This is a genomic window from Novosphingobium sp. Chol11, from assembly GCF_900218065.1.
GTDB lineage: Bacteria > Pseudomonadota > Alphaproteobacteria > Sphingomonadales > Sphingomonadaceae > Sphingobium > Sphingobium agri.
The window spans coordinates 553,497-605,648 of sequence record NZ_OBMU01000001.1; the positions used below are offsets into that span (position 1 = coordinate 553,497).

Genomic DNA, 52,152 nt, shown 5'->3' on the forward strand with positions numbered 1-52,152 from the left:
CTTTCGCTGGGATGACGATGTTAGGCTAGTGGGCCGCTCCCCAGCTGGGGCCGTGTCCGATTTCCACGCCTAGAGGGACGCTGAGCTTCACGATCGGTTCGGCTGCCGATTCCATCACCTGACGGATGACGGTGCTGGCCTGTTCCACATCAGCTTCGGGCAGTTCGAAGACCAGTTCGTCATGGACCTGGAGCAGCATCTTCACATTGTGCAGACCCTCAGCCGCGAGCGCTGGGCCCATGCGGACCATTGCGCGCTTGATGATGTCGGCGCTGGTGCCCTGGATCGGCGCGTTGATCGCGGCGCGTTCGGCGCCCTGGCGTTCGTGCTGGATCGGCGCCTTGATACGCGGGAACCAGGTTTTGCGCCCGAAGAGCGTTTCAGTGTAGCCGCGCGCGCGCGCCTTCTCGAGCGTGTCGGTGATGTAGAGGCTGATGCCCGGGAAGCGCTCATAATAGCGGCTGATCATGTCTTGCGCTTCGTCGGCGGTGATTTCCAGCCGCCCGGCAAGGCCCCAGCGGGAGATGCCGTAGAGGATGGCGAAATTGATCGTCTTGGCCCGGCTGCGGGTGTCGCGGTTCACTTCTCCGAACAATTGCTCGGCGGTCGCGGCGTGAATGTCCTCGCCCGCTTGGAAGGCTTCGCGGAGGGCAGGAACGTCCGCGATGTGGGCGGCGAGGCGCAGTTCGATCTGGCTATAGTCAGCCGCGAGGATCACATTTCCGGGTTCGGCAACGAAGGCGTGGCGGATCTGCCGGCCGACTTCGGTACGGATCGGGATGTTCTGGAGATTGGGGTCGGTCGAGGAGAGGCGGCCGGTCTGCGCGCCGGACAGCGAGTAGCTGGTGTGGACGCGGCTTGAATCCTTGTTGATCTGCGCCTGGAGCGCGTCGGTGTACGTCGATTTGAGCTTCGACAGCTGACGCCAGTCGAGCACTTTTCCCGCGATCTCCGCGCCTTGCGCTTTCAGCTGCTCAAGGATGGTGACGTCGGTGGAATATGCGCCGGACTTGCCTTTCTTGCCCCCTTTGTAGCCCATCTTGTCGAACAGGATCGCGCCCAGCTGCTGCGTCGATCCGATGGCGAAGGGCTGGCCCGCGATGGCGTGTATCTCGCCCTCCAGCTTGGCGATTTCGGCGGTGAATTCGGCCGACAGGCGGGAGAGGGCTTCGCGATCGACCTTGATGCCTTCATGCTCCATCCTGGCGATGACGGCGACGAGCGGGCGGTCGACCAGTTCATAGACGCGGGTTGCGCCTTCGTTCGCGATGCGGCTCTTGTAGATTTTCCACAGGCGCAGCGTCACGTCGGCGTCCTCGGCGGCATATTCGGTCGCCTTGTCGAGCGGGACTTCGGCGAAGCTGATCTGGTTCTTGCCGGTGCCGCACACATCCTTGAAGCTGATGCATGTGTGATTGAGGTGCACCTTTGCCGCTTCGTCCATGCCGTGGCCCGCCAGGCTTTGCCCGGCGTCTAGGTCGAAGCTCATGACGATGGTGTCGTCATAGGGCGTGATTTCGATGCCGTGGCGGCGCATGACGGTCAGGTCATATTTGAGGTTCTGGCCGATCTTGAGGACGCTGTCGTCCTCCAGCAGCGGCTTGAGCTTTGCAAGCACAAGGTCCTTGGGCAGCTGCTCGGGCTTTTCCGCGAACATGTCCTTGCCCCCGTGGCCCACCGGAATGTAGCAGGCCGCGCTTGGGCCGACCGCAAGGCTGACGCCGACGAGCGCGCAGGACACGCAATCGAGCATGTCGGTTTCGGTGTCGATCGCGAGCAACCCTTCGGCATGGGCAGCGGCGATCCAGCGGTCGAGCGCCTCTTCCGTCACCACCGTTTCGTAGAGGCTCCGGTCGATCGGCGGTTCTTCCTCCAGCGCCGGAGCGGCGGGCGGCGTGCTTTCGGTAACAGCAAGCGCGGCGGTTGCGACGGCAACGGCGGCGGCGGGCGCGCCGAGGCGCGTCAGGAGCGACTTGAAGCCATGATGTTCCAGGAAGTTCTGGAGTGGTTCAGGCGGAATGCCCTTGAGCGTCAAGTCCTCCAGAGGTTCTGGCAGGTCCATGCCGTCGTGCAACGCTACCAGCCTGCGTGAGAGGCGGGCCATGTCGGCATGGGCGATGAGGTTTTCCTGCATCTTCGACTTTTTCATGCTCGGGGCGGCTTCGAGCGCGGCTTCCAGACTGCCATATTCGGTGATGAGCTTGGCGGCGGTCTTGGGGCCGATGCCGGGGATGCCGGGGACATTGTCGACGCTGTCGCCCATCAGCGCGAGGACGTCGCCCAACTGCTCCGGCTGCACGCCGAACTTGGTCATGACATAGTCCGCGCCGCGCCGCTCATTCTTCATGGTGTCGTACATGTCGACGCCGGGCTGGATGAGCTGCATCAGGTCCTTGTCGGAACTGACGATGGTGACGTGCCAGCCAGCCGCGACGGCGGCCTTCGTATAGCTGGCGATGATGTCGTCGGCCTCGAACCCCGCTTCCTCGATGCACGGCAGGGAGAAGGCGCGGGTCGCGTCGCGGATCATCGGAAATTGGGGGACGAGATCCTCGGGCGGCGGGGGCCGGTTCGCCTTGTAGGCGTCGTACATTTCGTTGCGGAAGGTCTGGCTGCCCTTGTCCAGCACCACCGCGAGATGGGTTGGTCCCTCGGCCTTGCCCAGTTCCTCCGCCAGCTTCCAAAGCATCGTCGTGTAGCCATAGACCGCGCCGACCGGCTGGCCGTGCCGATTGGTGAGCGGGGGGAGCTGGTGGTAGGCGCGGAAGATGTAGCCGCTGCCGTCGACGAGGTAGAGATGATTCTGGGCCATGGGCGCAGGGGATAGCGGGTTAGGGCAGCACGCTCCAGTGGCTTGGGTGCGATATGGCCGGTGCCGCTATCATGCAGGCCTCTGCCGGGATTTCGATTCGCCTTGGCCGAGCGGAAAATAGGCAGCCTGCGTATGGGGAAGGGTGAAGAAATGGCGGATTTCCGCCGAAGTTCACAGTGTATGCGCGCGCGAGGGCGGGCGCGCGTGTGCGCGAGGGCGTGATGTGCCGGACGTTTTCAAAGAGGCAGTGAGGATAGGCTGACGGGCGGCAAATAGGACAGGGGTGAAATTGCGCCATGTTGGAGAAATAGGATGCTTTTTCAGGGAGGTGTGGCTGTTTCGTGACGCTGTGTGCCCGTTCCATGTTGGAGGACGCTGCGAATGAGAGGCTAGGCCGGTCGATGTAGACTGAGATGCCAGCTTGCGCTGGCATGACGGATGGGGCCGGTAAAGCCGAGCGCGGATATTCCTCCTATTCCTCTGAATGGACGAGGGGGAAGGTCCGTGTTTCCCCTGACGGCCCCTAGATGTGCATCATTTCCGTGGCTTAAGGGTTAAGAGGCTTTGCATGCTCGATCTCACTTCCGCGCCAGCTATATTTCTCCAGCCGCATGCGGACGATGCGGCTCTATCCTGCGGGGGAACCGTGGCCGCCATTGCGGCTGCTGGACGGTCCAGCCACATTATCACCTTGTTCGCCGGGGAGATCGTACCGCAACTTGTCAGCAGCTTTGCCGAGTGGAAGCATTCGCGCTGGAACCTTACCGATCCGGAGGAGGTGATCGATATCCGGCGGTCCGAAGACGCGGAGGCTGCGAGGACGCTGGGCTGCTCCGTGCGCTGGCTCGGCTTGCCCGATGTGATCTATCGCGGAGATACAGTCACGTCGGACGATGAATTGTTCGGGCCAATTGACGCGAATGGCTTGGCGCTGGCCGACCATCTTGTCGACGAGCTGACAAGCCTGCCTGAGTGGCAGCCTTCGGCGACCGTGTTCGTGCCGCTGGCCATCGGGTCGCACATCGACCATCAGATCGTCTTTGAGACGGGCGTGGGGCTGGCGCGACGGGGGCACCGGGTTTTTGCTTGGGAGGATGCGCCCTATGTCATCCATACGCCCGAGGGGCTTGGCCAAAGGCTGGAACAGGTAAGGGCCCGGCTGGGGCCGCCTGAGCTGGTCGGGATCGAAGAGCAGTTGGAGCGGAAGCTAGATGCGATCCGAGCTTATCGGACGCAGGTTCCGGTGATTTTCCGCTTCACCGATGATTTCAGGGCAGCGACGAGGGAGTTTGCGCGGCAGACTGGCGGAGGTGTGGCGGCGGAGCGGTTCTGGCCGGTTTTGTGAGAGTGGGATGAGGCTTGCGCGCTTCCAAGCTAGAGGTGTTTGAGCGATTGGACGTTGCGCTGGCCCCCCGCTTGCGGGAGGGGGTGGACGGATGCTTTACAGGACCTCGCTCACCCGTTCCGGCGGGCGGGCGATGACTGCGCCCTTGTCGGTGATCACGATCGCGCGTTCGATCAGGATCGGGTGGACGGCCATGGCGTCCAGGACGGCATCGTCATTCGTTACATCTAGGCCGATGTCCTTTACCACAGCTTCGCCGTTGCGGAGGGCTTCGGAAGGGCGCACGCCTGCTTTCGCCAGCACCGCTTCGATCTCTGCACGGGCGGGCGAGGTTTTCAGATACTCCACCACATCGACCTCTACCCCCGGCGTGTCCTCAAGGATCGCAAGCGCGGCGCGCGATTTGGAGCAGCGGGGATTGTGCCAGATGGTGGCCTTCACGCCTGCTCGTCCTTCGCCAACCACTCCTCCAGCCATTTGATGGTGTAGTCGCCGCTCAGGAATTCGGGGTCCTTGAGCAGCTTCTGGTGGAGCGGGATCGTGGTCTTCATGCCCTCGATCACATATTCTTCCAACGCGCGCTTGAGGCGCATGATGCAGCCTTCGCGCGTGCGGCCGTAGACGATCAGCTTGCCGATCATGCTGTCATAATAGGGCGGCACCCTATAACCCTGATACAGGCCGCTATCGACGCGGACGTGCATGCCGCCGGGGACGTGATAGCTGGTAACGGTGCCAGGCGAGGGGGCGAAGGTCTTGGGGTCCTCCGCATTGATGCGGCATTCGATGGCGTGGCCGTGAAACTCGATTTCTTCCTGCGCGACGGAGAGCGGCTTGCCCTCAGCAACGCGGATCTGTTCGCGGACGAGGTCGAGGCCGGTGATCATTTCCGTCACCGGATGCTCCACCTGAAGGCGGGTGTTCATCTCGATGAAGTAGAATTCACCATTTTCCCAGAGGAACTCGATCGTGCCCGCGCCGCGATAGCCCATGTCGGCCATCGCCTTGCGCACGACTTCGCCCATCCGGTCGCGCTCTGCGGCGGAGAGGACGGGGGAGGGAGCTTCCTCCAGCACCTTCTGGTGGCGGCGCTGGAGCGAGCAGTCGCGCTCGCCGAGGTGGATGGCCTGGCCGTTGCCGTCGCCGAAGACCTGGAATTCGATATGCCGGGGATTGCCCAGATATTTTTCCATATAGACGGTGTCATCGCCGAACGCCGCCTTCGCCTCCGATCCGGCTTGGCGCATCAGCGTTTCGAGCTGATCTTCGGAGGGCACGACCTTCATGCCGCGCCCTCCGCCGCCCGAGGCTGCCTTGATAAGGACGGGGTAGCCGATCCGGGCGGCGACTTCGCGGGCTTCCTCGACTGTCGACAGCGCGCCATCGGAGCCGGGAACGAGCGGCAGGCCGAGCGCGCCTGCCGTGCGCTTGGCTTCGACCTTGTCGCCCATGATGCGGATATGTTCGGGCTTGGGGCCGACGAAGGCGAGGCCATGCGCTTCCACGATTTCCGCGAACTGGGCGTTTTCGGAGAGGAAGCCATAGCCGGGGTGGATCGCATCCGCGCCGGAGATTTCGGCGGCGGAGATGATCGCGGCGATGTTGAGATAGCTGTCCTTGGCCGCGGGCGGGCCGATGCAGATCGCTTCGTCGGCGAGGCGCACATGCATGGCATCGGCGTCGGCGGTGGAGTGCACCGCCACCGTCTTGATGCCCATTTCATGGCAGGCGCGGTGGATGCGGAGCGCGATTTCGCCCCGGTTCGCGATCAGCAGCTTTTCGATGGCCATGTGTGAAGCGGCCCTTATTCGATGACGATCAGCGGCTGGTCATATTCGACCGGCTGGCCATTATCGACCAGCACGGCCTTGACCGTGCCCGCGTTGGGCGCGGTGATGGCGTTCATGACCTTCATCGCTTCGACGATGAGGACAGTGTCGCCAGCCTTCACGGTCGCACCCACGGCGGCGAAGGGAGCAGCGCCCGGTTCCGCCGAAAGATAGGCGGTGCCGACGATGGGCGATCGGACGGCGTTGGCAGCGACGGCAGGCGCAGCGGCTACGGCCGGAGCGGCGGCGGGCGCAGGAGTGGCGACCGGGGCTGCGGCGACCGGCGCGGGGGCATAGGCGATGGCGTTGCCGCCGCTGGCCGCCTTGCGCGCGACGCGGATCTTGCGATCGCCGTCCTCAACCTCGATTTCCGTCAGGTTGGTGTCGTCGAGCAGCGCGGCGAGATCCCGCACCAGCTGCACGTCCACCTGCATTGCGCCCTTTTCAGCCTTGTCGTTCATTTGAAGTCCCTGGACGGTGAAATGTCTTATGTGATGCCCGCGCCTATGCGCATTTAGGCCAAAGCGCAACTTTTGAGCGCCAAAACTGCTCGCGGCTTAAAGTTCCAGCGCGGCTTCCAACGCCAGCATGTAGGACATCGCGCCGAAGCCCGCGATCGTGCCCTTTGCCGCCATGCCGACATAGCTTTTGTGGCGGAACGGCTCGCGGGCATGCGGGTTCGACAGGTGAACCTCAATCACGGGTATGCTGATACCCTTGATCGCGTCATGCAGCGCGATGGAAGTGTGGGTGAGGCCGCCCGGGTTGAGGATGATGGCATGCGCGCTTTCCTCATGCGCTTCCTGGAGCCAGTCGATCAGGTGGCCTTCATGATTGGACTGGCGGAAGTCGATTTCGACATGAGCGCGCTGCGCCGCGTCTTCCATCCGCTCGGCAATGTCGTCGAGCGTGTCATAGCCGTAGATGTCCGGCTCCCGCGTGCCCAGCATGTTGAGGTTGGGGCCGTTCAACACATAGATTTTCCGCGCTTCGGCCATGGCAATCCCCCTTAGCATGTTGCGGCAGGGGCGGCGCCGCCCCTATATGCTGCGCTGATCCTTAGCCTTTCGTGTCGCGCCAAGTCGAGACACGTTTTTGATTTGAAGACAGGACACGAGCATTGCACGTCGACGGCACCTTATCGATCACCATCAATGGCGACCATCGCCGCGTGCGCGCAGGCATCACGCTGGCGGAATTGGCGAGCGAGCTTGGCTTCGCGCCGGAGAAGGTGGCGGTTGAGCGTAACCTGGAGGTCGTGCCCCGGTCGACGCTGGCGCAGGTGTGCGTCGAGGATGGCGATGATCTGGAGATCGTGCATTTTGTTGGTGGCGGCGATGTGTCGGCTGTCGATGAGGATAGCTGGAGCGTTGTGGGCAAGACTTTCCGGTCGCGGCTGATCGTCGGCACCGGAAAATACAAAAATTTCGAGCAGAATGCGGCGGCTGTCGCGGCTTCGGGGGCGGAGATCGTCACGGTGGCGGTGCGGCGCGTGAATGTGTCAGACCCGAACGCGCCGATGCTGACGGACTTTATCGATCCCCGGAAGATCACCTATCTGCCCAATACGGCGGGTTGCTATACCGGTGAAGAGGCGATCCGGACGCTGCGGCTGGCGCGGGAGGCGGGTGGCTGGGACCTCGTCAAGCTGGAGGTGCTGGGCGAAGCGCGGACGCTCTATCCCGACATGGTGGAGACGCTGAGGGCGACGGAAATCCTGGCCAAGGAAGGCTTCAAGCCGATGGTTTATTGCGTCGATGATCCGATCGCGGCCAAGCGGCTGGAAGATGCGGGCGCGGTGGCGATCATGCCGTTGGGTGCGCCGATCGGCTCGGGCCTTGGCATTCAGAACCGAGTGACGATCCGCCTGATCGTCGAGGGCACGAAGCTGCCGGTGCTGGTCGATGCTGGCGTGGGCACCGCGTCCGAAGCGGCCGAGGCGATGGAATTGGGCTGCACGGGCGTGCTGATGAACACGGCCATCGCTGAGGCCAAGGACCCGGTGCTGATGGCGGCGGCGATGAAGGCCGGCGTCGAGGCCGGGCGCATGGCTTATCGCGCAGGTCGGATGGGGAAGCGCATGTATGCCGATCCGTCGAGCCCGCTTGCTGGCCTTATCTAATCCGCCTTCGCCCGAACCGAGCGGGAGCCGCATCACTTTCGCCATTGCAGCAAATTGACCGTCCGGCCGCTTCCGCTTATGGGCTAAACGCATTCAGGAGGAGGAAAAGCGATGGTCAATAAGCTGTACCCCGATGCTGCGTCTGCGTTGGAGGGCCTTCTCTTTGATGGCATGCATCTTTGTGCGGGCGGCTTTGGGCTTTGCGGAATTCCCGAGCGCCTGATCGACGCGATCCGTGATTCGGGGGTGAAGGACCTCACCATCGCGTCCAACAACGCCGGGATCGACGGCGAAGGGCTCGGCAAGCTGCTGCGCACCCGCCAGGTCAAGAAAATGATCAGCTCCTATGTCGGCGAGAACAAGGAGTTCGAGCGGCAGTATCTGAGCGGCGAATTGGAGGTGGAGTTCTCACCCCAAGGCACGCTGGCGGAGCGCTGTCGCGCTGGCGGCGCTGGCATTCCGGGCTTCTACACCAAGACGGGCGTCGGCACGGCGGTCGCTGAAGGCAAGGAAGTGAAGAATTTCGACGGGCAGGATTATATCCTGGAGCGCGGCATCTTTGCCGATGTGTCGATCATCAAGGGCTGGAAGGCGGATGAGAGCGGCAACCTCATCTTCCGCAAGACTGCGCGCAACTTCAACGCCCCCATGGCGACCGCCGCCAAGATCTGCGTCGCCGAAGTCGAGGAAGTGGTGCCGGTCGGCAGCCTGAACCCCGACAGCATCCATCTGCCCGGCATTTATGTGAAGCGCATGATCATCGGCGCGCCCTACGACAAAAAGATCGAATTCCGCACTGTTCGCCAGAGGGAGACCGCCTGATGCCTTGGACTCGTGACGAGATGGCCGCGCGGGCGGCGAAGGAGCTCAAGGACGGTTTCTACGTGAACCTTGGCATCGGTATCCCGACGCTGGTGGCGAACCATATTCCGGCGGGTGTCGAAGTGACGCTTCAGTCAGAAAACGGCATGCTGGGCATCGGCCCCTTCCCCTATGAGGGCGAGGAGGATGCGGACCTGATCAACGCAGGCAAGCAGACGATCAGCGAACTACCGAACACGGTCTATTTCTCCAGCGCCGACAGCTTCGCCATGATCCGGGGCGGGCATATCGACCTGACCGTGCTTGGCGCGATGGAGGTCGCGGAAAATGGCGACATCGCCAACTGGATGATCCCCGGCAAGATGATCAAGGGCATGGGCGGTGCCATGGATCTGGTCGCTGGCGTCAAGAAGATCATCGTCGTCATGGAACATACGTCCAAGGACGGCAGCTCGAAATTCATTCCGGCCTGCACATTGCCGCTGACGGGCAAGAATGTCGTGGACATGATCGTCACCGACCTTTGCGTCTTCCAGCGGCCTGACCACGGCAGCCCGTTCAAGCTCATCGAACTCGCACCGGGCGTGACGGCGGAGGAAGTCGCCGCTAAGACCACGGCTCATTATCTGAGCTGAGGAACCGGACATGAGCCTTGAAGGCACTTATGACGAAGGCAATGTCTTTGCACTGATCCTCCAGGGCAAGATCCCTTCGACCAAGCTGTATGAGGATGCGCATACCTATGCGTTCCTGGACATTCAGCCACAGTCGAAGGGGCACAGCCTGGTCATTTCCAAATGGTCCAAGGCGCGCAACATCCTGGAGATCGAGGATGAGGCGCTGGCGCAGGTGATGGCGACGGTGAAGAAGGTCGCAAATGCGACTGCCAAGGCGCTGAAGCCTGACGGTATCCATGTCGCGCAGTTCAACGGTGCGCCTGCCGGGCAGACCGTCTTTCATCTGCATTTCCACATCGTGCCACGCTGGCAGGGCGGGCCGATGGGCTTTTCCGCTCATGCACAGGGCAATTTCGCTGATCCCGCTGCCCTCGAAGCGCTGGCGGAAGAGATTCGTGCCCAGTTCTGAGTCCGGCGCATCCTTCCATGGCCGGATATATGAAGAAGTGCTGACATGGCGCTGAAACCCTTCAAGGCGCCGGGTGCCCGGCTCGCGCTGCGATCGAAGCCGGCGAGGAGCTATGTCGCGGCGGCCGATGGCAAGGCGGAGATCATCCTCGACATCTCGCGCCTGTTGTCGCGCAGCTTCCATGCAGCGCCAACGGGGATCGACCGGGTCGAATATGTCTATGCGCGCGAACTGCTGGAGCGGATTCCGGAGCGGCTGGCCTTTGCCGCCGTGCATCCGGCGGGCGGCTATTATGGCCGCCTGAACGGCGCGGCGGTGCGGCAGTTTCTGGCGTTCACCGCGGCGCGCTGGCGCAACAGTAGCGTCAAGGATGAGGCTGCGGGACGGGCGGCGGTGATCCGGCACCTGATCGCGCTGCGGCCACGCCCGGTGCCGCGCGCCCGCAGCCCTCGCGTCTATCTGCAAGTTTCGCCCCATCATCTGGACGATCCGGATCAGGTGGGCGCGATCCTGCGTGCGGAAGGCGCGCGCTTCGTAACGCTGGTGCATGATGTCATCCCGCTAACCCATCCAGAGTTCGCACGGCCGCAGGGGGCGGCAGAGCATCGGCGGCGGATACGCACGATCGACCGCTATGCCGATGGGATCATCGGCAACAGCCAGGCGACGATCGATGCGCTTGGCCCCTTCATGACGCGGAGCATGGAAGGGCGCAGCCTGTGCGTTGCGCATTTCGGCGCTGACCCGCCGGACATATTCGGGGGCGAAAGCCACAATGTGCCGTCGCGGTCCTATTTCGTGTATATCTCCACGATCGAGCCGCGAAAGAACCACCTGCTGCTGCTCAATCTATGGCGACGGTTGGTGGAGCGGCTGGGCGATCGGGCTCCGGTTCTGGTGCTGATCGGCCGCCGTGGCTGGGAAAATGAGAATGTCGTCGACATGCTGGAGCGTGCCGAGATCTTGCGCGGCCATGTCATTGAAGCGGGCAGCGTGCCGGACACGGAAATGCACGCGCTGGTCGCAGGCGCAAGGGCGATGCTGATGCCTTCGTTCGAGGAGGGGTTCGGCATTCCCGTAATAGAGGCGCTGTCGGTGGGCGTGCCGGTGATTTGCAGCGACATCGTCGCGCATCGGGAAGTGGGTGGCGAGGCGCCAGATTATCTCGATCCGCTGGACGGGCTCGGCTGGATGCGCCTGATCGAGGCCTATGCCATGCCGGATTCACCCGAACGCGAGGCGCAGATGGCGCGCATCAAGGCATGGCGCGCGCCGCAATGGCGGGACTATTTCGACATCATCATGCAATTGCTGGACGATGTGACGGCTACCGCGCCCGCTTGACGTGCCCGCCGGGGCTGCGCATGAAACTCTTGTGAACAATCGCTTTTCTGCCGGGTGCGGACTGGATTTGATGAAGTGACGCCGCTGCCCTTCCTGCGATCGCCGCCCTTTCCCGGAATCGCCCCGCGCGTGGCGGCGGTGAGCATCCTGCGCGAGCGGGCGGGCGAGCCCGATGAAGTGCCGGATAGCGTCATCGAACAGATCGCGGCCGCGCGGGTGGGCGGGGCCTATTGGGGCAGGCAGCGCGACGGGGTGAAGCTGGTGGCGCGGGCGGGGTGCTGCTTCTCCCGCGACGGACTTGATCGATCTGAGGCCGTTATTCTGCCGCTGCGGCAGCCCGCCAAGGCATATGATCCTTGGGCGCTGGTGGCGCAGGCCCGCTCTGTCCATGCAAAAGCTGACGATGAGCTGGCGATCATTGCGGGGATGCTGGGGGTCGCCGTGCATGGGTCCGATGGTGAAATCATCGCGCCGGAGCGGCTTCGGCTGGAGGCGAAGCGGGCCGTGGCAGCAGCGAGCTATCGGGATTGTTTCAGCGGGAAGGCGGTTGGCGTCGATCAAGCCATCGCGCAGCTGGCCGAGTGGGGACGCCACTTGCAGGGCAATCGGCATATCGCCGCTGCCAGCGGCATGGCCTTCTGGAAGCGGGAAGCGATGCGGCGGTTCCTGTGGGATGGGGTGCGGTCTCCGCCATTCCTGTCTCCGCGTGCCGGAGTGGTGCGCGCACGGCGGGAAGGGGGAGCGCTGGCGATATGGCCATCGCGAGTGCCGTCTTCCTTGCAGGCGGACGCGCCGGATATTGCCGTCGCGCGGGTGGAGGATGGCTTCTTGCGGTCGAAGGGGCTGGGGGCCGCGCTGACGCCGCCGGGCTCTGTCGTCATCGATCGGTCCGGCATCTATTATGATGCGGGCAGGCCGAGCGATCTGGAAACGCTGCTGGCGACTCATGCTTTTTCGCCAATGCTTGTCGAGCGGGCGCGGCGGCTGCGCGAAACGATCCGGGCGACGGGCGTCACCAAATATGGGCAGGATGCGGGGCGGATGCCGAGCCTTCCTGGCGCCAAGCGCACGGTACTGGTCGTCGGGCAGGTGGAGGATGACCTTTCGGTGCAGCTTGGCGGCGCTGGGGTCGAAGGCAATCTGGGACTGTTGAAGCGGGCTCGCCGGGCCGAACCCGATGCCCATATCATCTACCGACCCCACCCCGATGTGCAGGCCGGATTGCGGCGCGGGCATTTGAGCGATGCCGTGGTGCATGACCATGCCGACGCGCTGGACAGCGGCGCGCCGCTGATGGCGTTGGTGCAGGCGGTGGACGACGTGCATGTCCTGTCGTCGCTGACTGGGTTCGAGGCGTTGCTGCGCGACCGGCCCGTCACGGTGCACGGCATGCCATTCTATGCCGGGTGGGGCCTGACGCGCGACTTGGCGGAACCCAATCCACGGCGGGGGCGCAAGCTGACCATCGACCAGCTTGTCGCGGCCGCCCTCATTCTCTATCCTCGTTACCTGGACCCGGTAACATGTCTGCCCTGCGGCCCCGAAATCATGGTGGAGCGTTTGGGCAGTGGATCGACGTCATCAATCTCATGGCTGATCCGAATGCGGACGCTACAGGGGAAAATTAGAAGATTTATGACTGTGTCTGCCGAGCGTCTCCATGGCTGACGGCCAAGCCAAGACCTTCCTTTTCCTCCAGGGACCGCACGGACCCTTTTTCGCGATGCTGGCCGATGCCTTGCGCGCGCGTGGGCATGGGGCGCTGCGGATCAACATCAATGGCGGGGACAAGGTCGACTGGCCGGGGGAGGCGACCGATTATCGCGGCACTTTTCGCAACTGGCCGCTTTTCTTCGACGATTTCATCGTCCAGCATGGCGTCACCGACCTGATCCTTTACGGTGACTGCCGCCCCTATCATGCGTCGGCGCACAAGATGGCGCGGCTGCGCGGCTTGCGTGTCCATGTGCTGGAGGAAGGCTATATCCGGCCCGACTTCATGACGTTGCAGGAAGATGGGGTGAACGGCAATTCGACCCTGCCGCTCGACCCGCAATGGTTCCTGGATCAGGCATTGGGCCTGCCGCCGGAGGGTGGGCGGGAGCCGCAAATCCCCTCGACCTTCCGCAGGCGCGCCGTCAACACGACACGCAACGGGCTGGCGTCTGCGATGATGTGGCCGGTCTTTCCCTTCTACCGCACGCATCGGCCGCAAAGCTTCCTGCTGGAGGCGGCGGGGTGGTTCAAGAAGCTGATGCTGCGCAAGCGGGACGTGCGCCTGTCGCATGCGCAGTGGGATAAGATTCGGGACAAGCCCTATTTCGCCCTGCCGTTGCAGCTCGATTCCGATTACCAGATCCGGGTGCATTCGCCGTTCGGCAATATGCGCGCGGCCTTGCGGTTCGTGATCAAGAGCTTCGCCCGCTACGCGCCCGATGGCACTTACCTGCTGGTGAAGCGCCATCCGCTTGATTCGGGGCTGGTCGCCTGGGAGCGGCTGACGCGAAGGCTGGCGGCCCGATATGGGGTGGAAGACCGGGTCTATTATCTGGCCGACCTCGACATCGCGCAGGTGGTGGGGCGGTCATTGGGCGTCGTGACGGTCAACAGCACGGTCGGCACGCTGGCGCTGAACAAGGGCAAGCCGGTGCTGGTGCTGGGACATGCGGTCTACAAGGTGCCGGGTGTCGTCTACAAGGGACCGCTGGACGAATTCTGGCTCGATCCAGGAGCGCCGGACCAGACGCTGTATGCGGCATTCCGGCGCGTGCTGATCGACCGATGCCTGATTCGGGGCGGCCTGCTGAGCGATCAGGGGCTCGACATGCTGGTGAACAATGCGGTGGAGCGTCTGTGCGGCCGGTCGGTGACGGCGGAGCGCAAGGCGGATGCGCCAGTGCGGCAGATCAACCTGGCGCGGGTCAGCTGAGGATCGGGAGCCCCGCATCGCGTAGGGCCTTGTTCAGGTAGCGCGTGAAGGCTTTATCCCGGACAGGCGGGCGCGCGCGGAGCCATGCCAGCGCGACGACAGGGCGCCACTGGTTCAACTGATCAGGCGTGAGGCAGCTTTGCTTGCGATAGGCGTGACCAAGCTGACCGGCCGCCCAATCGCGCCAGATGTTGGTGATGGGATCGGCGGGACCTTCGCCAAAGCGCATCAGCATCTCGCTTCGGACGGCGTCGGCGGCGGGCGCGCCGATCGCGGCTTTCGCCCAGTCGAGGATCACCAGTCCGCTATCGCTGACCAGGATGTTGTCGATGTGGAAGTCGCCGTGGAGGATTTGGCTGCCCTCCGGCAGGCGCGCGAGATAATCCCTCGCGGCGCTCTTGAGCCTTTCGGGGGCCGGGCCATAGTCGATGTCGGTTTGCAGCACGGACTTCACGGTGCGCAGCCCGGAGGCGGAGGGGGTATGAACGCTGTGCAGAAGCCCCGCCATTTCGCGCAGCAGCGACGCGGCTGACAGCGGCTGCTTGCGGATGGCGAGGGCGATCGAGATGCCGCTGATTTCAGGATAGATGAGGGCGCGCTCACCCTCCACATCGACGCGCGCGCGCGGCGCGGCCGTGGGGAGGCCGAGGGAGGAGGCGAGTGTTGCCGCCGTTATTTCGCGGTCGATCATTTCGTCCGACACGGCTGGATGGAAGATCTTGACCACCTCTCCGTTTCCGATGCGGAAAACCTCCGAGCTTTTGCCCCGGCCAAGCAGCAGCCAGTCGCCTTCCCTTTTCAACCTCATGCGCGGCGTCATTTCCTTGGCTCTATGCATTTGCCGATCGCTCAATTGATGGTAGCTGCGCCGGCATGAATTCCAGGAGCCTGTCCCTATGAAAGAATTGATCGCTTTCGATCTCGACGGAACGCTGGCGGAAAGCAAGCAGCCTTTGGGCGAGGAGATGGGGGAGGCGCTGGCCGACCTGTTGACGGTGGCGCATGTCGCCGTGATTTCCGGAGGCGACTGGCCGCAGTTCGACAAGCAGGTGGCGAGCCGCTTGCCCACCCGCGCCGACCTGTCGCGCCTGTGGCTGATGCCGACCACCGGGACGAAGCTCTACACGCACCAAGAGGGAGCCTGGACGCCGGTTTATGCCGAGCTGTTCGACGACGCGCAGAAGCAGAAGATCTTCGCGGCTTTCGATCAGGCGCTGGAGGCGACGGGTTTCGTGCCGGAAGAAACCTGGGGCGAGCGGATCGAGGATCGAGGTAGCCAGATCACCTTTTCCGCGCTGGGCCAGCAGGCACCGATCCATGCCAAGGAAGGGTGGGACCCGGACTTCGCCAAGCGCCGCATCATCCAGGCCGACCTGCGGGAGCGGTTGCCGGGCCTGTCTATCAACATGGGCGGCGCGACATCGATCGACATCACGCGCGAAGGCGTGGACAAGGCCTATGGCCTCAAGAAGCTACGCGACGCGAGCGGCATCGCGCTGGATGCGATGATGTTCATCGGCGACGCGATCTTCCCCGGCGGCAACGACTATCCGGCCAAGGAACTGGGGCTGGACACGGTGCGCGTGCGCGATCCGGAAGAAACGCTGTCCGTCATCGCCGCGATCGTTGCCTGCCAGAAATGACGCAAGCTGGCTGAATTCGCGCGATGACGGTGGTTCGAACGCTTTGCGGCCAATGTTCGGTCGGCTGCGGCGTGCGCGCCATGACGGGGGAAGGGCGCGACCTGTCCTTCGGAGGCGATCCCGTACACCCGGCCAACAGCGGCCTGCTGTGCGCGGGGAGCGGTGCGATCGATGCCATGGTGCCCCTGGACGGGCGGCTGCTTCACCCCCTGCTGAACGGGCAGCGGCTAAGCTGGGACCGGATGATCGGCCAAGCCGCGCGGCGATTGAAGGATGTCCTGCATCGTCATGGGCCGGGCTGCGTCGCCATGCACGTCGCGGGCGGGCTGCTCACCGAGGATTATTATGTCGCCAACAAGCTGATGAAGGGTTTCCTCGGCTCCGCGCATATCGATTGCCCTTCCGGGGGCGGGGCTGCCGCGGAAATCTATCGCCGGGCGCTGGGCGAGGATGCGGTGCCGGGAACATATGAGGATATCGACCGGGCGGAATTGATCCTGGTTTCGGGCGAAGCGGCGTTGCGCAACCATCCCATATTGGCCGATCGGGTCCAGGCTGCGCGGGAAGAAGATGGCGCGCGATTGATTCTGCTAAGTGATGGAGCGGATGAGCAGGTGATTCCGGCTGACATTAGGCTGGACATCACGCCGGCAAGCGCAGCCGTCCTGCTCAATGGACTGCTGCTGCATTGTCATGAGCGCAAGCTGGTCAACAAGGCCTATCTCGACCGGCATGTGGTGGTGCCCACCGATTTCTGGGCCCGCCTGCGGCACGGGCATGATTTCTGGTCGGTCGCCCGGCGCTGCGGGATGCAAGCGGGTGAGGTTCGCGCCTTCTATGATCTGGTCGCGGCCGGACGGCGTGTGGTGACGTTGCTTGATGATGGTGACGCAGGCCTGATGCAGGCCGTGCTCAACCTTCACCTGTCGATGGAGTGGATAGGGCGCCCCGGCGCGACCGCGTTCGTACTGGCGCGGGACAGCAACGCGATGGGCGCGCGAGAGGTCGGATGCGGCAACAGGCAACTGGCGGCGCATCGCGACTTCTCCGACGACGCGCTGAGTTCGACGGCGCGCTTCTGGAGCGCGCCGCACATGGCGGAGGAGCCGGGATTGTCCGGCGATGACGTGCCGGACGCGATAGAGCGAGGGACGATCAAGGCGCTGTTGGTCGTCGGGGGCCTTGCTCCGGAACATCGACTGTCGCCTCTGCTCGCCAAAGTGCCGCTGGTCATCATGACGACGCCATGGGCACCGGAAGCTGGCGCGAGAAACCTTTTGGCGCTGCCGTCCCCCGTCTGGATCGAAAAGGATGGCACGGCGACCGGGGCCGATCGGCTGATCAGTCGCCAGCGCCGCCTCTTTCCGCTGCCGGGCGAAGCGAAGCCGGACTGGTGGAGCCTTACCCAAATCGCGCGTGCGATGGGGTGGGGGGATGCTTTCCATTATGAGCGGCCTGCTGAAATCTATCGCGAGCATGTGCGGCTGACCGGCTACCGCAATGGTGGCGACAGACTGCTCGATCTGCGACGGCACGCGCCGATATCCAACCCCGCTTATGATGAGCTGACACCATGGCGGTGGGGCGAGATCCCCTTTGACGAGGGGCGGTTTCCGACGCCCGATGGCAGGGCGAGGTTGTTGCTTTGAAGTTGAGTGCGATAACCTGAAACACTTGATCCGCTCGGGGCTGAGCTTGTCGAAGCCTTCTTTTTTAAACGAAGTAGAGCCCTTCGACAGGCTCAGAGCAAACGGGGTGCAGGAGTGATGCCCGCCCATCTTCTGGCGGAGATGTGGCTTGCTCCTGCGCGAGTTCAAATGAGACAGGGGCCTGTCAAGCTCGACGAAATTTAGCGGATGGGCTCCTGCTTTCGCAGGAGTGCGCAATTAGAGATCAGCCGCCACGCGCTATGCCCTTCAGATGATGGAGCAGCAGGTCGGCATTGGCTTCCCAGGTGAAGCGCAGAGCCGTGTCGCGCACCGCTTCGCGCTCGGGCGGATTGTACAGGATTTCGCCGATGGCAGCGGCGATGGCTTCAGGGTCGCGATCGACAATCTTGCCCGCTTCAGGCCTATCGAGCAGTTCTCGCGCGCCGCCCACATCGGTAATGACGATCGGCGTGCCGCAGGCGAGCGATTCGACCCAGGCGTTGGCGAGCCCTTCGGAAGAGGAGGGCAGCGCCATTACATCGGCGGCGGCGTAGATGCGCGGCAGCCGGTCATGCGGCACTGAACCCAGGAAGCCGATACGGCGATCGACGCCCAGTTCCTCCGCCAGCTTTTCCAGCGACCGGCGATATTGACCCTGGCCAGCGAACAGCAGTGTGATGCCGGGCAGCCGAGGGAGCGCCTGCACGAGGAGATCCTGACCCTTGCGGGGAATGAGGGCCCCGACGCACAGGACGACCGGACCTTCAAAGCCGAGGACATCCTTGGCGACGGCACGATCGGCTATTTCGAAGCGATCGAGATCGACGCCCGTATAATGGACCCGGATCTTGGCAGCGTCCATGCCGAGCTTTACCATCGACCGGCGCATGGCGCTGGAAACGGCGAGCAGGCCAGCCGCCTCAGCCCCGGCGCGCTTGACCATGGCGCGGGTGTCGCGCCGCTTGCCCCAATAATGAATGTCCGCGCCGCGCGCCTTGACCGAATAGGGAATGCCGAGCGCGCGCGAGAGGCGCTGCGCGACCGGGCCGTCGGGGAAGAAGAAGCTGGCGTCGATCACGTCGAAGGGTTGCTGCGCATGCAGATGGCGGACCAGCGGCAGGATCGCGCGGGTCATGCTGCCGACATTGTAGCGCGCGCCGATTTTCGGAATCGTCGAAAAGAGTGGGCGGTAGACGGTCAGGTCCTTCCACCTTTCCTTGCGGGGCAAGGCGCGGAGCGGGGCATATTGATTGGCGAGGCCGATCGGCCAAATGGGGATGCCCAAGGGCGCGATGACCGTGACATTCACGTCCGGGCGGCTGGCGAGTTCCCGCGCCTGCCGCTCAACGAACACCCCGAAATTGGGGCGGCTCATATCCGGAAAGAGGGTCGAGAGCGTGAGGACATTCAACGTCATGCCGTCTCCCATAGGGCATCGCGGTTAATCGAGGGTTAGGGGTGAAGTAAGGCTTTGGCTATAATTGTCTGACCAGCTGAACGGCGACGGCGCCCCAGGGCGGATCAGTTATCACTTGCTGGCGGCTGCCGCTGCCGAGGGGGAGGATCTGCAGCTTGTCACCCTCGCGCCCGATGAGGCGGCCGAAGACGAAGCGCCCCGCATGGCGGGGCAGCAATATGTCGCGATTGAGCGCGCTTGCAAATTCGTCCGGGCCGATGCGGCGGCACCAGATTTCATCGCCGCTGCGATAGTCGCCAATGCTGGCGGACACCTGCACCCCGATCATCGCGTCGGCGGGGACGGGCGGCGGGAAGGACAGGCTGCGGGTAGGGGCGCGCGCGCCTTCTGGGCCGAGCAGTGCCGCGACCGGCACCACGCTTTGTCCCGGAAGCGCGACAAGTTCCGATGATCCGACGCCCAGCGCATCGGCGATCCGGTTCAGCCAGTTGACCGATACGGTTCGTGTCCCGGTTTCAAGGCGCCCGATGGTCTGCGCGGTCGTCGCAGGCTGGCAGAGGGCGGCTACCTGCTCCAGCGTCAATCCCTTCGCTTTTCGAACTTCTCTTATCCGCGTGATCATGCCTGTTCCAGAATTTTACCTATTTGGTTTTTGTTCTTTCCTACAAATGGTTCGTCGTGGCAAGTCCCTTCCACCAGTCATCTGAGAGGAGGAGCCGATGCGAGGCCAATATGTGGAGCAGAGGATCGAGGACCCCGCCGGGCAGGTCCAGACGGTTGCCGTCAATCTCGGCGAATCGCCATTGGCCTGGCTGCACGCCCGGGGCCATTTGAGCGATCGCTATTACAGCGCGGGCGAGTTGTTGCGGGCCGATTGGGAGAAGGCAGGGCTGGGACCACGCGTGACGATGCGCTGGGACGCTGCGCCTGCGACTCGCGGGGCACGGCGCGGCGCGGGAACGCCCGATCCCAGCATGGCGCAACTTTCCGCGCGGGAGCGGTTCCACGCGGCGATTGCCGCGGCCGGACCGGGGCTGAGCGACATATTGTGGCGGGTCGCCTGCGCTGGCGAGGGGCTGGCCGCAGCGGAGCGGGCGCTCGGATGGCCGAGCAGGGCAGGCAAGCTGGTGCTGACGCTGGCGCTTGAGCGGGTGGCGGCCTGGTATCGGGTGCCTTGACGCGTCAGCGGCTCAAGTCCGGGCCGAGCAACAGCAGCAGCTTGACGTCGATGGCGAAGCCTTCCGCGCGCCAGGCGGCGATCCGCTGGGGCACGTCGTCGAGCGGTACGCGGTGGACGCGGATATCCTCCCCGTCCACGCCTCCGCCCTCGCCGGTCTTCTGCAAATCATGGGCGCGGAAGAGGCAGAAGCTTTCGGATACCATGCCGGGCGAGCTGTAGAAGTCGCCAGCGGCCTCCATGCGTTCGGCGCGGTATCCGGTCTCCTCTTCCAGTTCGCGGATCGCGGCGAGGGCGGATTCCTCGCCTTCTTCCGTGTCGCCTACCAGCCCGGCGGGGAGTTCGATGCAGCGGCGGCCGAGCGGCACGCGGAACTGATCGACCAGCAGCACATGGCGGCGGCCGTCCGCATCTTCGTCTATGGCAAGGATCACCGCGGCATGAATGCCGCGCGCCCGGCCGACATATTCCCATCTGCCCCGGCGCTTGGCGGTGATGAAGCGGCCCGCCCACATGATCTCTTCGGGGGCGGCCATATCCTGTTCGCTCATAACTCGATCAGCCTGTCGGGCAGTTCGTTGATATCGCCCTGTTCCCGCGGGAAATGGGTGGCGAGAACTGCGCCCACCTGGGCCACGGCCTGTGCCAGCCCCTCGCCGGGTTTACCCAAACGGATGGCTTCGATCAGCGCCGTCATCGCGTCGCCCCATGCCTCCGGCGCGACCTTTTCGTTGATGGCGCGATCGGCGACGATTTCGGCGCGATGTTCGTCCAGCGACAGATAGATGAGGACGCCTGTCCGTCCATGCGTGCGCGCTTCGGCTGCGGTGCGAAACAGCAGGATGGCGCGGCGGCGCACCCGGCGGGCCTTCGTCGCGCGCGGCGTCATCAGCATGCGCAGCGGCATGATGGCGAGCAGATAGCGCACCACCAGGAATTTCAGGATGAGAATGGCTGTCAGCCCGAGGAGCAGTTTCCAGTCTGCCAGCTCATGATCCCAATCAAGCAGCAAAGACGACAGGAAGGCCCGCAGGTGTGCAGGGAAGGCCGCCATGAGCGCCAGCGCAAGGAAGACGGCCGCCGCCGCCCAACTGAGCCCGACATCATGATAGCTGTCCGACCGGCGGGCGACGATCGTCACGATCTCGCCAGAGGTGTGTGTCTCCGCTTCCTGTACGGCGGCCGATACAAGTTCGTGATCGGCCTGGCTGAGCAGCACTTGCATTACCAGCCCCCCGACGCGCCGCCGCCGCCGAAGCTGCCGCCGCCGGAAAAGCCGCCGCCGCTTCCGCCTCCGCCGCCCCAGCCTTCGCCTCCCGAACCCCAGCCGGAGCCCATGCCGGGGCCCCAGATGATCACTGGCGCGCCGCCGCCCCGGCGATAACGTTTGCCGCCGCGCGCGCGGGAGAGGAGGGGCAGCAGCACGAAGAAGACGAAGAACATGATGATCCAGAAACCAAGGATGCCTCCGCCTCCGCTGTCCTGCTGCCGTACTTCGGCCTCCGCCTGCGCGGCGCGTGCGCGGGCCTGGTCAGGGGGGAGGGCAAGGAGCGAACTGATCTGGTCGACGCCCGCCTCGATTCCGCCTGCCATGTCGCCCGCCTTGAAGCGCGGGGTGATGGCGTTGCGGATGATCTGCGAAGACAGTGCGTCCGTCAGTATGCCTTCGACGCCATAGCCGACCTCTATCCGAACCTTGCGATCATTGGGCGCGACGATCAGCAGGACGCCTTGGTTGTCCTTGTCGCCAATGCCCCAGGCACGCCCGAGCCGGTAGCCATAGTCGGATATGTCATAGCCTTGCAGGTCGGGGATGGTGGCGACCACCAGCGACCGACCGCTTGCCTGCTTCTGCGCGATCAGCTTTTGACTGAGCGCCTGTTCCTGCGCGGGGTCGAGGATGTTCGCGGCATCCACGACGCCCTTGTCGTCGAACTTCGGAAAGCTCTGCGCTCCGGCGGCCGGGATGAGCCCGAGCACCCCGGCCAGTAACGCGAAGATCAGGAGCAGGCGGCGGAACATGGCTGGCGCTTAGTTGCCAAAATCGACCTTGGGCGCTTCCTCCGCTCCCGGCGTGGTCGCCTGGAAGGGCGTCATCGGCTTGGCGCCATGGATGATCTTGGCACCGATCGCGTCGGGGAAAGTGCGGATGCGGGTGTTATAGGCGCGAACCGCTTCATTATAGTCGCGGATGGCAACGGCAATGCGGTTCTCGGTTCCTTCCAGCTGCGATTGCAGGTCGAGGAAATTCTGGTTGCTCTTAAGATCGGGATAGGCTTCGACCGACGCGAGCAGCCGTCCCAGGCCCTGGCTCAGTTGCGCCTGCGCCTGCTGGAACTGCTGGACCTTGGCGGGATCGGACAGGTCTTCGGCATTGACCTGAACCGACGTGGCCTTGGCGCGTGCCTCCGTGACCCGGACCAACGTGTCCTGTTCCTGCTTGCCTGCCGCCTTCACCGTCGCGACGAGGTTGCCGATCAGGTTGGAACGGCGCTGATATTGCGCCTGTACGTCAGCCCATTTGGCCTTGGCGGCTTCTTCGGCGGTGGGCACGCTGTTGATGCCGCAAGCCGACAAGGCGAAGGCGGTGAGCAGGGGCAGGAAAAAGGAAGGGAAAAAGCGGCGCAGGATCGTCATGGAAACATCCTTGGCATTGTTACGATGTCGGAAATAGGTGGTTGTGGATGCGGGCGCAACGCCTCATCCTGATAAACACGCAATCAGGGCAAGGGGTTCGCACATGGGACTGATTTCCGAATTCAAGACGTTCATCAATCGAGGCAATGTCATCGATCTGGCAGTCGGCGTGATCATTGGCGGCGCCTTTGCAACGATCACAAAGTCGCTGACCGATGACCTTATCATGCCGGTAGTCGGCTTCCTGTTCGGCGGCGCCGATTTTTCCCGCTACTTCATCCGGCTTGGCGACATACCCGCCGGGTTCAAGGGCAATCCGGAAAGCTATGCCGACCTGAAAAGCGCTGGCGTAGCCATGCTGGGCTGGGGTGAGTTTCTGACCGTGCTCGTCAACTTCCTGATCCTCGCCTTCATCATCTTCCTGCTGGTCAAGGCAGTGAACAAGCTGATGCCCAAGCCGGAGGCCACGCCTGCCGCGACACCCGAAGAGGTGCTGCTGCTGCGCGAAATTCGCGACAATTTGAAAAAATAATTCGTTTCTGCGACGAAAGGAGTGTGCGGCGGGAACCATCTGCCGTGCGACCAGTTGATCGCGGTCAGAGTTCGGGGCGCATTGCGCGATCGGGCTCTTGCCGAATGACGTCAGCCCCAGGGGGGCGCAACAGGAGAATACGCCGTGAAAACCATCGTCTCAGTCCTCGGCCTTGCCAGCTTGGTCGCGCTTGCTGCGTGCGACTCCAAGCAGGAAAACAAGGTCGAGAACGCATACGAGAATCAGGCGGACGCCATCGACAACCAGGCCAGCAACATGGAAGCGATGGCCGATAACCTGTCGGGCAACGCAGAGGCTGCTGCTGAAAACGCCGCCGACGCACTGGAGAACAAGGCTGAGGCAACCCGCGAAGCAGGCGAGCGCGCTGCCGACGCGGTTGAAGAGAAGACGGAACGCTAAGCTTTCGCTTTCCCAAGCCGGAAAGGGCGTCGCGATGATGATCGCGGCGCCCTTTTTGCTTGGCGTCTCAACGTCTTTAACGGCCCTTTAACCACGCCCTGCCCATGGTGCCGTCGCGCGCATCCGTGAAGGCCAAGGGAATGGACGAGCTACTTCAGGAATTCATAGCCGAAACACAGGAAACGCTGGAGGCTCTGGCGGGCGAAGTCGTCGCCTGGGAAGCCGACCCCGGCGACCGGGACCGGCTCGATGCCATCTTCCGCTTCTTCCATACGGTGAAGGGCAGCTGCGGTTTCCTCAACCTGCCGCGATTTGAGCGGCTGAGCCATGCGGCCGAGGATGTGCTGTCCGAAATCCGCGCTGGCAATCGTACCGCTGATCCGGCGACCGTGAGCGCGGTCCTTGGCATCATGGACCGGATTGCCGAACTGGCGGAAGCCGTTGCGATCGGCGCGGCGCTGCCGGACGAGAATGACGATTATCTGATCGGCGCGCTTGCCGAGAGGGAGCAAGGCGCGGCGACCGAAGAGCTGGCCCCGACCGTGGAGCCCATCCGCCAGGGTGGCGCCCAGGCGGTGCCACGGACCATCCGTCTGCCCTTGTCGCTGATCGATCAGTTGATGAACGGCGTGTCGGACATGGTGCTGGCGCGCAACGAACTGTCCCGCAAGCTGCGCGAACGGACAAGCGATCCCGAGCTTGAAAGCGTGTTCGAGCGGCTGTCGACCTGCGTTGCCGATATGCGCGATTCCATTTCGAAGACGCGGATGCAGCGGGTGGAGCGGCTGTTCACCGCCATCCCGCGCATGGTCCGCGACCTTGGCCGGGAACTGGGTAAGCGCATCGACCTGGTCCTAGAGGGCGGCGACGTCGAAATGGATCGCGAAATGGTGGAGATGGTGGTCGACCCCCTGACCCACATCGTCCGCAACAGCATCGACCATGGCATCGAGACACCCGAGCAACGCCGCGCGCTTGGCAAGCCCGAGGCGGGGACGTTGAAGGTGCAGGCCCGCCAGTCGGGCAACCAGATCGTGATCGAGGTCAGCGACGATGGGCAGGGCATCGACACGGCAAGGCTGGTCGAAAAATCCATTGCGAGCGGCAAGCTGACCCGCGAGGCCGCTGCCAAGATGAGCGAGAGCGAAAAGCTGGAGCTGATCTTCCAGGCCGGGCTTTCCACCGCGCAGCAGGTTACTGCGATTTCCGGCCGGGGGGTCGGCATGGACGTGGTGCGCGCGAATGTCGAGCGGATCGGCGGAGTCATCGCGCTGCATAACCAGATCGGGCGCGGGCTACGCATCGCGCTGCGTGTGCCGTTGACGCTGACCATCATTCCGGGCCTCATCATTCGTTCGGGCGGTTTGCATTTCGCCATCCCGCGCGCTGCCGTCGTGGAAATCCTGCACGACAATAATGAGACGCTGCACATCGCTGAGGTCGGCGGCGCCAAGATCGCCACGATCCGGACGGTCCGTCATTCGATGATCGATCTGGAAGACGTGCTTGGCATGGAGAAGGTGGTTCAGCCGGGTCCGCGTGCGATCATGGTCGTGCGCTCCGCCACTGGCGTGCCCTTTGCCCTGGGCGTCGCCGCCGTCGACAATCATGAGGAACTGGTCATCCGTCCAGCTTCGCCGCTGATCATGGCGACAGGCGTCTATGCGGGCATGACGCTGCCCGACAATGGGAAGCCGATGCTGCTGCTGGACGCCGCTGGTCTCGCCAATGCTGCCCGCCTGCCGAACATCGTGGATGAGCGCTCGATCGATCAGTTGGAGGACAGCGGCGACGGAGAAGCGCGGGTCGAAATGGTGTCGGCGCTGCGGTTCGAAGAGCTTTCGGGCGAAAGGCGGCTGATCAAATTGTCGCTGGTAGAGCGTGTGGAAGATGTCGATGCCACGCTCTTTGGCCGTTCTGGTGGAAACGCCTTTGTTCGCTTGGACGGGCGGCTGGTGCCGGTGGCGAACGGAGCGCACAGCTTTGCAACCGGTCATGTATCGGCACTGCGTCTGCGCGACGGCAGCCAGGAGGCCTGTTACCCGGTTGCCGCTGTCCTGGACATCGTTGAAATGCCGGCCGTGCCCGATATGGTCGCCATGCAGGGTGCGCTGAGCGGCGTCGCCGTTGTCGATGGCGAACATCTGGAAGTGCTCAATCCCTTCGCCTTGTTCGCTTCCTTGCCCGGAGGGCCGATCGTCGAGCGCCGCCGGGGACGGTGCGTCCTGGCGGACAGCGAGGATGGCTGGACGCGTGAGATATTGGCGCCCTTGCTGCGGCAAGCGGGGCATGATGTCCTTCTGGGCCTGCCGCAGGATGAGGCTGTCGATCCAGCCGATGTGGTGCTGAGTTCGGGTGGGGACATATCCCAGGCGGCAGAAATACTGGGATGCCGCATCGTTCAACTGCGCGCTTCGCCAAGGCCGACGGGGCCAGAGGATGGCAGCATCTACCGTTATGATCAGGACGCGCTGATGGCGGCCATCTCCGGCACGCGGCGTTAAGGAGGCTATTTATGGAACAGCTTTACCTTCTCGCGACGCTTGCCGATACAAGGGTCGCCGTTGCGGCGCATGAGGTCGAGGCCGTCGTCAAGCTGGCCGACATCTCGCCTGTTCCCGGAATGCTGCGGCATGTGGCGGGATTGTCCGCCTTGCGCAGCCGGGTTCTCACCATCATCGACGTGCCTGCGCTGATCCATGGCGCGCCTACGCCCGCCGACAGGCGCGGCTTGGCGATCATCGCCGACATCAGCGGTCACAGCTACGGCCTGATGGTGGATGCGGTGCATGACATTTGCGAAGTGCCGGAAGGTGACCTGCCGCTCCGGGGCCAGCTGGACAGGGCATGGGCTCCTCATGCACGCGCGATCGTCGAGCAGGATGGCCATCCGCACCTGCTGGTATCGCTGGCAAGCTTCATCGAAACGGGATTGCTGGCGCAGGCTGCATAATTCCGGCTTCTTGTTTACCAATTACTTGGCTTTGGCAGCTAATCCTTCCTTTACGAGGAAAATCTAAGGGACGCTTCATGAAAAACTGTCTGGTGGTGGATGATTCCAAAGTCATCCGTAAAGTTGCACGGCATATACTTGAATCGCTCGACCTGACGGTAAGCGAAGCGGTCGATGGGCAGGATGCGCTCACCCAGTGCGAAGCGGCCGCGCCGGACGTTGTCCTTCTCGACTGGAACATGCCGGTCATGAGCGGAATGGAATTCCTGCAGGCCCTGTCCACTGCCAAGGTGTCCGCACGGCCGAAGATCATCTTCTGCACCACCGAAAACGGCATCAGCCATATCAAGGCAGCCGTGGAGGCGGGCGCCGACGAATATGTGATGAAGCCCTTCGATCGCGAAACACTGGAAAGCAAGCTGTCGATCGTCGGCGTCATCTGAAGACCACTGATCTGCTCGTTGCCAACCTCACTGCCGGAAAGTCCTTCCATGTCCCCCCTTTCGCCGATCCTGGCCAGCCAAAGCAGACCGCAGGTCCGCGCGATGGTTGTCGACGATTCGGTCGTGGTGCGGACGATGATCGCGCGGATATTGAATGGCGACCCGGCTTTCTCGGTGGTTCACAAGACCAACAGCGCCGAACATGCGCTTCGCTATCTCGCCGCGCATGAGGTCGACCTTGTCCTGCTCGACATTGAGCTGCCAGGTCAAAGTGGGTTGGCCGCCCTTCCGGCGTTCCTGCGTGCTAATCCCCAAGGCAAGGTCGTGATCCTGTCGGGCAACTGCGAAGAGGGCAGTGGGGCCGCGGTCGAGGCGCTGGCGCTGGGGGCTAGCGACATTTTCGCCAAACCGGGCAGCGGCAGTTTCGGCGAGCAATTTCCCCAGGCGCTGATAGACCGCCTGTCGCGCTTGTTCGGCGCGCATCCGCAGCAGCCTACGGAAACGCAGCCGGTCCTGATGGCGGCGAGCAAGCCGAGCGCGCCTCTTGCCTGTCTGGGCATCGGCGCGTCTACGGGAGGCATCCATGCGCTGGGCCAGTTGTTTGCCGGGATGAGCGCGCCGCTTGGCGTGCCGATCCTGCTGACGCAGCATCTGCCTGTCAGCTTCACATCCTATTTCGTGCAACAGCTTGCCCGGATGACCAGCCTGCCGGTGAAGGTCGGCGAACAGGGGGAATTATTGGCTCCCGATACCGTCTATGTGGCGCCCGGCGACGCCAATTTGCAGGTGCGCCGCGGTCTTTATGGGCGTGTGATGGTCACGCTCAATCCAGAGCGTACGCCCGCGGGCAACTTGCCCGGGGTCGATCCGATGTTCACCAGCATGGCGGAAGCCTATGGGCCGGGGGCTGCTGGTGTCGTGCTGACCGGCATGGGCCGCGATGGCACGGCGGGCGGGCATGACATCGTCGCAGGCGGCGGCTGGATCGTGGCGCAGAATGAAGCAAGCAGCGTGGTTTGGGGCATGCCGGGATCGGTGACAGGGGCGGGGCTCAGCTGCGCCTTGCTCGATCCCTATGCCATCATGGATTTCGTCGCGCGGCGCGGAAAAAGCAGAGGTTTGACACATTGACCCTATCAACTGATTCATCCTCGCGCGGCGCCGCCCGCATCTTTTCCGGCCTGCTGGAGGCGCGCACGGGTCAGATCCTGTCGGAAAGCCGCGCCTGGCGGATGGAAACCGCGTTGAAGCCCGTCATGAGGGCCAATGGCGTGGCCGACATGGATGAACTGGCCACGCGGCTGCTCGGCAATCGCGATCCCCGGCTGGAAGAGGAAGTCGTCAATGCGCTGCTCAACAATGAAAGCAGCTTCTTTCGCGACCTTCAGATATTCGACATGATCAACCGGCACATCCTGCCTTCCTTCGCGGAGCGGCGGGAGCGGGTGCTGCGGATCTGGAGCGCGGGCTGTTCTACAGGGCAGGAAGTCTATTCGCTGGCGATCCAGCTTCGCAACGATGCGGCGCGCTGGCGCGGCTGGCGAATCGAGATATTGGCCACGGATATTTCGACGGCGGCCATAGATCAGGCTCGCAGCGGCATTTTTTCGCAGATGGACGTTCAGCGCGGCCTTGCCGTGGGTGACCTCATCAAATGGTTCGAACCTGCAGGCGACAATTGGCGCGCGAGCCCTGAGCTGCGCCGGATGATCGATTTCCGCACCGACAATCTCTTTGAGCCCAAGGCGCCCTCGGGCGACTATGATCTGCTGCTCTGCCGCAACGTGCTGTTGTACTTCACGCCGGAGCGGCGACAGGAAGTGTTCAGGCTGATGACGCGCCACAGCCATGACCGGTCGGTCCTGCTGCTGGGGGCGGGCGAAACCGTCATCGGCCATAGTGACGATTTCATCCCTCACCCGGAATTTCGCGGCGGCTATGGCAGGCGTCCTGAAGCGGCGCATAACAGCGAAGGCATCCGCCGGGCCGTTTGACGGCGGGACTTCGCTCATCGGTTCGCTGGGTTCAGAATCAACGCCAAGCGCTTGTGCTTGATCGGCCCTGTTCTCTCCGCCATGGTTGGCGGGAGCTGCGCATCTTTTTGGATGCGGTCAGGACAGGTGGTGGTTACGGTTTTCCGATGAGCGACATTCCGATGATCGAGACTCCGTCGCCCAATTTTGACGATCGCAAGCTGCCCATATCGATGCTGGTGCTGCATTATACGGGGATGCACGACGCCCAGAGCGCGATCAACTGGCTGGCGAGCCCGGAATCCAAGGTGTCGGCGCATTATGTCGTGACCGAAGAGGGCGAGATCGTCCGCATGGTCGATGAAGCCCAACGGGCGTGGCATGCGGGCCGATCGCACTGGCGCGGCATGGATGACGTCAATTCGGCCAGCATCGGAATAGAGATCGTCAATCCCGGCCATGAATGGGGCTATCGCGCATTTCCGGATGCGCAGATCGGCGCGCTCATCCCGCTGATGCACGATATCGTCAAGCGGCACGGCATCACGCGCGGCAATATCGTGGGCCACAGCGACGTGGCCCCCGCACGCAAGCAGGACCCGGGCGAGCTTTTTCCATGGGGGCAACTCGCCCGGCTGCGGCTCGCGCTGCCACGGCCGACCCGCAACCTCATGGACCCGCTCTGGTCGGACAGTGCCTTCATGCTGGCGCTGGAACGGTTCGGCTATGACATCGCCGAGCCACGAGCAGCGGTCGTCGCTTTCCAGCGCCGCTTCCGCCCCGAACTGATCGACGGCGTGATCGATGGCGAGTGCCGCGCCATCCTGCTCGCCCTGCTGCTGCCGAAGCCAAGGGGCGATGAATAAGCGGGGATGACGGACGGCGGCGAGCCGTGTATAGCGCCCCTGCCAGAGGGCCGGGCGGCCGCGGCGTGGCGGGTAACTTCCACGGCGAGGAAAGTCCGGGCTCCACGAAATGACGGTGCCGGCTAACGGCCGGCTGGAGTGATCCAAGGGACAGTGCAACAGAAAGCAGGTCGCTAACGCTTCGGCGCAGCGAAATTGAAAGGGTGCGGTAAGAGCGCACCGCGTCTCCGGCAACGGAAGGCGGCACGGTAAACCCCACCGGGAGCAAGACCGAATAGGGGCGGCGCGCAGCTTTGACTGCTAGGCCAGTTTCGGCTGAGACCGCCCGGGTTGGTTGCTTGAGGGACGGAGCAATCCGTCTCCTAGAGGAATGGCCGCCCATCCATGGTGACATGGTGGACAGAACCCGGCTTACAGGCCCTCTGGCATCGGATCGGGAGAAAGCGTCGTTCCGACGGCGGCGGGGATCGCAGGCCATGCCGCGCATATTGTCCTGAGGTGCCCAGCCTGCGCGGGGCATAGCGGCAAGGGCTTTCAACCGATCGAATTTTAACTCGCCGGGGTGGTGTTCCGCCTGCGGCTTACCTAATTTGGACCGATGGCAAGAAGCAGCCGATCAAATGACTGGGGCTTTCCCCGCTGGCGCAGCTATGGCGCATCGCGTGAGGCGCAGCAGGTGCGCATGTGCGACCGCTATGGGTGCGACAAGCCGGGTGATTGTCCCGCGCCCAAATCGCCCAACAGCCGCGAGCGCTGGTATTTTTGTAGTGATCATGCGGCGGAATATAACCGCAACTGGGACTATTTTCAGGGGCTCGACCAGGAAGAGCGGGAGCAGCGAGAGCGCGCGGAACGGCGCGACGCGGGCGGTTATCAGAGCAGCGCCTATCATGGCTGGGGCGGCCCCGGCGACGGCAGCCGATCGCGCGACGAGCTACATGCCCTGAAGGCTCTCGACCTGGAAGATGACGCCGATTTCGAAGCGGTGAAGAAGAGCTGGCGGCGCTTGGCCAAGGAAAACCATCCCGACGTCAAGCCGGGAGATGCGGAGGCTGCCGTCCGTTTCCAGACGATCCAGGCCGCTTATGAGGTGCTGCGATCGGCGGAAGAGCGGCGGACATGGAAGCCACGGGAGACCGTGGATTGAAGGATCATGTTCGGTCCAACTGGCAGAATGCGGTGCTGGTCTGCCGCAAATGTTCAAAAAAGCTCGACGGCGGCTTTGGCGCTCAAGGGGACGAGCGGCTGGCCAAGGCGCTCCGCAAGCAGCTTTCGCTGAAGAAGGGGCGGAAAGCCGCGGCTGGTATCATCGAGGTGAATTGCCTTGGCGTGTGTCCCAAGGGAGCTGTGACGGTCGTGAATGGCGCCCAATCGCGTGATTGGCTGCTTGTGCGGCGCGGCGCGGATTTGGATGAACTGGCCCAGGCGCTGGGCCTTGCGGCGGAGAATGACGGGTCAGCCAGCGTGCCTTAGCGGCTGCTCCAGCCCTGCTTCCGCCAGAAGCGGCATTAGCAGTTGTTCCTCCTTGCGCATCCTGTTGAGGATGGTTTCCACCATATAACGGCTTTCCCGGCAAAATTCCGGCCACTCCCGGGCGATGCGATCGTCGCTCCACCGCGCCATATAGTGGGAGAAGCTCAGGGCCAACGGGGCCATCTCGGTCTGTAGACGTGCGGCCATCTCTTGTAGCGGGACATGAGGCTGCCGCTGCATGGCCGGATAGAAGAACTGATCTTCCAAGGCCAAGTGCGCCATCAGCTCGCGGGCAAATTGCCAGCGCAGTGTGCCCAACGGACGAGCAACACGATCATCATCCACTAGCGTCAGGAACCGCCCGGCGAGCAGATCAAGCGCATCATGCTGGCTTTGTAGCTGTTGCAGGTCCATCGGCCAATTCCATGCATCGCCTTATGATGCTTGTGGCAGAATGGCGTTAAGAAACTGTTCTGGTAGGCTTTTCACCCGTCGGCACGATCCGCCGCCCGATGAGCGGCGGATGGCACGACGGATCAGCCCGGCTGGTCAGCGCGGCTGGCGCCTTCGCCGTCGAGATTCTGGGCGACGAAGTCCCAGTTGATCGCTTCCTTCAGCACGCGCTCGGCATAGTTGGGACGCAGATTGCGATAGTCGATATAATAGGCATGCTCCCACACATCGAGGATCAGCAGCGGCGTGTGGCCATGCGCGACGGGGGTGTCGGCGTCATGATAGCTGGTCACTTCGAGCTTGCCGTCCTTCAGGATCAGCGCAGCCCAACCGCTGGCGAAATGGCCGACGGCCTCCGCCTTCAGCTTGTCGAGCAGGGCATCGACCGAACCAAAGCCCTCGTTGATGAGGTCGAGAAGCTGGCCCGAAGGCTGCTTCTTTTCCGGGGAAAGCGAATGCCAGTAGAAGGTGTGGTTCCAGATCTGGCCAACCTGGTTGAACAGCGCGCCCTTGCTGCTCTTGATCAATTCGACGAGCGACTTGCCCTGAAGCGCGGGATCGGCCGCGATCAGTTCATTGGCTTTCACGACATAGGCATTGTGGTGCTTGCCATGGTGATAGTCGAAGGTTTCGGCCGACAGAATGTCGCCAAAGGCATCCTTGGAATAGGGCAGGTCAGGCAGAACAAAGGCCATGTCGGAACTCCTCGGGTTCATGGATGGATGGCGGCATAACGGTCATGCCACCGGAAGTGTCCCGGCCCCGTAGCAGCCTTATTGCACTGCGGAAAACAGGATATTTTCGTTTAGCTGCATGGAAATATCCGTGTGACAGCAGCGTAACGATGCCTTAGAATCGCCGGTTAGGCCGTGCAAAAGCAGCGGCTGATAATAGGGGACGGATCAATGGCAAAATTCTTCGGCAATTTGCATCTTGTGCTGGTGGTGGGGCTTGTCCTCGCGCTCGCCGTCATCTTCGCTATTCCCGCCAATACCGTGCCGGAACAGGCTATATTGCGGTGGCTTCACCTGTTCTTCGGCATCACCTGGATCGGCCTGCTTTACTATTTCAACTTCGTCCAGATCCCGACGATGCCGAAGGTTCCGGCGGAATTGAAGCCCGGCGTGTCCAAATTCATCGCGCCTTCGGCCCTGTTCTTCTTTCGCTGGGGCGCGGCGCTGACGGTGCTGACCGGGGCGATCATCGCATGGCGCAGCGGCTATCTGGTGGAAGCACTGACGTTGACGCCCGGGTTCGTGCTGATCGGCATTGGCATGTGGCTGGCGCTGATCATGGCGTTCAACGTGTGGTTCATCATCTGGCCGAACCAGAAGAAGGCGCTGGGCATCGTTCCCGCCGAGGATGCGGTGAAGGCGAAAGCGGCGACGACGGCGATGATCTTCTCGCGCACCAATACGCTGCTGTCTTTGCCGATGCTGTATTGCATGGTGAACTTCAACGGCGGTTGAAGCGAGGTTTGGGCGGGGCTGGCCAAGGCTGGCTCCGCCTGCGTTTTCCGACTGACTTTTCCTCCGTGGCAGTGGGCCCGCATCACCCCTGGGGTGGCGTAGTCTCGCCGACTTCCTCGCTGTCGAGATTGTTGCCCAATGTCAGTCCGTGACGCGTGAGCATGGGGATGTTGGCGAGGGCGAAGAGCAATGAAACCACGGTCACGCCCCAGACCTTCACCGAAAGCCATGCGTCGAAGCTCATCGAATGGCGCATCACTTCATTGGCGACGGCCATGGCGGCGAAGAAGATGCCCCAGTTGCGCGACAGCTTGCGCCAGCCTTCGTCGGTCAGGCCGTCATAGGCGGCCTGCAGCAGATATTTGAGCAGCGCCTTGCCACGCAGAAGCCCGCCGAACAGCATCAGGGCGAAGAAGCTGTAGATTATCGTCGGCTTCACCTGGATAAAGCTTTGATCCTGGAAATAGATGGTGAGGCCGCCGAAAAAGAGCACGAGCATCGCCGACAGCCACAGCATGGGCGACACGCGGCCGAGCTTCACCTTCGAGATGATGACCGCGATAACGATGGCGGCCATAAAGGCGGCCGTGCTTAAGCTCATTGCGGTGATCGGGTTTCCCGGACCCCAGATCCAGCCCACGCCCTTGTAGGTCAGGAAGAAGACAAGCAGCGGGCCGAAGTCGAGCGCGAGGCTGAGGTTGCCGCCATGGGCTGGTTTGGAGTCAGTCATTGGGCACCTGCGTCATACCAGCGGAAGCTGGCATCTTGTAAGGTTGGGCCGTTCTGTGCCCGCATGAGATTCCAGCTTCCGCCGGGATGACTAAGATCGTGATCTCAACGCGCATAGGCCGTTCCCGCGATAGCGCGCGCCATGTCGCCGGGGTCGAAGGGGCGCAGATCCTCGATCTTCTCTCCCACTCCGATCGCATGGATGGGCAGGCGATATTTCTCGGCCGCCGCGACCAGTACGCCGCCGCGCGCGGTGCCGTCCAGCTTCGTCATGACGAGGCCGGTGACCTGCGCGACTTCCTTGAAAACTTCGATCTGGCTCAACGCATTCTGTCCGGTGGTGGCATCCAGCACCAACACAACGTCATGGGGTGCAGCCGGGTTCAACCGGCCGAGCACGCGGCGGATCTTGGCCAGTTCGTCCATCAGCTCGGTCTTGTTCTGCAGGCGGCCGGCGGTGTCGACGATCAGCACGTCGATACCGGTGGCGGTCGCCTGCTTGACCGCATCGAACACGATACCCGCTGCGTCGCCGCCTTCCTTGCCCGCGACTATGGGGATGCCCAGGCGGTCCGCCCAGACCTTCAGCTGCCCGATGGCGGCGGCGCGGAAGGTGTCGCCCGCCGCCAGCATCACGCCATAATCCTGCTCCAGGAAATTATTGGCGAGCTTGGCGATGGTGGTGGTCTTGCCCGAGCCATTGACGCCGATGACCAGGATGACTTGAGGACGGGGAAAGGCTTCGATCTCCAGCGGGCGGGCGACCGGGGCGAGGACCTTCTCGATCTCCTCCGCGATGATCTCGCGCAGATAATCTTCGGTCAGTTCGCGATTGTAGCGGCCTTCGGACAGACGATCGCGCACCCGGGCGGCCATGGCGGGACCTAAGTCGCTGACGATCAGCGCTTCCTCGATCTCGTCGAGCGTCTGGTCGTCAAGCGCGGCCTTCGTAAAGAGGCCGGTGAGGTTCTCGCCAAGCTTGTCGGAGGTGCGCTTCAAGCCGCCGAAGAGGCGGTCGCGCCAGCTGGTGCCGGGTTCAGTCATTGACGAGCCTCTTGCGCGATCAGCACGCCATTCTCAAGGCCCGTGATCGTTGCGGACGTGATGGAGGAGGGGGATTGAGGCGCTTCGAAGCGAACCGGGGCGAAATTTTCGGCGTGGCCCGAGAGGCCGTTGCGCTCGACCAGCACGGATTGGGTGCTGCCGATGAGGCTTTGCAACCATTCCCGGCGTTGCGCCTCGCAGGCCGAACGGAGGCGGGCGGCGCGGGCCTTGATGATGGTGCGATCGACTTGCGGCATACGGGAGGCGGGCGTGCCTGCGCGCGGGGAGTAGGGGAAGATATGGCCGTGGACGATGGCGCATTGCTCGACCAGCCTCAGGCTGTTTTCAAACATCGCTTCATCCTCTGTCGGGAAACCGGCGATGATATCCGCGCCGATGCTGATGGCAGGGCGGGCGGCCTTGAGGCGCTCCACGATACGGATTGCGTCGGTGCGCATGTGGCGCCGCTTCATGCGCTTGAGGATCATGTCGTCGCCTGCCTGGAGGGAGAGGTGCAGGTGCGGCATCATGCGCGGTTCATGCGCGAGAAGCTCGAACAGTCGGTCGTCAATCTCCACGCTGTCGATGGAGGAGAGGCGCAGGCGGGGCAGGGCGGGCACGGCCTTCAATATGCGTTCGACCAGCAGGCCGAGGGAGGGCGATCCGGGGAGGTCGGGGCCGTAGCTGGTGACATCCACGCCCGTCAGCACGATCTCCTGATAGCCTGCGTCCACAAGCTCGCGCGCCTTGTCGATGACGGCGCCTGCGGGCACGGAGCGGCTGTTTCCCCGGCCATAGGGGATGATGCAGAAGGTGCACCGATGGTCGCAGCCATTTTGCACTTCGAGGAAGGCGCGGGCATGCTCCGCGAAGGCGCTGGCCATGTGCGGCGCTGTGTCGCGGACGGCCATGATGTCGGAGACTTGGACTTTCTCCGCTGCCTTCAACACTTCCGTCACCCCAGCGGAGGCTGGGGTCTCATGCGGTGGCGCACGGCGTTGGGCCTGAGATCCCAGCTTCCGCTGGGATGACGGGTAGTGGGCGGGGTCGAGCTTCTCCCGATTGCCTATTACCGCGTCGACTTCCGCCATTTGGGCGAAGGTTTCCGGTTCCGTCTGTGCCGCGCAGCCGGTGACCATGATCCTCGCTTCTGGCCGTTCGCGGCGGGCGCGGCGGATGGCCTGACGGGTGTGGCGCACGGCTTCGGCGGTTACCGCGCAGCTGTTGACGACGATAAGGTCGTCCTGTTCGCCCGCTATTTCGCGGATGGCTTCGCTTTCCGCGATGTTGAGGCGGCAGCCGAGGGTGATGATCTGCGGCCCGCTCATGCTCTAAAAGCGCGTCCAGTCAGCCTCGCCATCGAAGACGTGGGTGGCGGGGCCGGTCATCATGATGTGACCGCCGGGCTGCCAGTCGATGACGAGATCGCCGCCGGGCAGCGTGACGCGCGTCGGCCCGCTGACGAGCTTGCGACGGACCGCTGCGACGGCTGTCGCGCAGGCTCCTGTGCCGCAGGCGCGGGTGAGGCCAGCGCCGCGCTCCCATACGACCAAGCGGATATGATTGTCGCCGATGACCTGCGCGAAGTTCACGTTGACGCGGGCAGGGAAGAGCGGATCGGTCTCGATCATCGGCCCCAAATGGTCGAAGTTCACACCGTTCATATCGTCAAGGAAGAAGACGACATGCGGATTGCCGACATTGGCGGCGGCGGGGGCGGGAAGGTCTTCCCAGCTGACGGGCATGGTGAGCGTGTCCATCGCATAGGCGAGCGGAATGGCGTCCCAGTCCAGCCGGGGCGCGCCCATGTCGACGCTGGCGCCACCGTCGACGGCCTTCGCATCAAGCAGGCCCGCCTTGGTTTCGATCAGGACGTCGCGGCCGACGAAAAGGGGCACGCAGCGGGTGGCGTTGCCGCAGGCTTCGACTTCGCTGCCATCGCTGTTGAAGATGCGCATCGATACGTCCGCGCGATCGGATTGCCCGATGAGGATGAGCTGATCGCAGCCGATGCCGGCGTGGCGGTCGGCAATGGCCTGAGCCCGCGTGGATGTCATATCGACCGCGTCCTCGCGCGCGTCGATCACGACGAAATCATTGCCCAGTCCGTGCATTTTGGAGAAGCGTCCCATAGGCGGGCGCATGTAGGGGCTGTGCGGGAAAAAGGCCAGAGTTGCCGTTTTATCCCAGACCCCGGCAAATCATCCGTCATCCCAGCGAAGGCTGGGATCTCGGGCTGCTTCGGGCGACGTCTCCTGAGATGCCAGCCTTCGCTGGCATGACGTTGGGGCGCGGGCTGACGGAGGGAGTTGGCGCGCCGGTTGCATCGCTGCACCCTTTCCGCTAAGGGCCACATCGCAATTGGACGGTTCGCCGTTCGATACCCTGACAGATCCATGGCGCTCACAAGGGAGTACCGGATGGACGCTGGCCGGCGAGGTTTCGCCCGCCGGCGATTTTGTCGTTTGGCGGGGTGGCGCAGTTTTCCGGGCTTTTACGCCCAAATGAGGTGATGATGTTCGATTCGCTAAGCGATCGTCTGAGCGGGGTATTCGACAAGCTGCGTGGGCGCGGTGCGCTGACGGAGGACGATGTCCGCGCCGCGATGCGCGAGGTGCGAATCGCGCTGTTAGAGGCTGACGTCGCGCTTCCGGTGGTGCGCCAGTTCGTTGATCAGGCGACCGAACGCGCCGTGGGCAGCGACGTGCTGCGGTCGGTCACGCCGGGCCAGATGGTCGTCAAGATCGTCTCGGACACGCTCACCGAAACGCTGGGCGCGGAAACCAGCGACCTTCTGATCGATGTCAGCCCGCCCGCCGTCATCATGATGGTCGGTCTGCAGGGTTCGGGCAAGACCACCTCTACCGCCAAGATCGCCAAGCGCCTGAAGGAAAAAGAGCGCAAGAAGGTTCTGATGGCGTCGCTCGACGTCCAGCGTCCGGCGGCGCAGGAACAGCTGGCGGTGCTGGGCACGCAGACCGATGTCGCGACCCTGCCGATCGTGCCGGGCCAGCAGCCGGTCGATATCGCCAAGCGCGCGCTTCAGGCGGCGAAGCTCCAGGGCTTCGACGTGGTGATGCTCGATACCGCGGGCCGTCTGCACGTCGATCAGGCGCTGATGGATGAGATGAAGGCGGTGGCGCAAGTCTCCGACCCGGCGGAAATCCTGCTCGTCGTCGACTCGCTGACCGGCCAGGACGCGGTGAACGTCGCGACCAGCTTTACCGCTCAGGTGCCGCTGACCGGCGTGGTGCTGACCCGCATGGACGGCGATGCGCGCGGCGGTGCGGCGCTGTCGATGCGCGCCGTTACGGGCCGTCCGATCAAATTCGCGGGCACGGGTGAAAAGCTGGACGCGATCGAGCCTTTCCACCCCGCGCGCGTGGCGCAGCGTATCCTGGGCATGGGCGACGTCGTCAGCCTTGTCGAGAAGGCGGCAGAGGCTGTCGATGCCGAGGAAGCCGAGAAGCTCGCCAAGAAAATGGCCAAGGGTCAGTTCGACATGAACGACCTGCGCGCGCAGTTGAAGCAGATGCAACGCATGGGCGGCCTTGGCGCGCTGGCGGGCATGCTGCCGGGCCTCAAGAAGGCGCAGGCCGCGATGGCGGCGAGCGGCGCCAATGACAAGACGCTGATCCATCTCGACGCGATGATCGGCTCCATGACGCCCAAGGAGCGGGAGAAGCCCGGCCTGATCAACGCCAAGCGCAAGATCCGCATCGCCAAGGGTGCCGGCCGCACTGTGCAGGAAGTCAACAAGCTCCTGAAAATGCATCAGGAGATGGAAACGGCGATGAAGAAGATCCGCAAGATGGGCGGATTGAAGGGCCTCGCCAAGATGTTCACCGGTGGCGGCATGGACAAGCTGATGGGCGGCGCGGGCGGCGCGCCGGACCTTGGCGGGCTCGGTGGATTGGGTGGCCTGGGCGGGGGTGGCAACATGCCGAACCTGCCGCCGGGCTTTCAGAATTTCATGAAGAAATAGCCCGTCATCCCAGCGAAGGCTGTGATTTCAGGCACAAGATCCCAGCTTCCGCTGGGATGACGAATTGAAGCTAAGTAGATTAGAGTAGAAAGGTCAAAAACAGCATGGCAACGTCCATTCGTCTTTCGCGCGGTGGTTCCAAGAAGCGTCCTTATTACCGCATCGTCGTGGCTGACAGCCGCGCCCCGCGTGACGGCAAGTTCATCGAGCGCATCGGCAGCTACAACCCCGTCCTGCCCAAGGGCGATGAAAAGCGCGTCGTGATCGACGTCGAGCGCGCGAAGCACTGGGTTGCCGCTGGCGCGCAGCCGACCGATCGCGTTGCCCGTTTCCTGGACGCGGCTGGCGTGAAGGAACGCGCTGCCCGCAACAACCCGAAGAAGGCTGAGCCGGGCCAGAAGGCCAAGGATCGCGCCGAAGACCGCGCAGCCAAGGCTGCCGAAGCCGCTGAAGCTGCCGAAGCTGCCAAGGCTGCCGCCGCTGAGGCTGCTGCTGCTCCGGCCGCTGAAGAAGCGCCTGCGGAAGAAGCTGCTCCCGAAGCTGCTGCTGAAGAGCAGGCGGAAGGCTAAATGGGTAATCACCCCTCCCCTTCAGGGGAGGGGCCGGGGGTGGGGGCTGACAATGGCTCCGCGCCCGGCACCCCCCAGCCCAACCCTTCAACCGAGGCACGTGACTCGGTTGAACCTGAAAGGGAGGGGCCAGCCTCTTCGCGCGCTGTCACTCTGGCCGTCATCATTGGCGCGCATGGGGTGGCGGGCGAGGTTCGTTTGAAGCTCTTCGGGGAGGGGGTGGAAACCCTCAAATCCTACAAGAGCTTCGACGCTGCGGGCGGCACGCTGACGTTGAAGTCGGTGCGCCCCGGGCCCAATGGCGCGGTGGCGCGGTTCGCCGAGATCGGCGACCGCACGCAAGCTGAAGCCTTGCGCGGCACGGAACTCACCGTGCCTCGATCGGCCCTGCCTCCGCTGGAGGAGGGTGAATATTATCATGCCGACCTGATCGGCCTGCCTTGCTTTTCCAGCGATGGCGATGGGCTAGGCAATATCGTCGCGGTCGAGAATTTCGGCGCTGGCGACATCATCGAGGTCGAGCGGCCGACCGGCAAGCGCTTCATGGCGCCGATGCATGCGGTGACGATCGCGGACGATCGCGCGGTGATTGAGGCGGCTTTTGCGGTTTGAGGGATGGGGAACTCCGCCCTCGAGCGTCATGCTAACAAGTTCAGCATGACGAAGAACTATCAGGTCCATCATGCCCAAAGCCCTCATCGCCCTCTACATGCTGCTGACGGTCGCTGCTGGATGGCGGCTGTTCGGCATGGGCTGGACGCGTGGGCGGAAAGTCGCGGCGGCCGTGGCATTGGTCGCGCCTTTTCCGATGCTGTTCCTGCTGCCATCGCTGCTGCACCCTGAGCGGCCCTTTGCCGATCTTCAGCGGGGCATCGGCCTATCGCTGATCGCCGGGGGTGCGTTGTCGCTATTGGGCGGCATGGCGGCGGCGTGGATGAGGGCACGTCGCGCATGAGCTTTGCCGCGCAGATCCTGACGCTTTATCCGGAGATGTTTCCCGGGCCCTTGGGCGTGTCGCTGGCCGGGCGAGCGCTCAGCGAGGGGAAGTGGTCGTGCGATCCGATCCACATCCGCGACTTTGCGACCGACAAGCATCGGACCGTAGACGATACGCCCGCGGGCGGCGGGGCGGGCATGGTGCTGCGCGCCGACATCCTTGGGCTTGCCATCGACCATGCGCTGGAAAAGCGGCCCGATCTGCCGGTGATCGCGATGACGCCGCGTGGCAGGCCGATCACGCAAGGCCGCGTGCGGGAACTGGCGGCGGGGCCAGGCGCAACGATCCTTTGCGGCAGGTTCGAAGGCTTTGACGAGCGCATTTTCGAAGCGCGGCCTGTCGAGCAGATCAGCATGGGCGACATCATCCTGTCGGGTGGAGAGATGGGCGCGTTGATGCTGCTGGACGCTTGCATTCGGTTGCTTCCCGGAGTAATGGGCGCGGCTTCCAGTGGGGATGAAGAGAGCTTCGAAAGCGGCCTTCTCGAATATCCGCACTATACCCGGCCCGCTTTGTGGGAAGGGCGCGCGATCCCTGAAGTGTTGCGATCGGGGGATCATGCGAAGATCGCCGCCTGGCGGAAACAAAGGGCGGAGGATGACACACGGCTAAGGCGGCCGGACCTTTGGGAACGTCATATCGGCGTTCGGGACCAGCCGCCCTCTGGTGCGCAACGCGAAAAGTAGGACCTAAGTCAAATGAACTTGATCCAGCAGATCGAGGCCGAGAACATCGCGGCTCTCGCCAAGGATATCCCGGAATTCCGCCCCGGTGACACGCTGCGCGTCGGCGTGAAGGTCATCGAAGGTGACCGCAGCCGCGTCCAGAACTACGAAGGCGTCTGCATCGCCCGCTCCAACAAGGGCATGGGCAGCAACTTCACCGTGCGCAAGATTTCGTTCGGTGAAGGCGTGGAGCGCGTATTCCCGCTCTATTCGCCGAACATCGATTCGATCACCGTCGTCCGCCGTGGCGTCGTGCGTCGTGCGAAGCTCTACTATCTGCGCGGCCGCACCGGCAAGCGCGCTCGTATCGCCGAGCGCCGCGACGTCCGCAGCGAGGATTGATTTTCCTCGCGGCTTGAGGGCCAAGATGAAGAGGCGGCGTTCCTGAAGGAGCGCCGCCTTTTTTGTGTCTGTTCCCCCTCCCGCAGGCGGGAGGGGGTTAGGGGGTGGGGTGAGCGGAGCGAGCTTTGGGCTGGCTTAGACGAAAATTCGGCGTTGCGCTGGCCCACCCCCGGCCCCTCCCGCCTGCGGGAGGGGAGGAGAGGCGTTGGCCGATAGTTTCCCCTCAGCCGATAGCGTGGCGCTTGCCGGTCCGGCTCGTGAACCACAGGCCGATAAGGCTGACCAGCGCCACGGCGGTCATGTAGAGGCCGACCAGTTCCACCCCCTGCGCAGCAATCAGCCAGGTCGCGACGATCGGCGCCAGCGCGCCGCCGATGATGCCGCCCAGGTTGAAGGCGAAGGACGCGCCGGTATAGCGCAGTTGCACCGGGAACAAGTGCGGCAGATAAGCCCCGAGCGGCCCATATACGAAGCCCATCAGAAACAGCGAGACGCTGAGTATCAGGAAGATCGGCAACAAGGCTCCCGTGCCCATTGCCGGGCCGAAGATCACGCCCATCGCCACCGTGCCCACGCAACCCCATGCCAGCACGCGGGTCGGGCTGCTGCGGTCGGCCCACCATCCTGCCAATATGATGCTGAACGCCATGAACAGGATCGCGCCCAACTGGATGGCAAGGAATGTCTCGCGGTCGATCTTCAGCGCGGTCGTGCCATAGCCCAGCGCCCATGCGGTCGCGATATAGTAGACGGCAAAGCAGGCCGCGCACGCGAACGTCCCCGCGATCGCCGCGCCAAGATGGTTCTGGAACAGTGTAGCCAGCGGGACGGCGGGCGGCGGCGCTTCGGCCTTGGCGGCGGCGAATTCCGGCGTTTCAGTGAGCTTCAGCCGTATCCAGAGGCCAAGGATGACCAGCACCGCGCTGCCGAGGAAGGGCAGGCGCCAGCCCCAGGCGAAGAAATCCTCATCGGTGAGGAACATGCCGAGGATCAGGAACAGGCCGTTGGCGGCGATGAAGCCGACCGGCGCGCCCAATTGCGGGAACATGCCGAAGCGCGCGCGCCAGCCGGGAGGGGCATTTTCGACCGCCAGCAGCGCCGCGCCGCCCCATTCCCCGCCAAGTCCCAAACCTTGCCCGAAGCGCAGGATGCAGAGGATGAGCGGCGCCCACCAGCCGATCATCTGGTAAGTCGGCAGGAAGCCGATAGCGAGCGTCGATCCGCCCATAAGCATGAGAGAGGTAACGAGCGTCGCCTTCCGGCCGATACGGTCGCCATAATGGCCGAACACTGCTGCGCCCAAAGGTCGGGCGAAGAAGGCGAGGGCGAGGGAGCCGTATGACGCCATCAACTGCGCCGTGGGCGAGGAGGAGGGGAAGAAGAGCGAGGGAAAGATGAGGCTTGCGGCGGTGGCGTAGATGTAGAAGTCGTAGAATTCGACCGCCGTGCCGATGAGGCTAGCCGCCAGCACCCGTTTGTGGCGCAGCATTGCGCCTATTCCCTCGCTTGCCATTTTTCTCTCTATCCCCCGCATTCTGGATCACCTCGCCCCCGTTGAGGGGAATGGTTGGCTTATCGTTATCGTTTCGCTCGCCTCTGGTTCAGCAGTTCATAGGCCATCACGGCGCAGGCGACGGCAGCGTTGAGGCTGTCGGCTTTGCCAAGCATCGGCATCTTCACCAGCTGATCGCATTCTGCCTCATAGGCCTCGGGAAGGCCCTGCGCTTCGTTGCCGACCAGCAGGAAGGAGGGGCTGGCATAGCGCGGTTCCTGATAATCCTGCGTCGCTTTGAGGCTGGTGCCGATCAGTTCGCCCGGCCCTTGCCGCAGCCAGTGCATGAATTCGCCCCAGCGCGCCTGGGTGATCGACTGGGTGAAGAGCGCGCCCATCGATGCGCGGACGGATTCGACCGAAAAGGGATCGACGCAATCGTCGATCAGGATGAGGCCGCCAGCCCCCACCGCATCGCCAGTACGCAATATGGTGCCGAGGTTGCCGGGATCGCGGAGCGACTGGGCGACGATCCAGATGTCGGCCTTGCTCCGGTCGAGCTTCGCCAAGGGGGTCAGCCGGTCGCGATAGACGCCGACGACCGCTTGGGCATTATCCTTGCCGGAAATCTTGGACAGGATGTCGGGCGTGGTTTCGATGACATCGCCGCCTGACGCCTCCATCGCGGCGATCAGCTCTGCGGCGAGCGGGTGGGTGGACCCGGCGTGGAAGAGCATTTCCGGCAGCACGCCTTCCTCGCGCGCTTCGGTGAGGATGCGGAGGCCCTCGGCCAGGAACAGCCCCTCGGCCTTGCGGAACTTCTTTTCGCGCAAGGAGCGGACGCGCTTCACCAGCGGGTTGGAAAATCCGGTGATCTCGCGTGCCACTGCGCCTGCTTTCCTCCTGAAGGATGAGGCGGCCTCTCTATCGGGCCGGGGCGGAGCGCGGAAGAGCTATTCTTCGCCGAACTTGTCTTCGACCAGCGTCACCAGCTTGCCGAGCGATTCTTCGGCATCGGGCCCCTGGGCGCTGATGGTGATGGAATCGCCCAGCGCCGCGCCCAGCATCATGAGGCCCATGATCGACGTGCCGGTCACTTCGCTGCCGTCCTTGCGCACGGTGATCTGGGCGGGAAGGCCGCTTGCCAGCGTCACGAACTTGGCGCTGGCGCGCGCGTGCAGGCCGCGCTTGTTGCTGATCAGAACTTGCCTGCTGATTTCGCTCATGTGGTGCTGCCCAACAATTCGGATGCGACGCTGATATATTTCTGGCCCGCTTCGCGCGCGGCGGCGACCGCCTGGCGCACGTCCATGACCTTGCGCGCGCTTTCCAGGCGGATGAGCATGGGCAGGTTTATGCCCGCGATCACCTCGATCTCGCCCGCCTTCAGCAGAGAGATGGCGAGGTTGGACGGGGTGCCGCCGAACAGGTCGGTGAGCAGGATGACGCCCGAACCGTCATTCACCCGCTCCACCGCCGATGCGATATCGGCGCGGCGAACCTCCATGTCGTCTTCCGGGCCGATGCAGATGGTCGCGATCTGCTGCTGCGGACCGACCACATGCTCCATCGCCACGACGAATTCCGTCGCCAGCGATCCATGCGTGACGAGAACAAGTCCTATCATCTACCTACCCGGCCCAGATTGTTTCATGATTTAGCTTTCGGGCCTCCCGGTTCGCGCTTCTCCAGACTGTCCTGGGGCGCTGATTCCATATTGCGGTGCGAGACCGTGGGCGAAAAGCCCGCGTCTTGCAAGTATTTGGCGACCCGCTCGGCGACATGGACCGACCGGTGCCGTCCCCCGGTGCAGCCGAAGGCGACGGTCACATAGGATTTGCCGCTTTCCTCATAGCGCGGGATCAGGAGCGCGAGCAGTTCCTCTATGCGGTGGACGGTGTCCTCATAGGCGGGATCTTCGATGATATAGGCAGCGACCGCAGGATCGAGCCCGGTATGGGGGCGCAGATCCGCTTCCCAATGCGGGTTGCGCAGGAAGCGCATGTCGAACACCAGATCGGCATTCAGGGGCACGCCCCGCGAAAAACCGAAGGACATGATCGTCAGCGTCGGGGCGGACAGGCCGTCACGTGAAAAGCGGTTGCGGATTTCCTGCTGCAGCCCGTTGCTGGTCAGGCTGGTCGTGTCGATGACATGGGTCGCCCAGCGGCGTAAGGGATCGGTAAGCTCGCGCTCCCGCGCCAGCCCGTGCGCGGCCGGACGGTCGGACGCCAGCGGGTGGCGGCGGCGCGTTTCGGCAAAGCGGCGCTCCAGTTCCATGTCGGAACAGTCGAGGAAGAGCGTTTCGACGTCATGGCCGCGCCGGGTGCGCAGCGCCTTGATCCGCTGGACGATCGCCTGCGCGTCGAACCCACGGGTGCGCGCGTCGATGCCGAGCGCCAAGGGCCGGTCGTCCAGTTCCTCGTGGCCCGCAGGCACGGGCGTGTCGAGCAGCCGCTCCAGCAGGAGGAGGGGGAGGTTGTCGACGACTTCCCACCCCATGTCCTCCAGCGTCTTGAGCGCGGTCGTCTTGCCCGCCCCGGACAGGCCCGACACCAGGAGGATGGTCTTGGGCGTGGGCGCGCTCATGCCAGCCCCACCGCGTCCAGCGCCAGTTCGACCTTGATCGGGGCGGACGCTTCGAAAGGCGAAAGCTTGATGACGGGCAGCGGGGCGCCCGCGATGATCCACTCGTCCGGATCACCCGGCATGCGATCGACATGCTGCGCAAGGTCGACGACCAGCGCCAGCGGTGCCTCGCCGACAAAGGGCATGTCCACGACTCCCAACCCGCGCACTTCCATCTTTCCAGCGATGGTGGCGGGTGCGGACGCGGTCAGTTGCCCGCCATTGCGCTCCACGATCGTATAGTCGTCGCTGATGAGCATGGCGCCACGATCGATCAGGCGCAGCGCCAGATCGGATTTCCCTGCGCCGCTTGCGCCACATAGCAGAATGCCGCGCCCGCCTATCGCGACGCTCGTTGCGTGCACTGTTTCGGTTGAGTCTTGCGCCGCCATGTCCCTGACCTCTTCTTAGACCTTGCGGCGGTGCGTGTGAATCGAATTGACGCAGGAAATTAACGCAAACGTCAAAAACTTAAGCGCTTTGTCCTATTCCGAGACAATGCCGGGATCACGCTCGACCCCCATGGGCAGGCGCAGCATGAAACAGGCGCCACGCTGGTTGTCCTCGCGGTCGGCGATGCTGATCTTGCCCTGATGGCCTTCGACGATCGACCGGGCGATGGCAAGGCCAAGGCCCGAATGCTTGCCGAAGCTTTCCGTTTCCGGACGGACACTGTGGAAGCGGCGGAAGACATGTTCGCGCTGGGACTCGGGCACGCCGGGCCCTTCATCCTCCACGCTGACCAGCACTTCATGATCGGCGACCGTGGCGACGATCTGCACGAGGCCGCCGTCGGGCGAGAAGGAGATGGCGTTGTCGATCAGGTTGTCGAGCACGCGGAGCAGGCGCTGCTCTTCGCCGAGGACGACGGCGACATCCTTGCGCGGGCGGGCGAAGGCGAGCCGGACGCCGCGTGGAACGCCACGTGCCTCGCGTGCCACCACCATGCGCTCGATCAACAGGCCAAGGTCGATGGGTTCGAACCGCGTGCGGGAAAGCTGAGCGTCGATACGCGACGCTTCGGCGATGTCGGTGACCAGCCGGTCGAGCCGCCGCACGTCGTCCTGCGCAATCGCCATCAGCTGGTCGCGCAGTTCCGGCTTGTCGATCCGTTCCATAGCGTCGAGGGCAGAGCGGAGCGAGGCGATGGGGTTCTTGAGCTCATGGCTGACATCGGCCGCGAAGGCGTCGGTGGCGTCGATCCGCTGCCTCAATGCGTGGCTCATGTCGGAAAGCGCGCGGGCGAGCATGCCGATCTCGTCGCGCCGCTCCGGCAGGCGTGGCACCGTCACCTCGCGCGCGCGGCCAAGGCGGACGCGCACGGCGGCGCGGGCCAGGCGTTGCAGCGGCTGGACGATGGTCCGGGCGAGGAACAGCGAGAGCAGAATTGACGCGAGCACGGCGGCGGCGATGACGATGCCGAGCCTCAGCCGCTCCGCCCGCACCGTCCGGGTGATGTCGCGCGCATTTTCGGTCGCAAGCAGGCTGCCGCCGTCCTTCATGCCCGTCGCAGCCGAGATCATGAAGGTGCGGTCGGGGGCATAGCGGTTCGTCGCCTGCGGCTGGCCTGTCTTGCGCGCGAGCAGCACCTCCGGCCAAGCATCCGCCCGGTCCACGGCAGGTTCTTCGAAATTAGGCGGGCGATCGGCGAAGACGACGCGGTCCACCGCCTTGTCGAGGAAACGCGCGGCATGCCGCCGCCAGCCTTCTTCCGAAGGCAGGCGCAGCCGGTAGCGGGGCGCATCCATGGCGAAACTGTCCGCAATCAGCCGCCCGTCCGGTCCATAGCGGCGAACGCGATCGCGCGTCTGCCGGGCATAGGCGGCGATCAGGGCGTTATGTTGTTCGGCCGGGGCCGTCTCCAGCCCGATGGCGAGCAGCTTCAATTCGCGCGCAGACTGCTCCAGCCGCGCGTCAACGATGCGGGTCCGATAGCTGTCCAGATAGAAGAAGCCGCCCGCCAGCAAGGCGAGCGCGAACACGTTGACCGCCAGGATGCGCGGCGTCAGGCTGATGCGGCCCGACCAGCGCAACCCGCCGTCCCGCGGATCATTCTTCGGAGAATCGATATCCGGCGCCATAGAGCGTGTCGATTGCGTTGAATTCAGGATCAACCTCTCGGAATTTGCGGCGGAGCCGCTTGATGTGGCTGTCGATGGTGCGATCGTCGACATAGACGTCATCCTGATACGCAGCATCCATCAACTGGTTGCGATTCTTGACGACGCCGGGCCGCGACGCGAGCGTTTCGAGGATCAGGAACTCCGTGACCGTCAGTGTGACGTCCTGCCCCATCCATTTGACGCGATGGCGGGCCGGGTCCATTTCCAGCCGGCCGCGGATGATCGGCTCGGCGGCGGGCTCGTCACTCGCATCCGTCGCCCGTCCGACTTCCGAGCGGCGCAGGATGGCGCGGATGCGGGCGATCAAGAGGCGCTGGGAAAAGGGCTTGGCGATGTAATCGTCCGCGCCCATCGCGAGGCCCAGCGCCTCGTCCAGCTCATCGGTCTTGGACGTCAGGAAGATCACCGGCATCTGGCTCTTTTCCCGCAGCCGCCGCAGCAGTTCCAGGCCGTCCATGCCCGGCATCTTGATGTCGAACACAGCAAGGTCGGCGGGATTGTCGAGCAGCGCCTTCAGCGCCGCCTCCGGATCCGAATAGAGGCGCGTCAGGAAGCCTTCGGCCTGCAGCGCGATGGACACGGAAGTCAGGATATTCTTGTCATCATCCACAAGGGCGATGGTTGGAGTCATGCTTGTTCCCAAAGATCGTGGCCGCCCTGCTCAGGCCTTCCCATCCAGCGTTAGACGATGCCTGCCCCGCTCGCAAGAAAGGGGTAGGCGGGCGATTATGCGGTTTACCCGTGTTAATCTGGGATAAAGTGCGTGCGGGCGGGATTTGACGCTGGGGGTGCAAAGGCTTATTGCCCCCCCCATCTGCAGGAATGTTGCCGCCCATTTGAGGCCGGCGACGCTAGGAGCGGATCGGTCGCGAGCGCGAGTTGGCGGGCCGGAGTAATCACATCAGGAGCTAAGGCGTGCAGGCCAAATCCTCAATTACCCTGGATCAGCAGGGCATTTCCACGACCGCTGAATTGCATTGGAATCTCGGCACCGCGCCGCTCGTCGAAGCTGCCATCGCAAATGGCGAAGGCATGCTGTCCAAGGATGGCCCGCTGGTCGTCAAGACCGGCAAGCACACCGGCCGTTCGGCCAACGACAAGTTCATCGTCAAGGACGCCGAGACCGAATCCACGGTATGGTGGGGCAAGACCAACGTCCCGATGACGCCCGAACATTTCGCCGCTCTCAAGGAAGACTTCTTCAAGGCGCTGGGCCAGAAGGAAAAGCTCTACGTCGCAGATCTGTTCGGCGGTTCGCAGCCCGAGCATCGGGTGAACGTCCGCGTCATCAACGAACTCGCCTGGCACAACCTGTTCATCCGCACGCTGCTGGTGCGGCCCAAGGCGGAAGAGCTGAGCGGCTTTGCCCCTGAATATACCATCATCGACCTGCCGTCTTTCCAGGCTGACCCGGCCCGTCATGGTTCGCGCAGCGAAACGGTGATCGCTGTCAATTTCAGCGAAAAGCTGATCCTGATCGGCGGCACCAAATATGCCGGCGAAATGAAGAAGTCGGTCTTCGGCATCCTCAACTATCTGCTGCCGACAAAGGGCGTGATGCCCATGCACTGTTCGGCCAATATCGGCCCGAACGGCGACACGGCGGTCTTCTTCGGCCTGTCCGGCACCGGCAAGACGACGCTGTCGGCCGATGCCAGCCGCACGCTGATCGGCGACGATGAACATGGCTGGTCGGACACGGCGGTCTTCAATTTCGAAGGCGGCTGCTATGCCAAGATGATCAACCTGTCGGCCGAAGCCGAGCCGGAAATCTTCGCGACCACCAAGCGTTTCGGCACGGTGCTGGAAAATGTGGTGATCGACGAGGATACGCGCGAAATCGACCTCGACGACAACAGCCTGGCTGAAAATAGCCGTGGTTCTTACCCGATCGACTTCATTCCAAATGCGTCGGAAAAGAATCTGGGTCCGGTGCCGAAGAACATCATCTTCCTGACCGCCGACGCCTATGGTGTGCTGCCGCCGATCGCGCGGCTGACCCCGGATCAGGCGATGTATCACTTCCTGTCCGGCTACACCGCGCGCGTCGCGGGCACGGAAATCGGCGTGACGGAGCCTTCGGCGACCTTCTCCACCTGCTTTGGCGCGCCCTTCATGCCGCGTCACCCCTCGGTCTACGGCAATCTGCTCAAGGACCGGATCAACAAGGGCGGCGTAACCTGCTGGCTGGTCAACACCGGCTGGACGGGGGGCAAATATGGCGTGGGCAAGCGCATGCCGATCAAGGTGACGCGTGCCCTGCTGAACGCGGCGCTGGACGGCAGCCTCAACGATGCCGAATTCCGGGTCGATCCCAATTTCGGCTTCCAGGTTCCTATCGCGGTGCCGGGCGTCGATGCGACCATCCTCGATCCGCGCGCGACCTGGGCCGATCAGGCCGCCTATGACGAGACGGCTGGCAAGCTGGTGAAGCAGTTCGTGGACAATTTCGCCCAATTCGAAGAACATGTGGATGCATCGGTGCGTCAGGCTGCGCTGACGGCTGCCTGATAGCAGGGCCGACGATCGCAAAGGTGAAGGAGCCGGGGGCATGCGCCTTTCCGGCTCTTTTGCTTTCGGCCCCTTTAGCTTTCGGGTAGCGGCTGGCGGTGCTATCCTGCCGCTTGATATAACGGGATGATGACGATGTTTGACCAACTGATAAACAGCGTGGGCGGATTGGAAGCGGTGGCCGCGAAACTGGGGCTTTCGGCCGAGGAGATGCAGGCGCTGATGGCGGAAATCGGCGGCAAGATCGCGTCGGGCGAAACCGATGTCGCGGCGCTCGCCACCACGGCGGCGGAGCATGGCGTTTCCGCCGACAAGTTGCAGGAACTGTTCGCCCAATTCGGCGGGCCCGAAGCGGTGCTGGGCAAGCTGGGCGGCCTGTTCGACAGCGATGGCGACGGCAGCCCGATCGGCGAACTCAGCAGGTTGGCGAAGGAATTGTTCGGCTGAAAAATCCGGCTGACGCGTGCAGGCATGATCGTCAGCTATCGGCCATGAAAGTTTTTTCACCTTGCCTTGGACGGGCCGAAAAGGCATTCGCGCCGCCATCACTTATTGCGAAAGCCACGCAACTGGCGTCCTGACCGGGCGTTGGCGAAGTGGATTTGGCAGGAGACAAGGTTTTGAGCGACGTGACGATCGAAAAGCCGGTACTGGAACCGACCGGCGCCCTGACTGTCGAAACCGTGCTGTCGGTCCGGCATTGGAACGAGCATCTGTTCAGCTTCCGCATCAGCCGCCCGGCAAGCTTCCGCTTCCGTTCGGGCGAGTTCGTGATGATCGGGCTTCAGGGCGACAATGGCAAGCCGCTGCTGCGCGCCTATTCCGTCGCCAGCCCCGCCTGGGACGAGGAACTGGAATTCCTGTCGATCAAGGTGCAGGATGGGCCGCTCACCTCCAAGCTCCAGCTGATCCAGCCGGGCGACCAGATCTATCTCGGCCGCAAGCCAACCGGCACGCTGGTGACCGACGCGCTGCTGCCTGGCAAGCGCCTCTTCATGCTGTCGACCGGCACGGGCCTCGCGCCCTTCCTCAGCCTGGCGCGCGATCCCGACGTCTATGACTTTTATGAAGAGGTCGTCGTCGTCCACTCGGTCCGCCGGGTCAGCGACCTTGCTTTCCATGACGAACTGACGGGCAAGCTGGCGGAAGATCCGCTGGTGTCGGAACAGGCCGCGAACCAGTTCCATTATGTGCCGACCGTCACGCGCGAACCGTTCCGCAACAATGTGCGCATCGACAAGCTGGTCGAGAATGGAGCGCTGTTCGAAGGCATTGCGGGCGACAGGAAGTTCAATCCGGAGACTGACCGCATCATGATGTGCGGCAGCATGGAGATGATCAAGCAGTTCGCCGCCTATTTCGAAGGCGAAGGCTTCACCGAAGGCTCCAACGCGGCGCCCGGCGCCTTCGTGATCGAGCGGGCGTTCGTGGGGTAAGAGGGCGAAGAGTTTCGGTGCAAGAGGGGCTGGCGGCGACGCTGGCCCTTTTTGGTTTGTGAGTTGAGTTTGCTTGGTCGGGGCAACTCACGCCGTTCCCCTCCCGCAGGCGGGAGGGTTGGGCGCAAGTGCAGCGAGCTTCCGGCATGCCGTTGAAGGGAAGCAGACTGGCCGCAC

The 52,152-nt window shown here is 63.5% G+C and carries 57 protein-coding genes and 1 other RNA gene; 32 read left to right on the forward strand and 26 right to left on the reverse strand.

Going from position 1 to position 52,152, the window contains the following annotated elements; genetic code table 11:
- Positions 1-25: 25 nt before the first annotated feature.
- On the reverse strand, positions 26-2,812 hold the full coding sequence (polA, locus tag NCHOL11_RS02730) for a DNA polymerase I (RefSeq protein ID WP_097090959.1): 2,787 nt from the start codon (positions 2,810-2,812) through the stop codon (positions 26-28).
- Between the two features lie 568 nt (positions 2,813-3,380).
- Here polA and NCHOL11_RS02735 point away from each other — a divergent pair.
- Positions 3,381-4,157 (forward strand): PIG-L deacetylase family protein, encoded by a 777-nt coding sequence (locus NCHOL11_RS02735; RefSeq protein WP_097090960.1) that lies wholly within the window; start codon positions 3,381-3,383, stop codon positions 4,155-4,157.
- Positions 4,158-4,253: 96 nt separating this feature from the next.
- Here the strand turns inward: NCHOL11_RS02735 and arsC are convergent, their stop codons facing one another.
- The 4 genes from arsC to aroQ form a co-directional block, all read right to left on the reverse strand.
- Positions 4,254-4,598, reverse strand: coding sequence for an arsenate reductase (glutaredoxin) (gene arsC / locus NCHOL11_RS02740; RefSeq protein WP_097090961.1), 345 nt, complete (start codon positions 4,596-4,598; stop codon positions 4,254-4,256).
- Complete coding sequence (gene accC / locus NCHOL11_RS02745) at positions 4,595-5,947, reverse strand: acetyl-CoA carboxylase biotin carboxylase subunit (protein WP_097090962.1); 1,353 nt, start codon at positions 5,945-5,947, stop codon at positions 4,595-4,597. Before accC ends, arsC begins: the two co-directional genes overlap by 4 nt.
- A gap of 14 nt (positions 5,948-5,961) precedes the next feature.
- Positions 5,962-6,447, reverse strand: a complete 486-nt coding sequence (gene accB, locus NCHOL11_RS02750; RefSeq protein WP_097090963.1) for an acetyl-CoA carboxylase biotin carboxyl carrier protein — start codon at positions 6,445-6,447, stop codon at positions 5,962-5,964.
- 96 nt (positions 6,448-6,543) lie between these two features.
- The gene (aroQ, locus tag NCHOL11_RS02755; protein WP_097090964.1) at positions 6,544-6,984 is read right to left on the reverse strand and encodes a type II 3-dehydroquinate dehydratase; all 441 of its coding nucleotides are present in this window, start codon (positions 6,982-6,984) and stop codon (positions 6,544-6,546) included.
- 122 nt (positions 6,985-7,106) lie between these two features.
- On the opposite strand from aroQ, the gene thiS reads away from it, so the two are divergent.
- The 7 genes from thiS to NCHOL11_RS02790 all read left to right on the forward strand — a co-directional run bounded on the left by thiS (position 7,107) and on the right by NCHOL11_RS02790 (position 14,289).
- Complete coding sequence (thiS, locus tag NCHOL11_RS02760; protein ID WP_097090965.1) at positions 7,107-8,108, forward strand: sulfur carrier protein ThiS; 1,002 nt, start codon at positions 7,107-7,109, stop codon at positions 8,106-8,108.
- A gap of 111 nt (positions 8,109-8,219) precedes the next feature.
- Positions 8,220-8,930: a CoA transferase subunit A gene (locus NCHOL11_RS02765; RefSeq protein WP_097090966.1), complete on the forward strand. Its 711-nt coding sequence runs from the start codon at positions 8,220-8,222 to the stop codon at positions 8,928-8,930.
- On the forward strand, positions 8,930-9,565 hold the full coding sequence (locus NCHOL11_RS02770) for a CoA transferase subunit B (protein ID WP_097090967.1): 636 nt from the start codon (positions 8,930-8,932) through the stop codon (positions 9,563-9,565). The genes NCHOL11_RS02765 and NCHOL11_RS02770 overlap by 1 nt, the downstream gene beginning before the upstream one ends.
- Before the next feature lie 10 nt (positions 9,566-9,575).
- The gene (locus NCHOL11_RS02775; protein WP_097090968.1) at positions 9,576-10,016 is read left to right on the forward strand and encodes an HIT family protein; all 441 of its coding nucleotides are present in this window, start codon (positions 9,576-9,578) and stop codon (positions 10,014-10,016) included.
- A gap of 45 nt (positions 10,017-10,061) precedes the next feature.
- Positions 10,062-11,360: a glycosyltransferase family 4 protein gene (locus tag NCHOL11_RS02780; RefSeq protein WP_097090969.1), complete on the forward strand. Its 1,299-nt coding sequence runs from the start codon at positions 10,062-10,064 to the stop codon at positions 11,358-11,360.
- 75 nt (positions 11,361-11,435) lie between these two features.
- The gene (locus NCHOL11_RS02785; protein WP_097092678.1) at positions 11,436-13,028 is read left to right on the forward strand and encodes a capsular polysaccharide export protein, LipB/KpsS family; all 1,593 of its coding nucleotides are present in this window, start codon (positions 11,436-11,438) and stop codon (positions 13,026-13,028) included.
- The gene (locus NCHOL11_RS02790) at positions 13,021-14,289 is read left to right on the forward strand and encodes a capsule biosynthesis protein (protein ID WP_097090970.1); all 1,269 of its coding nucleotides are present in this window, start codon (positions 13,021-13,023) and stop codon (positions 14,287-14,289) included. Before NCHOL11_RS02785 ends, NCHOL11_RS02790 begins: the two co-directional genes overlap by 8 nt.
- Here NCHOL11_RS02790 and NCHOL11_RS02795 read toward each other — a convergent pair.
- Positions 14,282-15,097 (reverse strand): phosphotransferase family protein, encoded by an 816-nt coding sequence (locus NCHOL11_RS02795; protein ID WP_097092679.1) that lies wholly within the window; start codon positions 15,095-15,097, stop codon positions 14,282-14,284. The two genes, NCHOL11_RS02790 and NCHOL11_RS02795, sit on opposite strands and share 8 nt — an antisense overlap.
- A gap of 88 nt (positions 15,098-15,185) precedes the next feature.
- Here NCHOL11_RS02795 and NCHOL11_RS02800 point away from each other — a divergent pair, with 88 nt between their 5' ends.
- Entirely contained in the window at positions 15,186-15,932 is a 747-nt protein-coding gene (locus tag NCHOL11_RS02800; protein WP_097090971.1) for an HAD-IIB family hydrolase, read from the forward strand.
- A gap of 23 nt (positions 15,933-15,955) precedes the next feature.
- Positions 15,956-17,581 (forward strand): molybdopterin-dependent oxidoreductase, encoded by a 1,626-nt coding sequence (locus NCHOL11_RS02805; RefSeq protein ID WP_097090972.1) that lies wholly within the window; start codon positions 15,956-15,958, stop codon positions 17,579-17,581.
- Positions 17,582-17,825: 244 nt separating this feature from the next.
- On the opposite strand, the gene NCHOL11_RS02810 is transcribed toward NCHOL11_RS02805, so the two are convergent.
- Together NCHOL11_RS02810 and NCHOL11_RS02815 are read right to left on the reverse strand one after the other, a co-directional pair.
- Positions 17,826-18,998, reverse strand: a complete 1,173-nt coding sequence (locus NCHOL11_RS02810) for a glycosyltransferase (protein WP_097092680.1) — start codon at positions 18,996-18,998, stop codon at positions 17,826-17,828.
- A 58-nt stretch (positions 18,999-19,056) separates the two neighbouring features.
- Positions 19,057-19,620, reverse strand: a complete 564-nt coding sequence (locus NCHOL11_RS02815; RefSeq protein ID WP_097090973.1) for a helix-turn-helix domain-containing protein — start codon at positions 19,618-19,620, stop codon at positions 19,057-19,059.
- A 97-nt stretch (positions 19,621-19,717) separates the two neighbouring features.
- On the opposite strand from NCHOL11_RS02815, the gene NCHOL11_RS02820 reads away from it, so the two are divergent.
- Positions 19,718-20,176, forward strand: a complete 459-nt coding sequence (locus NCHOL11_RS02820) for a DUF6456 domain-containing protein (protein ID WP_097090974.1) — start codon at positions 19,718-19,720, stop codon at positions 20,174-20,176.
- A 4-nt stretch (positions 20,177-20,180) separates the two neighbouring features.
- Here NCHOL11_RS02820 and NCHOL11_RS02825 read toward each other — a convergent pair whose 3' ends face one another.
- From NCHOL11_RS02825 to NCHOL11_RS02840, 4 genes are read right to left on the reverse strand one after another with little or no spacing between them, the layout of a single operon-like run.
- Positions 20,181-20,726, reverse strand: a complete 546-nt coding sequence (locus NCHOL11_RS02825) for an NUDIX hydrolase (protein WP_097090975.1) — start codon at positions 20,724-20,726, stop codon at positions 20,181-20,183.
- Entirely contained in the window at positions 20,723-21,400 is a 678-nt protein-coding gene (locus tag NCHOL11_RS02830; RefSeq protein ID WP_097090976.1) for a TPM domain-containing protein, read from the reverse strand. The genes NCHOL11_RS02825 and NCHOL11_RS02830 overlap by 4 nt, the downstream gene beginning before the upstream one ends.
- Positions 21,400-22,197 (reverse strand): TPM domain-containing protein, encoded by a 798-nt coding sequence (locus NCHOL11_RS02835; RefSeq protein WP_097090977.1) that lies wholly within the window; start codon positions 22,195-22,197, stop codon positions 21,400-21,402. Before NCHOL11_RS02835 ends, NCHOL11_RS02830 begins: the two co-directional genes overlap by 1 nt.
- 9 nt (positions 22,198-22,206) lie before the next feature.
- On the reverse strand, positions 22,207-22,812 hold the full coding sequence (locus NCHOL11_RS02840; protein ID WP_097090978.1) for a LemA family protein: 606 nt from the start codon (positions 22,810-22,812) through the stop codon (positions 22,207-22,209).
- A 103-nt stretch (positions 22,813-22,915) separates the two neighbouring features.
- Here NCHOL11_RS02840 and mscL point away from each other — a divergent pair, with 103 nt between their 5' ends.
- The 11 genes from mscL (at position 22,916) to NCHOL11_RS02895 (ending at position 31,472) form a co-directional block, all read left to right on the forward strand.
- Complete coding sequence (gene mscL / locus NCHOL11_RS02845) at positions 22,916-23,344, forward strand: large conductance mechanosensitive channel protein MscL (protein ID WP_097090979.1); 429 nt, start codon at positions 22,916-22,918, stop codon at positions 23,342-23,344.
- Between the two features lie 144 nt (positions 23,345-23,488).
- A complete protein-coding gene (locus tag NCHOL11_RS02850) occupies positions 23,489-23,764 on the forward strand; it encodes a hypothetical protein (protein ID WP_097090980.1) in 276 nt (91 codons plus the stop codon).
- 140 nt (positions 23,765-23,904) lie between these two features.
- Entirely contained in the window at positions 23,905-26,268 is a 2,364-nt protein-coding gene (locus NCHOL11_RS02855) for a chemotaxis protein CheA (protein WP_097092681.1), read from the forward strand.
- 11 nt (positions 26,269-26,279) lie between these two features.
- On the forward strand, positions 26,280-26,717 hold the full coding sequence (locus tag NCHOL11_RS02860; protein ID WP_097090981.1) for a chemotaxis protein CheW: 438 nt from the start codon (positions 26,280-26,282) through the stop codon (positions 26,715-26,717).
- Between the two features lie 77 nt (positions 26,718-26,794).
- Positions 26,795-27,160 (forward strand): response regulator, encoded by a 366-nt coding sequence (locus NCHOL11_RS02865; RefSeq protein ID WP_097090982.1) that lies wholly within the window; start codon positions 26,795-26,797, stop codon positions 27,158-27,160.
- Positions 27,161-27,208: 48 nt separating this feature from the next.
- Positions 27,209-28,291 (forward strand): chemotaxis protein CheB, encoded by a 1,083-nt coding sequence (locus NCHOL11_RS02870; protein WP_097090983.1) that lies wholly within the window; start codon positions 27,209-27,211, stop codon positions 28,289-28,291.
- Positions 28,288-29,154, forward strand: a complete 867-nt coding sequence (locus NCHOL11_RS02875) for a CheR family methyltransferase (protein ID WP_097090984.1) — start codon at positions 28,288-28,290, stop codon at positions 29,152-29,154. The genes NCHOL11_RS02870 and NCHOL11_RS02875 overlap by 4 nt, the downstream gene beginning before the upstream one ends.
- Positions 29,155-29,300: 146 nt before the next feature.
- Positions 29,301-29,999, forward strand: a complete 699-nt coding sequence (locus NCHOL11_RS02880) for an N-acetylmuramoyl-L-alanine amidase (RefSeq protein ID WP_097090985.1) — start codon at positions 29,301-29,303, stop codon at positions 29,997-29,999.
- A 42-nt stretch (positions 30,000-30,041) separates the two neighbouring features.
- Positions 30,042-30,429, forward strand: an RNA gene (gene rnpB / locus NCHOL11_RS02885) — RNase P RNA component class A.
- A gap of 168 nt (positions 30,430-30,597) precedes the next feature.
- Positions 30,598-31,146, forward strand: a complete 549-nt coding sequence (locus NCHOL11_RS02890; protein ID WP_097090986.1) for a J domain-containing protein — start codon at positions 30,598-30,600, stop codon at positions 31,144-31,146.
- Positions 31,119-31,472, forward strand: a complete 354-nt coding sequence (locus NCHOL11_RS02895) for a (2Fe-2S) ferredoxin domain-containing protein (protein WP_097090987.1) — start codon at positions 31,119-31,121, stop codon at positions 31,470-31,472. The genes NCHOL11_RS02890 and NCHOL11_RS02895 overlap by 28 nt, the downstream gene beginning before the upstream one ends.
- Here the strand turns inward: NCHOL11_RS02895 and NCHOL11_RS02900 are convergent.
- A complete protein-coding gene (locus NCHOL11_RS02900) occupies positions 31,455-31,886 on the reverse strand; it encodes a hemerythrin domain-containing protein (protein ID WP_097090988.1) in 432 nt (143 codons plus the stop codon). The two genes, NCHOL11_RS02895 and NCHOL11_RS02900, sit on opposite strands and share 18 nt — an antisense overlap.
- Before the next feature lie 122 nt (positions 31,887-32,008).
- A complete protein-coding gene (locus NCHOL11_RS02905) occupies positions 32,009-32,620 on the reverse strand; it encodes a superoxide dismutase (protein ID WP_097090989.1) in 612 nt (203 codons plus the stop codon).
- Between the two features lie 210 nt (positions 32,621-32,830).
- On the opposite strand from NCHOL11_RS02905, the gene NCHOL11_RS02910 reads away from it, so the two are divergent.
- Positions 32,831-33,394, forward strand: a complete 564-nt coding sequence (locus NCHOL11_RS02910) for a urate hydroxylase PuuD (protein WP_097090990.1) — start codon at positions 32,831-32,833, stop codon at positions 33,392-33,394.
- A gap of 82 nt (positions 33,395-33,476) precedes the next feature.
- Here the strand turns inward: NCHOL11_RS02910 and ispZ are convergent, their stop codons facing one another.
- The 4 genes from ispZ to dapF all read right to left on the reverse strand — a co-directional run bounded on the left by ispZ (position 33,477) and on the right by dapF (position 37,299).
- Positions 33,477-34,124, reverse strand: a complete 648-nt coding sequence (gene ispZ, locus NCHOL11_RS02915) for a septation protein IspZ (RefSeq protein ID WP_097090991.1) — start codon at positions 34,122-34,124, stop codon at positions 33,477-33,479.
- Between the two features lie 104 nt (positions 34,125-34,228).
- Positions 34,229-35,167, reverse strand: coding sequence for a signal recognition particle-docking protein FtsY (gene ftsY, locus NCHOL11_RS02920; RefSeq protein ID WP_097090992.1), 939 nt, complete (start codon positions 35,165-35,167; stop codon positions 34,229-34,231).
- Positions 35,164-36,495, reverse strand: a complete 1,332-nt coding sequence (gene mtaB, locus NCHOL11_RS02925; RefSeq protein WP_097090993.1) for a tRNA (N(6)-L-threonylcarbamoyladenosine(37)-C(2))-methylthiotransferase MtaB — start codon at positions 36,493-36,495, stop codon at positions 35,164-35,166. Before mtaB ends, ftsY begins: the two co-directional genes overlap by 4 nt.
- A 3-nt stretch (positions 36,496-36,498) precedes the next feature.
- Positions 36,499-37,299: a diaminopimelate epimerase gene (gene dapF / locus NCHOL11_RS02930; protein ID WP_097090994.1), complete on the reverse strand. Its 801-nt coding sequence runs from the start codon at positions 37,297-37,299 to the stop codon at positions 36,499-36,501.
- 380 nt (positions 37,300-37,679) lie between these two features.
- Between dapF and ffh the strand changes: the two genes are divergently transcribed.
- The 6 genes from ffh (at position 37,680) to rplS (ending at position 41,785) form a co-directional block, all read left to right on the forward strand.
- Positions 37,680-39,152: a signal recognition particle protein gene (ffh, locus tag NCHOL11_RS02935; RefSeq protein WP_097090995.1), complete on the forward strand. Its 1,473-nt coding sequence runs from the start codon at positions 37,680-37,682 to the stop codon at positions 39,150-39,152.
- Positions 39,153-39,256: 104 nt separating this feature from the next.
- The gene (gene rpsP, locus NCHOL11_RS02940) at positions 39,257-39,721 is read left to right on the forward strand and encodes a 30S ribosomal protein S16 (RefSeq protein WP_097090996.1); all 465 of its coding nucleotides are present in this window, start codon (positions 39,257-39,259) and stop codon (positions 39,719-39,721) included.
- A 153-nt stretch (positions 39,722-39,874) separates the two neighbouring features.
- Positions 39,875-40,333: a ribosome maturation factor RimM gene (gene rimM, locus NCHOL11_RS02945; protein ID WP_236575084.1), complete on the forward strand. Its 459-nt coding sequence runs from the start codon at positions 39,875-39,877 to the stop codon at positions 40,331-40,333.
- Positions 40,334-40,403: 70 nt separating this feature from the next.
- Complete coding sequence (locus NCHOL11_RS02950) at positions 40,404-40,676, forward strand: hypothetical protein (protein WP_097090998.1); 273 nt, start codon at positions 40,404-40,406, stop codon at positions 40,674-40,676.
- Complete coding sequence (gene trmD, locus NCHOL11_RS02955; RefSeq protein WP_097090999.1) at positions 40,673-41,404, forward strand: tRNA (guanosine(37)-N1)-methyltransferase TrmD; 732 nt, start codon at positions 40,673-40,675, stop codon at positions 41,402-41,404. Before NCHOL11_RS02950 ends, trmD begins: the two co-directional genes overlap by 4 nt.
- Positions 41,405-41,416: 12 nt before the next feature.
- The gene (gene rplS, locus NCHOL11_RS02960; RefSeq protein WP_022681436.1) at positions 41,417-41,785 is read left to right on the forward strand and encodes a 50S ribosomal protein L19; all 369 of its coding nucleotides are present in this window, start codon (positions 41,417-41,419) and stop codon (positions 41,783-41,785) included.
- A 223-nt stretch (positions 41,786-42,008) separates the two neighbouring features.
- Here the strand turns inward: rplS and NCHOL11_RS02965 are convergent, their stop codons facing one another.
- From NCHOL11_RS02965 to NCHOL11_RS03000, 8 genes are all read right to left on the reverse strand, one after another.
- Complete coding sequence (locus NCHOL11_RS02965; RefSeq protein WP_255254690.1) at positions 42,009-43,274, reverse strand: MFS transporter; 1,266 nt, start codon at positions 43,272-43,274, stop codon at positions 42,009-42,011.
- Between the two features lie 89 nt (positions 43,275-43,363).
- On the reverse strand, positions 43,364-44,164 hold the full coding sequence (locus NCHOL11_RS02970) for a TrmH family RNA methyltransferase (RefSeq protein ID WP_097091001.1): 801 nt from the start codon (positions 44,162-44,164) through the stop codon (positions 43,364-43,366).
- A gap of 66 nt (positions 44,165-44,230) precedes the next feature.
- Positions 44,231-44,503, reverse strand: coding sequence for an HPr family phosphocarrier protein (locus tag NCHOL11_RS02975; protein WP_097091002.1), 273 nt, complete (start codon positions 44,501-44,503; stop codon positions 44,231-44,233).
- Complete coding sequence (locus NCHOL11_RS02980) at positions 44,500-44,904, reverse strand: PTS sugar transporter subunit IIA (protein ID WP_097091003.1); 405 nt, start codon at positions 44,902-44,904, stop codon at positions 44,500-44,502. Before NCHOL11_RS02980 ends, NCHOL11_RS02975 begins: the two co-directional genes overlap by 4 nt.
- A gap of 23 nt (positions 44,905-44,927) precedes the next feature.
- On the reverse strand, positions 44,928-45,866 hold the full coding sequence (rapZ, locus tag NCHOL11_RS02985) for an RNase adapter RapZ (RefSeq protein WP_097091004.1): 939 nt from the start codon (positions 45,864-45,866) through the stop codon (positions 44,928-44,930).
- The gene (locus NCHOL11_RS02990) at positions 45,863-46,297 is read right to left on the reverse strand and encodes an HPr kinase/phosphorylase (RefSeq protein ID WP_097091005.1); all 435 of its coding nucleotides are present in this window, start codon (positions 46,295-46,297) and stop codon (positions 45,863-45,865) included. The genes rapZ and NCHOL11_RS02990 overlap by 4 nt, the downstream gene beginning before the upstream one ends.
- Positions 46,298-46,390: 93 nt before the next feature.
- A complete protein-coding gene (locus NCHOL11_RS02995) occupies positions 46,391-47,986 on the reverse strand; it encodes a sensor histidine kinase (RefSeq protein ID WP_097091006.1) in 1,596 nt (531 codons plus the stop codon).
- Complete coding sequence (locus tag NCHOL11_RS03000; protein ID WP_097091007.1) at positions 47,955-48,659, reverse strand: response regulator transcription factor; 705 nt, start codon at positions 48,657-48,659, stop codon at positions 47,955-47,957. The genes NCHOL11_RS02995 and NCHOL11_RS03000 overlap by 32 nt, the downstream gene beginning before the upstream one ends.
- Positions 48,660-48,943: 284 nt before the next feature.
- On the opposite strand from NCHOL11_RS03000, the gene NCHOL11_RS03005 reads away from it, so the two are divergent.
- The 3 genes from NCHOL11_RS03005 to NCHOL11_RS03015 all read left to right on the forward strand — a co-directional run bounded on the left by NCHOL11_RS03005 (position 48,944) and on the right by NCHOL11_RS03015 (position 51,975).
- Positions 48,944-50,539 (forward strand): phosphoenolpyruvate carboxykinase, encoded by a 1,596-nt coding sequence (locus NCHOL11_RS03005; RefSeq protein WP_097091008.1) that lies wholly within the window; start codon positions 48,944-48,946, stop codon positions 50,537-50,539.
- Positions 50,540-50,668: 129 nt separating this feature from the next.
- Entirely contained in the window at positions 50,669-50,986 is a 318-nt protein-coding gene (locus tag NCHOL11_RS03010; protein WP_176502247.1) for a hypothetical protein, read from the forward strand.
- Between the two features lie 173 nt (positions 50,987-51,159).
- Positions 51,160-51,975, forward strand: coding sequence for a ferredoxin--NADP reductase (locus NCHOL11_RS03015; protein WP_097092682.1), 816 nt, complete (start codon positions 51,160-51,162; stop codon positions 51,973-51,975).
- Positions 51,976-52,152: the final 177 nt, after the last annotated feature.

Coding starts and splice junctions, on each gene's coding strand:
- polA (WP_097090959.1), bottom strand. CDS start 2,812: ATGGCCCAGAATCATCTCTACCTCGTCGACGGCAGCGGCTACATCTTC.
- NCHOL11_RS02735 (WP_097090960.1), top strand. CDS start 3,381: ATGCTCGATCTCACTTCCGCGCCAGCTATATTTCTCCAGCCGCATGCG.
- accC (WP_097090962.1), bottom strand. CDS start 5,947: ATGGCCATCGAAAAGCTGCTGATCGCGAACCGGGGCGAAATCGCGCTC.
- accB (WP_097090963.1), bottom strand. CDS start 6,447: ATGAACGACAAGGCTGAAAAGGGCGCAATGCAGGTGGACGTGCAGCTG.
- aroQ (WP_097090964.1), bottom strand. CDS start 6,984: ATGGCCGAAGCGCGGAAAATCTATGTGTTGAACGGCCCCAACCTCAAC.
- NCHOL11_RS02765 (WP_097090966.1), top strand. CDS start 8,220: ATGGTCAATAAGCTGTACCCCGATGCTGCGTCTGCGTTGGAGGGCCTT.
- NCHOL11_RS02770 (WP_097090967.1), top strand. CDS start 8,930: ATGCCTTGGACTCGTGACGAGATGGCCGCGCGGGCGGCGAAGGAGCTC.
- NCHOL11_RS02775 (WP_097090968.1), top strand. CDS start 9,576: ATGAGCCTTGAAGGCACTTATGACGAAGGCAATGTCTTTGCACTGATC.
- NCHOL11_RS02780 (WP_097090969.1), top strand. CDS start 10,062: ATGGCGCTGAAACCCTTCAAGGCGCCGGGTGCCCGGCTCGCGCTGCGA.
- NCHOL11_RS02790 (WP_097090970.1), top strand. CDS start 13,021: ATGGCTGACGGCCAAGCCAAGACCTTCCTTTTCCTCCAGGGACCGCAC.
- NCHOL11_RS02795 (WP_097092679.1), bottom strand. CDS start 15,097: ATGAGGTTGAAAAGGGAAGGCGACTGGCTGCTGCTTGGCCGGGGCAAA.
- NCHOL11_RS02800 (WP_097090971.1), top strand. CDS start 15,186: ATGAAAGAATTGATCGCTTTCGATCTCGACGGAACGCTGGCGGAAAGC.
- NCHOL11_RS02805 (WP_097090972.1), top strand. CDS start 15,956: ATGACGGTGGTTCGAACGCTTTGCGGCCAATGTTCGGTCGGCTGCGGC.
- NCHOL11_RS02810 (WP_097092680.1), bottom strand. CDS start 18,998: ATGACGTTGAATGTCCTCACGCTCTCGACCCTCTTTCCGGATATGAGC.
- NCHOL11_RS02815 (WP_097090973.1), bottom strand. CDS start 19,620: ATGATCACGCGGATAAGAGAAGTTCGAAAAGCGAAGGGATTGACGCTG.
- NCHOL11_RS02820 (WP_097090974.1), top strand. CDS start 19,718: ATGCGAGGCCAATATGTGGAGCAGAGGATCGAGGACCCCGCCGGGCAG.
- NCHOL11_RS02825 (WP_097090975.1), bottom strand. CDS start 20,726: ATGAGCGAACAGGATATGGCCGCCCCCGAAGAGATCATGTGGGCGGGC.
- NCHOL11_RS02830 (WP_097090976.1), bottom strand. CDS start 21,400: ATGCAAGTGCTGCTCAGCCAGGCCGATCACGAACTTGTATCGGCCGCC.
- NCHOL11_RS02835 (WP_097090977.1), bottom strand. CDS start 22,197: ATGTTCCGCCGCCTGCTCCTGATCTTCGCGTTACTGGCCGGGGTGCTC.
- NCHOL11_RS02840 (WP_097090978.1), bottom strand. CDS start 22,812: ATGACGATCCTGCGCCGCTTTTTCCCTTCCTTTTTCCTGCCCCTGCTC.
- mscL (WP_097090979.1), top strand. CDS start 22,916: ATGGGACTGATTTCCGAATTCAAGACGTTCATCAATCGAGGCAATGTC.
- NCHOL11_RS02855 (WP_097092681.1), top strand. CDS start 23,905: ATGGACGAGCTACTTCAGGAATTCATAGCCGAAACACAGGAAACGCTG.
- NCHOL11_RS02860 (WP_097090981.1), top strand. CDS start 26,280: ATGGAACAGCTTTACCTTCTCGCGACGCTTGCCGATACAAGGGTCGCC.
- NCHOL11_RS02865 (WP_097090982.1), top strand. CDS start 26,795: ATGAAAAACTGTCTGGTGGTGGATGATTCCAAAGTCATCCGTAAAGTT.
- NCHOL11_RS02870 (WP_097090983.1), top strand. CDS start 27,209: ATGTCCCCCCTTTCGCCGATCCTGGCCAGCCAAAGCAGACCGCAGGTC.
- NCHOL11_RS02880 (WP_097090985.1), top strand. CDS start 29,301: ATGAGCGACATTCCGATGATCGAGACTCCGTCGCCCAATTTTGACGAT.
- NCHOL11_RS02890 (WP_097090986.1), top strand. CDS start 30,598: ATGGCAAGAAGCAGCCGATCAAATGACTGGGGCTTTCCCCGCTGGCGC.
- NCHOL11_RS02895 (WP_097090987.1), top strand. CDS start 31,119: ATGGAAGCCACGGGAGACCGTGGATTGAAGGATCATGTTCGGTCCAAC.
- NCHOL11_RS02900 (WP_097090988.1), bottom strand. CDS start 31,886: ATGGACCTGCAACAGCTACAAAGCCAGCATGATGCGCTTGATCTGCTC.
- NCHOL11_RS02905 (WP_097090989.1), bottom strand. CDS start 32,620: ATGGCCTTTGTTCTGCCTGACCTGCCCTATTCCAAGGATGCCTTTGGC.
- NCHOL11_RS02910 (WP_097090990.1), top strand. CDS start 32,831: ATGGCAAAATTCTTCGGCAATTTGCATCTTGTGCTGGTGGTGGGGCTT.
- ispZ (WP_097090991.1), bottom strand. CDS start 34,124: ATGACTGACTCCAAACCAGCCCATGGCGGCAACCTCAGCCTCGCGCTC.
- ftsY (WP_097090992.1), bottom strand. CDS start 35,167: ATGACTGAACCCGGCACCAGCTGGCGCGACCGCCTCTTCGGCGGCTTG.
- mtaB (WP_097090993.1), bottom strand. CDS start 36,495: ATGAGCGGGCCGCAGATCATCACCCTCGGCTGCCGCCTCAACATCGCG.
- dapF (WP_097090994.1), bottom strand. CDS start 37,299: ATGGGACGCTTCTCCAAAATGCACGGACTGGGCAATGATTTCGTCGTG.
- ffh (WP_097090995.1), top strand. CDS start 37,680: ATGATGTTCGATTCGCTAAGCGATCGTCTGAGCGGGGTATTCGACAAG.
- rpsP (WP_097090996.1), top strand. CDS start 39,257: ATGGCAACGTCCATTCGTCTTTCGCGCGGTGGTTCCAAGAAGCGTCCT.
- NCHOL11_RS02950 (WP_097090998.1), top strand. CDS start 40,404: ATGCCCAAAGCCCTCATCGCCCTCTACATGCTGCTGACGGTCGCTGCT.
- trmD (WP_097090999.1), top strand. CDS start 40,673: ATGAGCTTTGCCGCGCAGATCCTGACGCTTTATCCGGAGATGTTTCCC.
- rplS (WP_022681436.1), top strand. CDS start 41,417: ATGAACTTGATCCAGCAGATCGAGGCCGAGAACATCGCGGCTCTCGCC.
- NCHOL11_RS02965 (WP_255254690.1), bottom strand. CDS start 43,274: ATGCTGCGCCACAAACGGGTGCTGGCGGCTAGCCTCATCGGCACGGCG.
- NCHOL11_RS02975 (WP_097091002.1), bottom strand. CDS start 44,503: ATGAGCGAAATCAGCAGGCAAGTTCTGATCAGCAACAAGCGCGGCCTG.
- NCHOL11_RS02980 (WP_097091003.1), bottom strand. CDS start 44,904: ATGATAGGACTTGTTCTCGTCACGCATGGATCGCTGGCGACGGAATTC.
- rapZ (WP_097091004.1), bottom strand. CDS start 45,866: ATGAGCGCGCCCACGCCCAAGACCATCCTCCTGGTGTCGGGCCTGTCC.
- NCHOL11_RS02990 (WP_097091005.1), bottom strand. CDS start 46,297: ATGGCGGCGCAAGACTCAACCGAAACAGTGCACGCAACGAGCGTCGCG.
- NCHOL11_RS02995 (WP_097091006.1), bottom strand. CDS start 47,986: ATGGCGCCGGATATCGATTCTCCGAAGAATGATCCGCGGGACGGCGGG.
- NCHOL11_RS03000 (WP_097091007.1), bottom strand. CDS start 48,659: ATGACTCCAACCATCGCCCTTGTGGATGATGACAAGAATATCCTGACT.
- NCHOL11_RS03010 (WP_176502247.1), top strand. CDS start 50,669: ATGACGATGTTTGACCAACTGATAAACAGCGTGGGCGGATTGGAAGCG.